56 protein-coding genes, 1 other RNA gene and 1 pseudogene (2 of these 58 only partly in view) are annotated in these 57,671 nt (G+C 35.2%); 25 read left to right on the forward strand and 33 right to left on the reverse strand.

Translation table 11 applies throughout. The features are described 5' to 3' along the window. Positions 1–916, forward strand: the 3' portion of a protein-coding gene (locus ABXT44_RS05230; RefSeq protein WP_416686206.1) for a beta-ketoacyl-ACP synthase III. 29 nt of this gene lie to the left of the window's left edge; 916 of the gene's 945 nt are visible here — the last part of the coding sequence; its start codon lies off the left edge, out of view; the stop codon is at positions 914–916. Here ABXT44_RS05230 and ABXT44_RS05235 read toward each other — a convergent pair. From ABXT44_RS05235 to gltX, 10 genes are all read right to left on the reverse strand, one after another. Continuing rightward, complete coding sequence (locus ABXT44_RS05235; RefSeq protein ID WP_416686207.1) at positions 913–1,791, reverse strand: polyprenyl synthetase family protein; 879 nt, start codon at positions 1,789–1,791, stop codon at positions 913–915. The two genes, ABXT44_RS05230 and ABXT44_RS05235, sit on opposite strands and share 4 nt — an antisense overlap. Next, positions 1,778–2,002, reverse strand: coding sequence for an exodeoxyribonuclease VII small subunit (locus ABXT44_RS05240; protein WP_416686208.1), 225 nt, complete (start codon positions 2,000–2,002; stop codon positions 1,778–1,780). Before ABXT44_RS05240 ends, ABXT44_RS05235 begins: the two co-directional genes overlap by 14 nt. A 16-nt stretch (positions 2,003–2,018) precedes the next feature. Beyond that, complete coding sequence (locus tag ABXT44_RS05245) at positions 2,019–2,852, reverse strand: SDR family NAD(P)-dependent oxidoreductase (protein WP_416686209.1); 834 nt, start codon at positions 2,850–2,852, stop codon at positions 2,019–2,021. Further along, positions 2,831–3,970: a polynucleotide adenylyltransferase PcnB gene (gene pcnB / locus ABXT44_RS05250; RefSeq protein ID WP_416686210.1), complete on the reverse strand. Its 1,140-nt coding sequence runs from the start codon at positions 3,968–3,970 to the stop codon at positions 2,831–2,833. The genes ABXT44_RS05245 and pcnB overlap by 22 nt, the downstream gene beginning before the upstream one ends. After that, positions 3,967–4,353, reverse strand: coding sequence for a preQ(1) synthase (gene queF / locus ABXT44_RS05255; RefSeq protein WP_416686211.1), 387 nt, complete (start codon positions 4,351–4,353; stop codon positions 3,967–3,969). Before queF ends, pcnB begins: the two co-directional genes overlap by 4 nt. Continuing rightward, a complete protein-coding gene (lptF, locus tag ABXT44_RS05260) occupies positions 4,346–5,512 on the reverse strand; it encodes an LPS export ABC transporter permease LptF (protein ID WP_416686212.1) in 1,167 nt (388 codons plus the stop codon). Before lptF ends, queF begins: the two co-directional genes overlap by 8 nt. 39 nt (positions 5,513–5,551) lie before the next feature. Further along, positions 5,552–6,814 (reverse strand): transcription termination factor Rho, encoded by a 1,263-nt coding sequence (gene rho, locus ABXT44_RS05265; protein ID WP_416686213.1) that lies wholly within the window; start codon positions 6,812–6,814, stop codon positions 5,552–5,554. A gap of 124 nt (positions 6,815–6,938) precedes the next feature. Then, a complete protein-coding gene (trxA, locus tag ABXT44_RS05270; RefSeq protein ID WP_416686214.1) occupies positions 6,939–7,265 on the reverse strand; it encodes a thioredoxin TrxA in 327 nt (108 codons plus the stop codon). A gap of 137 nt (positions 7,266–7,402) precedes the next feature. After that, positions 7,403–8,344, reverse strand: coding sequence for an AEC family transporter (locus ABXT44_RS05275; RefSeq protein WP_416686215.1), 942 nt, complete (start codon positions 8,342–8,344; stop codon positions 7,403–7,405). A 31-nt stretch (positions 8,345–8,375) separates the two neighbouring features. Then, positions 8,376–9,764, reverse strand: coding sequence for a glutamate--tRNA ligase (gene gltX, locus ABXT44_RS05280; RefSeq protein ID WP_416686216.1), 1,389 nt, complete (start codon positions 9,762–9,764; stop codon positions 8,376–8,378). 158 nt (positions 9,765–9,922) lie between these two features. Between gltX and ABXT44_RS05285 the strand changes: the two genes are divergently transcribed. The 11 genes and pseudogenes from ABXT44_RS05285 (at position 9,923) to guaB (ending at position 21,282) form a co-directional block, all read left to right on the forward strand. Beyond that, entirely contained in the window at positions 9,923–10,285 is a 363-nt protein-coding gene (locus ABXT44_RS05285; protein WP_416686217.1) for an MTH938/NDUFAF3 family protein, read from the forward strand. Next, positions 10,282–11,418, forward strand: coding sequence for a rod shape-determining protein RodA (gene rodA, locus ABXT44_RS05290; RefSeq protein ID WP_416686218.1), 1,137 nt, complete (start codon positions 10,282–10,284; stop codon positions 11,416–11,418). The genes ABXT44_RS05285 and rodA overlap by 4 nt, the downstream gene beginning before the upstream one ends. 78 nt (positions 11,419–11,496) lie before the next feature. Continuing rightward, complete coding sequence (locus ABXT44_RS05295; RefSeq protein WP_416686219.1) at positions 11,497–12,642, forward strand: D-alanyl-D-alanine carboxypeptidase family protein; 1,146 nt, start codon at positions 11,497–11,499, stop codon at positions 12,640–12,642. A gap of 59 nt (positions 12,643–12,701) precedes the next feature. After that, positions 12,702–13,484, forward strand: coding sequence for an aminotransferase class IV (locus ABXT44_RS05300; RefSeq protein ID WP_416688444.1), 783 nt, complete (start codon positions 12,702–12,704; stop codon positions 13,482–13,484). A 102-nt stretch (positions 13,485–13,586) separates the two neighbouring features. Then, positions 13,587–13,682: signal recognition particle sRNA small type (ffs, locus tag ABXT44_RS05305), an RNA gene on the forward strand. A gap of 29 nt (positions 13,683–13,711) precedes the next feature. Then, entirely contained in the window at positions 13,712–15,346 is a 1,635-nt protein-coding gene (dnaX, locus tag ABXT44_RS05310; protein WP_416686220.1) for a DNA polymerase III subunit gamma/tau, read from the forward strand. After that, positions 15,339–15,644, forward strand: a complete 306-nt coding sequence (locus tag ABXT44_RS05315; RefSeq protein ID WP_416686221.1) for a YbaB/EbfC family nucleoid-associated protein — start codon at positions 15,339–15,341, stop codon at positions 15,642–15,644. The genes dnaX and ABXT44_RS05315 overlap by 8 nt, the downstream gene beginning before the upstream one ends. A gap of 20 nt (positions 15,645–15,664) precedes the next feature. Continuing rightward, the gene (gene recR / locus ABXT44_RS05320; RefSeq protein ID WP_416686222.1) at positions 15,665–16,249 is read left to right on the forward strand and encodes a recombination mediator RecR; all 585 of its coding nucleotides are present in this window, start codon (positions 15,665–15,667) and stop codon (positions 16,247–16,249) included. A 74-nt stretch (positions 16,250–16,323) separates the two neighbouring features. Beyond that, on the forward strand, positions 16,324–19,071 hold the full coding sequence (locus tag ABXT44_RS05325) for a valine--tRNA ligase (protein WP_416686223.1): 2,748 nt from the start codon (positions 16,324–16,326) through the stop codon (positions 19,069–19,071). Between the two features lie 81 nt (positions 19,072–19,152). After that, positions 19,153–19,803, forward strand: coding sequence for a TIGR04211 family SH3 domain-containing protein (locus tag ABXT44_RS05330; RefSeq protein WP_416686224.1), 651 nt, complete (start codon positions 19,153–19,155; stop codon positions 19,801–19,803). A gap of 17 nt (positions 19,804–19,820) precedes the next feature. Beyond that, positions 19,821–21,282, forward strand: a pseudogene (gene guaB, locus ABXT44_RS05335) (IMP dehydrogenase). Between the two features lie 10 nt (positions 21,283–21,292). Here the strand turns inward: guaB and ABXT44_RS05340 are convergent. Continuing rightward, positions 21,293–21,604: a DUF6172 family protein gene (locus tag ABXT44_RS05340; RefSeq protein ID WP_416686225.1), complete on the reverse strand. Its 312-nt coding sequence runs from the start codon at positions 21,602–21,604 to the stop codon at positions 21,293–21,295. A 110-nt stretch (positions 21,605–21,714) separates the two neighbouring features. After that, the gene (locus ABXT44_RS05345; protein WP_416686226.1) at positions 21,715–22,506 is read right to left on the reverse strand and encodes a 2OG-Fe(II) oxygenase; all 792 of its coding nucleotides are present in this window, start codon (positions 22,504–22,506) and stop codon (positions 21,715–21,717) included. Between the two features lie 120 nt (positions 22,507–22,626). Here ABXT44_RS05345 and ABXT44_RS05350 point away from each other — a divergent pair, with 120 nt between their 5' ends. The 3 genes from ABXT44_RS05350 (at position 22,627) to ABXT44_RS05360 (ending at position 26,313) form a co-directional block, all read left to right on the forward strand. Next, entirely contained in the window at positions 22,627–23,733 is a 1,107-nt protein-coding gene (locus tag ABXT44_RS05350) for a cupin domain-containing protein (RefSeq protein WP_416686227.1), read from the forward strand. 228 nt (positions 23,734–23,961) lie between these two features. Then, entirely contained in the window at positions 23,962–26,055 is a 2,094-nt protein-coding gene (gene pnp / locus ABXT44_RS05355) for a polyribonucleotide nucleotidyltransferase (RefSeq protein ID WP_416686228.1), read from the forward strand. Positions 26,056–26,103: 48 nt separating this feature from the next. After that, positions 26,104–26,313 (forward strand): SlyX family protein, encoded by a 210-nt coding sequence (locus ABXT44_RS05360; protein ID WP_416686229.1) that lies wholly within the window; start codon positions 26,104–26,106, stop codon positions 26,311–26,313. A 78-nt stretch (positions 26,314–26,391) separates the two neighbouring features. Here ABXT44_RS05360 and ABXT44_RS05365 read toward each other — a convergent pair whose 3' ends face one another. From ABXT44_RS05365 to aceE, 3 genes are read right to left on the reverse strand one after another with little or no spacing between them, the layout of a single operon-like run. Continuing rightward, the gene (locus tag ABXT44_RS05365; RefSeq protein WP_416686230.1) at positions 26,392–27,552 is read right to left on the reverse strand and encodes an MFS transporter; all 1,161 of its coding nucleotides are present in this window, start codon (positions 27,550–27,552) and stop codon (positions 26,392–26,394) included. A gap of 1 nt (position 27,553) precedes the next feature. Further along, complete coding sequence (locus tag ABXT44_RS05370; protein WP_271537586.1) at positions 27,554–27,910, reverse strand: HopJ type III effector protein; 357 nt, start codon at positions 27,908–27,910, stop codon at positions 27,554–27,556. 6 nt (positions 27,911–27,916) lie between these two features. Continuing rightward, positions 27,917–30,568 carry a pyruvate dehydrogenase (acetyl-transferring), homodimeric type gene (gene aceE, locus ABXT44_RS05375; RefSeq protein WP_271537585.1) on the reverse strand — a complete coding sequence of 884 codons (2,652 nt, stop codon included), beginning with the start codon at positions 30,566–30,568 and terminating at the stop codon, positions 27,917–27,919. Positions 30,569–30,829: 261 nt separating this feature from the next. Here aceE and ABXT44_RS05380 point away from each other — a divergent pair, with 261 nt between their 5' ends. Genes ABXT44_RS05380 through ABXT44_RS05405 form a run of 6 tightly spaced genes read left to right on the forward strand, consistent with a single transcriptional unit; the run spans position 30,830 to position 35,548 of the window. Then, positions 30,830–32,203 (forward strand): phosphomannomutase/phosphoglucomutase, encoded by a 1,374-nt coding sequence (locus tag ABXT44_RS05380; protein ID WP_416686231.1) that lies wholly within the window; start codon positions 30,830–30,832, stop codon positions 32,201–32,203. A gap of 44 nt (positions 32,204–32,247) precedes the next feature. Beyond that, on the forward strand, positions 32,248–33,417 hold the full coding sequence (locus ABXT44_RS05385) for a dimethylsulfoniopropionate demethylase (protein WP_416686232.1): 1,170 nt from the start codon (positions 32,248–32,250) through the stop codon (positions 33,415–33,417). An 8-nt stretch (positions 33,418–33,425) separates the two neighbouring features. Beyond that, a complete protein-coding gene (locus ABXT44_RS05390) occupies positions 33,426–34,046 on the forward strand; it encodes a LysE family translocator (protein ID WP_416686233.1) in 621 nt (206 codons plus the stop codon). A gap of 10 nt (positions 34,047–34,056) precedes the next feature. Next, positions 34,057–34,470 (forward strand): VOC family protein, encoded by a 414-nt coding sequence (locus ABXT44_RS05395; protein WP_416686234.1) that lies wholly within the window; start codon positions 34,057–34,059, stop codon positions 34,468–34,470. A gap of 19 nt (positions 34,471–34,489) precedes the next feature. Beyond that, a complete protein-coding gene (locus ABXT44_RS05400; RefSeq protein WP_416686235.1) occupies positions 34,490–35,119 on the forward strand; it encodes a LysE family translocator in 630 nt (209 codons plus the stop codon). A 6-nt stretch (positions 35,120–35,125) separates the two neighbouring features. Beyond that, entirely contained in the window at positions 35,126–35,548 is a 423-nt protein-coding gene (locus ABXT44_RS05405) for a GNAT family N-acetyltransferase (protein ID WP_416686236.1), read from the forward strand. Positions 35,549–35,592: 44 nt separating this feature from the next. On the opposite strand, the gene ABXT44_RS05410 is transcribed toward ABXT44_RS05405, so the two are convergent. The 4 genes from ABXT44_RS05410 to hpf all read right to left on the reverse strand — a co-directional run bounded on the left by ABXT44_RS05410 (position 35,593) and on the right by hpf (position 37,833). Continuing rightward, entirely contained in the window at positions 35,593–35,772 is a 180-nt protein-coding gene (locus tag ABXT44_RS05410; RefSeq protein ID WP_416686237.1) for a hypothetical protein, read from the reverse strand. 9 nt (positions 35,773–35,781) lie between these two features. Then, entirely contained in the window at positions 35,782–36,090 is a 309-nt protein-coding gene (locus ABXT44_RS05415; protein WP_416686238.1) for a DUF2007 domain-containing protein, read from the reverse strand. Positions 36,091–36,103: 13 nt separating this feature from the next. After that, complete coding sequence (gene mgtE / locus ABXT44_RS05420) at positions 36,104–37,459, reverse strand: magnesium transporter (protein ID WP_416686239.1); 1,356 nt, start codon at positions 37,457–37,459, stop codon at positions 36,104–36,106. Between the two features lie 80 nt (positions 37,460–37,539). Beyond that, on the reverse strand, positions 37,540–37,833 hold the full coding sequence (gene hpf, locus ABXT44_RS05425; RefSeq protein ID WP_271537573.1) for a ribosome hibernation-promoting factor, HPF/YfiA family: 294 nt from the start codon (positions 37,831–37,833) through the stop codon (positions 37,540–37,542). 326 nt (positions 37,834–38,159) lie between these two features. On the opposite strand from hpf, the gene ABXT44_RS05430 reads away from it, so the two are divergent. Continuing rightward, positions 38,160–39,323, forward strand: a complete 1,164-nt coding sequence (locus ABXT44_RS05430) for an aspartate aminotransferase family protein (RefSeq protein WP_416686240.1) — start codon at positions 38,160–38,162, stop codon at positions 39,321–39,323. An 8-nt stretch (positions 39,324–39,331) separates the two neighbouring features. Then, entirely contained in the window at positions 39,332–40,234 is a 903-nt protein-coding gene (gene argF, locus ABXT44_RS05435) for an ornithine carbamoyltransferase (protein ID WP_416686241.1), read from the forward strand. Here argF and ABXT44_RS05440 read toward each other — a convergent pair. The 14 genes from ABXT44_RS05440 to ABXT44_RS05505 form a co-directional block, all read right to left on the reverse strand. Beyond that, positions 40,231–40,923, reverse strand: a complete 693-nt coding sequence (locus ABXT44_RS05440) for an epoxyqueuosine reductase QueH (RefSeq protein WP_271537570.1) — start codon at positions 40,921–40,923, stop codon at positions 40,231–40,233. The two genes, argF and ABXT44_RS05440, sit on opposite strands and share 4 nt — an antisense overlap. Then, positions 40,911–41,318 carry a hypothetical protein gene (locus ABXT44_RS05445; RefSeq protein ID WP_416686242.1) on the reverse strand — a complete coding sequence of 136 codons (408 nt, stop codon included), beginning with the start codon at positions 41,316–41,318 and terminating at the stop codon, positions 40,911–40,913. Before ABXT44_RS05445 ends, ABXT44_RS05440 begins: the two co-directional genes overlap by 13 nt. 2 nt (positions 41,319–41,320) lie before the next feature. Further along, positions 41,321–42,853: a 2-isopropylmalate synthase gene (locus ABXT44_RS05450; protein ID WP_416686243.1), complete on the reverse strand. Its 1,533-nt coding sequence runs from the start codon at positions 42,851–42,853 to the stop codon at positions 41,321–41,323. 173 nt (positions 42,854–43,026) lie between these two features. After that, complete coding sequence (gene pssA / locus ABXT44_RS05455) at positions 43,027–43,794, reverse strand: CDP-diacylglycerol--serine O-phosphatidyltransferase (protein WP_416686244.1); 768 nt, start codon at positions 43,792–43,794, stop codon at positions 43,027–43,029. Between the two features lie 37 nt (positions 43,795–43,831). After that, positions 43,832–44,836 (reverse strand): ketol-acid reductoisomerase, encoded by a 1,005-nt coding sequence (gene ilvC, locus ABXT44_RS05460; protein ID WP_416686245.1) that lies wholly within the window; start codon positions 44,834–44,836, stop codon positions 43,832–43,834. 15 nt (positions 44,837–44,851) lie between these two features. Then, positions 44,852–45,337, reverse strand: a complete 486-nt coding sequence (gene ilvN, locus ABXT44_RS05465; RefSeq protein WP_271558636.1) for an acetolactate synthase small subunit — start codon at positions 45,335–45,337, stop codon at positions 44,852–44,854. Between the two features lie 3 nt (positions 45,338–45,340). Next, entirely contained in the window at positions 45,341–47,074 is a 1,734-nt protein-coding gene (gene ilvB, locus ABXT44_RS05470; RefSeq protein ID WP_416686246.1) for a biosynthetic-type acetolactate synthase large subunit, read from the reverse strand. A 143-nt stretch (positions 47,075–47,217) separates the two neighbouring features. Beyond that, positions 47,218–48,129 carry a UDP-3-O-acyl-N-acetylglucosamine deacetylase gene (lpxC, locus tag ABXT44_RS05475; protein ID WP_340188208.1) on the reverse strand — a complete coding sequence of 304 codons (912 nt, stop codon included), beginning with the start codon at positions 48,127–48,129 and terminating at the stop codon, positions 47,218–47,220. A 3-nt stretch (positions 48,130–48,132) separates the two neighbouring features. Then, the gene (gene ftsA / locus ABXT44_RS05480) at positions 48,133–49,347 is read right to left on the reverse strand and encodes a cell division protein FtsA (RefSeq protein WP_416686247.1); all 1,215 of its coding nucleotides are present in this window, start codon (positions 49,345–49,347) and stop codon (positions 48,133–48,135) included. 46 nt (positions 49,348–49,393) lie between these two features. Next, positions 49,394–50,371 (reverse strand): tRNA dihydrouridine(20/20a) synthase DusA, encoded by a 978-nt coding sequence (dusA, locus tag ABXT44_RS05485; protein ID WP_416686248.1) that lies wholly within the window; start codon positions 50,369–50,371, stop codon positions 49,394–49,396. Then, entirely contained in the window at positions 50,368–50,841 is a 474-nt protein-coding gene (locus ABXT44_RS05490) for a CinA family protein (protein ID WP_416686249.1), read from the reverse strand. The genes dusA and ABXT44_RS05490 overlap by 4 nt, the downstream gene beginning before the upstream one ends. After that, the gene (pepN, locus tag ABXT44_RS05495; protein ID WP_416688447.1) at positions 50,841–53,366 is read right to left on the reverse strand and encodes an aminopeptidase N; all 2,526 of its coding nucleotides are present in this window, start codon (positions 53,364–53,366) and stop codon (positions 50,841–50,843) included. Before pepN ends, ABXT44_RS05490 begins: the two co-directional genes overlap by 1 nt. Then, on the reverse strand, positions 53,354–54,148 hold the full coding sequence (locus tag ABXT44_RS05500) for an undecaprenyl-diphosphate phosphatase (protein WP_416686250.1): 795 nt from the start codon (positions 54,146–54,148) through the stop codon (positions 53,354–53,356). Before ABXT44_RS05500 ends, pepN begins: the two co-directional genes overlap by 13 nt. A 9-nt stretch (positions 54,149–54,157) precedes the next feature. Next, a complete protein-coding gene (locus ABXT44_RS05505; RefSeq protein WP_416686251.1) occupies positions 54,158–55,249 on the reverse strand; it encodes a class I SAM-dependent methyltransferase in 1,092 nt (363 codons plus the stop codon). Between the two features lie 86 nt (positions 55,250–55,335). Here ABXT44_RS05505 and ABXT44_RS05510 point away from each other — a divergent pair, with 86 nt between their 5' ends. Together ABXT44_RS05510 and ABXT44_RS05515 are read left to right on the forward strand one after the other, a co-directional pair. Beyond that, entirely contained in the window at positions 55,336–56,055 is a 720-nt protein-coding gene (locus ABXT44_RS05510; protein WP_416686252.1) for a pteridine reductase, read from the forward strand. A gap of 261 nt (positions 56,056–56,316) precedes the next feature. Next, positions 56,317–57,671, forward strand: the 5' portion of a protein-coding gene (locus ABXT44_RS05515; RefSeq protein WP_416686253.1) for an Rne/Rng family ribonuclease. 928 nt of this gene lie beyond the right edge of the window; the window shows 1,355 of its 2,283 coding nt (coding positions 1–1,355); it begins with the start codon at positions 56,317–56,319; its stop codon lies off the right edge, out of view.

A 57,671-nucleotide genomic window follows, 5' to 3' on the forward strand; every position in this document is an offset into this window, starting at 1 on the left:
TGGAAGCTACTTACCAAGTAAGATTGTTACAAATCTTGATCTTGAGAAAGCTCTTGATACAACTGACGAATGGATAACCGCTCGAACTGGAATTAAAGAGAGGCGAATAGTTACAGACGAAAGTACATGTGACCTTGCTCTTGAAGCAAGTAAAAATGCTCTTGAAATGGCTGAAATCACCCCTTCAGAGATTGATCTTATTATTCTTGCTACAACTACCCCTGATAAAATTTTTCCTGCAACAGCAACAATGCTTCAAGACCGTCTTGGTGCTTCATGTCCAGCATTTGATCTTCAAGCGGTTTGTGCAGGCTTTGTCTTTGCCCTTACAACTGCTCAGCAGTATATAGAAAATGGAAGCTTTAAAAATATACTAGTCGTTGGTAGTGAAACAATGTCAAAAATTGTTGATTGGAATGATCGCTCTACTGCAATCCTTTTTGCTGATGGTGCTGGAGCAGTAGTAGTTAGCTCTGATTATGCTACTGGTATAAAGCACTCTAAGCTCTATAGTGATGGAAGCTTCTTATCCTCACTCCATGTTAACAACAATGGTATTAATGAGTTGGGTACGATTGAAATGTTGGGTAATGAAGTTTTTAAGATTGCAGTTAATAGACTTTCTGATTTGGCAGAAGAAACACTTCAAGATTGTAATATGACATCAAATGATATTACTTGGATGGTTCCACATCAAGCTAATATCCGCATTATTAAAGCAGTTGCAAAGCGAATTAATCTACCTATGAGCAAAGTGATTCAAACTCTAGATACGCATGGAAATACTTCAGCTGCCTCTATTCCTTTGGCTCTTGACATAGGAGTTCGTGATGGAAGAATCAAAAAGGGAGACATGTTACTTTTTGAAGGAATTGGCGGTGGATTCAGCTGGGGTAGTGTTCTTCTTGAATACTAAAAAGAGCGCTTCATTAACTTAACAGTTAGGTCCTTTAAGGGCTTTTCATTAACACTAAGAAGTATTATTTCATCAAGAGCCTCTTGATAAAGGCCTTCATACTTTTTAACTGACTCATCTAATCCTAAAATAGATGGATATGAAGGTTTATTTTTTTCTGAATCTGAATTTTGTCGCTTACCTAATATCTCATCTGAGGTGATTACGTCCAATACATCATCCTGAACTTGATAAGCAAGTCCTATAATGTTTGAGAAAGAATCCAATATAGATAAGTCTTTTTTACTAATATTAGGATTCAAAATAGCCCCAAACATTACAGAACAATTTAAAAGTGAACCAGTTTTCTTTTTATGCAAATTATTTAGCAGCTCGATGTCAACCTCTTTAGAGACAATAGATAAGTCAATTGACTGCCCTTCAGCCATTTTAAAAGCTGACAACGACAACAAATTTAATAATTTTACTTTTGTGACTGAATCAATTAAGTCATCACTAGAAATTACCTCAAATGCCAAAGCCTGCAGCGCATCACCTGCAAGTATTGCCTGAGCTTCACCATAAACTTTATGAGAGGATGGTTGATTATGCCTAATATCATCATCATCCATTATAGGAAGATCATCATGAATAAGAGAGTAGATATGAATTAACTCAATAGCACAAGCGCTCGAATCAACTTTTTGGATATCAATACCAAACAAATTAGCAACAGTGTAAGTAAGAATTGGTCTAAAGCGCTTTCCACCAGCCATAACGCTATACTTCATAATATTATTTAACTCACTCTGATAAGAATTATTAAGCGAAATAGAGCTCAAATAATTTTCTATATAAGAATTAACTCGCTCCCGATAAACCTCAAGAATCTCCAAAGGGCTTCTCTTCGCTATAGTTATCAGTATCGCTTAAAACACTTATTCGCTGCTCAGCATCAGTAAGCGCAGTATGGCATTGCCTATGTATTTTAACGCCTTCTTCAAAATATTTAAGTGAGTCCTCTAAGCTGAGCTCACCCGACTCCATCTTGTTAATAATTTCTTCAAGCTGCGACAAGCCTTTATTAAAATTAAATTTATCTGTCATTTTTATTACCTTAATTTCATGAATATTTTAAAATTTTATCCATCCATGAGCTAGGTAATATTCTACCTAAAAAAGCAAATAATTTTGTTGGAAAGGTGACGCAATAATGAATTTTTGGCGAGCTTGACTTTAGGGCATGAAGTGCACACTTCAATACAGCTTCTGGTGGAAGAGTAAATTGAACATTTTCATCTGATTCAAGCCTTTGAATCATTGTGTTATATTGCTCCTTATAATTGCTCTTTGAAATATCTACATTTTCCTTAAAAGCTAAATAGGCATTGGCTCTAAATTTTGACTCTATTGGTCCAGGCTGAATTAAAGAAAATTTAATGTTTGTATCACTTAGCTCCAGTCTTAAAGTATTAACAAGTCCCTCTATTGCGAACTTAGATGCAGTATAAGGACCTCTAAATGGCATAGCAACAAACCCTAAAACAGAGCTTATATAAATAACTCGCCCTATGTTTTCTTTTCTCATTTTAGGTAATACTAAATTAGTCAACTCATGCCAACCAAAAACATTAGCTTGAAATTGCTTCTCTAAAGTATCTCTGGAAATATCCTCTAGAGCACCAACTTGTCCATAAGCACCATTATTAATTAAAGCATACAATTTATCAGTCTTTTGATAAAGTTCTGAAATAGCATCATTTATTGAGTCTGAGGAAGACAAATCAAGTAACAAAGACTCAAAACCTAGAGCTTTGATTTTATCTACGTCATTATTATTTCTGGCACTCGCAAAAACACGGTAACCTTCAGAGCGAAGTCCATGAGCAAGGCAAAGACCTATTCCACTTGAGCATCCAGTAATAAGAACTGACTTTAGTTTTGAAGAGCTGTCCAATGTTCCACCTTATTTTTTAATTCTAAATCAATACTTTCTGAACGTAATAACAGAAAGTCATAGGCCATACGAAAACGTGGATTACCAATTAAGTCACTTTCTTTTTTTGGATGACAATTTTCAAGTTGATATTGCATCAACCAAATATCTTTAACTCGAGTTGACAACCATCGAGGCATCATAACTTGCTGAGTTTGATTTTTAATAACATACTCCGCAGCATTAATCATTGTCTCTACTCGAGGTTTATTTTTTTTATTAGTCACAACTACTCTTAAATTAAACGAACCCCAAAGAAAGACAGCAAAAATAAATGCGGGAGTAACAGAATCACCGCTCTTAATTCTTTTAGAAGTATTTTCTAAAGCTGCATTAATAAATAAACTTTCTTTAGTCTGGGAGAATAAATGCTTTAATAATCCAAAATTTAAAAGTTCATTAAAAACTTCAATTGAGTTTTCATTGTGGAACAGTTTAATTACTTCTTCATAGAGTCTCGCAGGCGGGATATTAGCTAGTAAATGCGCATTACTCGATATACTTTTTGAAAGCTCTGGTTCTAATTGGGCGCTTAGTTTAACTTTAAAGCGGACAGCACGAATCATTCTAACAGGGTCTTCTTCAAAACGCTCTTTTGGATTACCTATCATTTTAATTTCAACAGCTTTTAAATCATCTAGGCCTCCAACATAATCAATAACCTGAGAGTTTACAAGATCATAATAAAGACCATTAACAGTAAAATCTCTTCTGAATACATCATCTTCCAATGACCCATAAAAGTTGTCCCGAACAACCACACCACTATTAGAAGTTTTAACCTTGCCCGCGCGAAAAGTAGCTACTTCAATAAATTTTCTTGCAGAAAACATTATATGAACTAACCTAAAGCGCCTTCCAATAATTCTTGAGCGTTTAAAAGTTTTGTTAACCTGCTCTGGGGTTGCATTTGTAGCAATATCAAAATCTTTAGGCTCATAGCCTAACAATAAATCTCGTATACATCCACCAACTAAATAAGCATCATATCCAGCTTTAATTAAAGTCTGAACTACCTTTATAGCATCCTTATCAATTAGCTTTTTGTCAAATTTAACAGTCTGACGAACTGGGGTCATAAGCTCACTACTTCTCTAGGCTTCCAGCCATCTTTTCTATGCTCACATTCGATATTAGTATAAACCCCACCCCTAACATTAAAAATAGCCTTTAATCTTATAAAGCGAGGATTCATAGCCTCAACTAAATCATCAAGAATTTTATTAGTAACGGCCTCATGAAAAGCACCCTCATTCCTATAAGACCAAAAATAATTTTTTAGTGCTTTGAGTTCAACACAAAAATTATCAGCTATATATTCAATATGGATATCAGCAAAATCTGGCTGCCCAGTCAAAGGACAAAGACATGTAAATTCTGATGAATCAATACGAATTACAAAATCCCTTTCACTATTAGGATTATCAAAAACTTCTAAAATTTTACTTGGTGAGCTAGACATGACTTTTCTCTTTAATATTAAAAAAGGCTATTTTATCAACAAAGTGAGCAACTTTGCCTTGTCTAAATTGATAAAAAATTATTAAAATTAATAATAACAGCAAATGAATACCCCACATTCCAATTAGTGGGCTAAGTTGGCCGCTCTCAATTGCACTTTTCGCAGCTAACAAGGCATTGTTGTATAACATGAAAATAATTATTCCAAATATAAGATTAATTCCTTTTCCAGTTCTTGGAGATGACTTTCCTAGAAAAACACCAAATATAGAAAGGATTAAAACTGAAATAGGCTGGGAAATTCTCCATTGAATCTCTGCATTTGCATTATCACCACCTTCTCTTAATAGATCTATTGTATTTCTCTCTTCTATTTCAGAAAAACTCGCTATAGATTTTTGAATATCGCCTGAAACTATCTCTAAATCATATTTCTCAAAATTAAGGATATTAATATTTTTATCGCCAGGTAACCCCTCATAGCGAGTACCATTCCCAAGTCGAAGATATATGCTGCCATTTTTTTCATCAGTATATTTTTTTGCATCTGAGGCGAGAACAACTACTGGAATCTCATCATCCAGCGCATAAATAAAGACTTCTTCCATATTTTGTTCACCAATGATGCCACTTACTTTTGATTCAGAGGCATAAAAGACAATCTCACCATTTTTAAAGCTCTCAAACTTTCCTTCTGTAATAAACGAGAATTCTGATGCATTAACCGTTTCATCTTCAGCATAACTTTTTTGCTGTTTAGCCCATGGAACTGCAAATATAGTTAAATAAAAAATAATAATAAAAGTAAAAAAAACAATTGGTTTAATTAGATTCATAAAGTTCTTATCGCCTAATCCAATAGAATTCATTACTACCGCTTCAGAGTTTTTATAGAGCTGAGATATAGTAATAATAATCGACAGAAAAAGAGATAAAGTTAATATTATTGGGATATCTCTGAGCATATTAAAGCCAATTAGTGGCATTAGCTCTTTAATAGGGATTCCAAAGGAAACACTCTCTTGAACAGTTAGAACAAATTGATTTCCCAAGACTATAAGTCCAATTATGAAAGTTATAGCAAGAAAAAATACAATTAAATTACTCAGTAAGTACCTGGAAATTATAGTATTTTGATATTTGAAAATCTTAAGTAGCATTCTGATAATTATAAAATAATCTCAACAGCTAATTGAATATTACTTCTTTTGCTTCATAGAGTCAAAAAACTCATCATTTGTTTTAGAGAATCTTAACCTCTCAATTAAAAATTCAGCAGCTTCAACAGTATCCATAGGATGAAGAATTTTTCTCAAAATCCACATTTTCTGCAATTCTTGCTCATCTGTCATAAGCTCTTCACGACGAGTACCTGATGCATTTATATTAATGGCTGGGAATATTCGTTTTTCAGACAGTCTTCTTTCAAGATGCAGCTCCATATTACCTGTACCTTTGAATTCCTGATAGATGACTTCATCCATCTTAGAGCCAGTTTCAACTAATGCAGTAGCAATTATAGTAATGCTACCTCCATTTTCAATATTTCTTGCAGCACCAAAGAAACGCTTTGGCCTCTGTAAAGCATTTGCATCAACACCACCAGTTAGGACTTTCCCAGAGGAAGGAGCAACAGTATTATAAGCCCTTGCTAAACGAGTTATAGAGTCAAGCAAGATAATAACATCTTTGCCTTGTTCTGCTCTTCTTTTAGCTTTTTCAATAACAATTTCAGCAATTTGGACGTGTCTTTTCGCAGGCTCATCAAAAGTAGAAGAAATAACCTCACCTCTAACAGTTCGCTCCATCTCTGTGACCTCTTCTGGCCTCTCATCAATTAATAAAACAATTAATTCGCACTCAGGATGATTAACAGCAATCGATGATGCAATATTTTGCAAAATCATAGTTTTTCCAGCCTTTGGAGGAGCTACTAATAATCCTCTTTGTCCCTTTCCAATAGGAGCAACTAAATCAATTACTCTAGCAGTTATATCCTCTGTACCGCCATTACCTAATTCTAGCCCTAATCTTTCATTAGGATGCAATGGTGTTAATGAAGAAAAAGGTATGCGGTTTCTAACACTCTCTGGAGAGTCTTCATTTACCTCAGAAACTTTTACCAAAGCAAAATACTTTTCACCTTTTTTTGGAGCCCTAATTTTTCCCGTAACAACGTCACCAGTTAATAAATTAAAACGCCTAATTTGATTAGGTGAAACGTATATATCATCAGGACCTGACACATAAGAATCATTTGAAGACCTAAGAAAACCATATCCCTCTTGTAAAATGTCTAGTACACCATCTCCTAGAACCTCTTCATCGTTATCTGCTTTATGTTTTAGAATTGCAAAAATTAAAGTTTGTTTTTTTGCTCTTGAAATATTCTCAATACCAAGGGATTGAGCAAGCTCTAAAAGCTCGGCAGGAGTCTTAATTTTAAGTTCTGATAGTTTCATATAGATTTTTAAAGTAATTAGAGGGGATTGGCATATTGCCGATGGGTAAGTAAGTTAGTATTAGTTTGAATTTATAGAGGGAGATTGATTTAGTAAATTTTTTATATATAGTTAAATGATGATATTAAATATTAGAATCCAAAAATGCATTTAAGTTTGCCTTAGAAAGAGCACCAACCTTTGTTGCGTGTACTGCACCATCTTTAAATAGAAGCATTGTTGGAATACCTCTTATACCATACTTAGGTGGTAGTTGAGTATTTTCGTCAACGTTGACTTTTGCTATTGTAATTCGTCCTTCATATTCATCAGCAATTTCATCAAGAATAGGGGCTAAAGCCTTACATGGTCCACACCATTCGGCCCAAAAATCTACTAAAACAGGTTGAGAGGAGCTAACTACATCAGCCTCAAACGAAGCATCACTGACTACTTTAATTTTGTCGTTCATGTATTGAAAAATTGGAAAGTAAAAAAATTGAATCGAGCTAATTTGCAGTTATTATAACACTTCCTGACATAAAAACTATTTTTTTAAAAAAGATTATCACCTAGGAAAAATAGTAAATATTCAGTGGTTTGTTATAGTTAAGTTATAACTGCAAGTATTACTGGTATTGTAATGAATGATAAAGCAACTTGAGTAGTAACAATACTTGTCATCAACTGCTCATCTCCGCCAAATTGTTTCGCTAATGCATGGGATGATGCGGCAGTTGGGACAGATGCAAAGATAACCGCAACAACAACCTCTAACTGGCTAAGCCCCATTGATGATGCAACAATATATGCGATTACAGGAAATGCTATCAATTTGAGAGAATTAGAAATAATAATTGGGGTCATTTTTAATGCAAGATCTCTTACTTTAATCTTTGCGCCAATAGTTAGAAGCATTATTGGTAATGCTGCAGAGCCAAGAAGACCAGAAGTTTCATGAACAATAATTAGTTTGTCTGACTCAATTAATGATACAAATAAACCAGCAATCATTGCAAGTATGAATGGGTTTTTTATTAATTCTATAAATATATTGGCTATTCCTTTTGTAGTATCAGCTTGTCCAGGCTGAGTTAAGTTAGAGACCATGATAGAGATTACAACAATATTGATACTAGGAACGTATAAAAGCATAAACACAGCTCCAATTGCTAAACCCTCATCCCCAAAAAGGCTACCGGCTATTGCTAGTGCAATAAATGCATTATGCCTTGCAGCGCCCTGCAAAATTGATGACCAAGACTCAGGAGAATACCCTAGCAGCTTACCCATCAGAACTGACACAATTGTTACAATAAATAACCCAGAAAGTATAACTACCCCATAACTATAAATCATTGATGAAGATAAGTGAATTTGAGATATGTGGTGAAATAAAAGAGATGGAATTAGAACCCAATAGACAAGCTTATCATTAACGTCCCAAAAAGATACATCAGGAACCCCAAGTCTTCTTAGTACATTACCTAGAATTATCAGAATAAATACTGGTGAAATAAGTAAAAATATTTGAAAGAAATTTGAAAGCATTTATACTTTTTTTATATGCCTAAGAGCAAGATTAAGAATTAATATTATCAATATAATCTAAAGCCATTTGTATTCGAAACAAGGTTCTGGTTTTGCCAACAAGTTGCGCGCTTATGTCAACACTCCCCGCCTTACCATCACCACTAATAGCAAGTCTAAATGGGTGGCCTACCTTACCAAAACCAACATCCCTAGCCTCACAAATACCTTTAATAGTAGAATGAATATTCTCAGCCGTCCAAGAGCTTATATCGTTTAAGTTAGTAAATAAATCAAATAATATTAATTTTGATTCTTGAGTAAAAACCTTATTTGCTTGAACTTCATCAAACTCTTTAAAATCATTATAAAACATGGCGCAGCTTTGCGCCATATCGACTAGGGACTTAGAGCGATCTCGAAGAGCATCAATAACTTCATTAAGAACAGGTCCATCACCTACTTCAATGTTTAATTGATCAAGGTGCCATTTAAGATTAGAGGCAAGTTCATTGACCTCAGTTGTTTTTATATGAGAGTGATTAATCCACTCAAGCTTTTCTTGATTAAAGCTAGCTGGTGAATTATTAATACTTCTCAGATCGAAAAGATTAATCATTTCATCAACAGAAAAGATTTCTTGATCTCCATGAGACCAGCCTAACCTTACAATATAATTAAGAAGAGCGAAAGGCAGCAAGCCTTCATCCCTGTATGATAATAAATTAAGGGCTCCATGCCTTTTTGATAAGCGTGATCCATCTGAGCCCAAGATCATTGGTACATGAGCAAATTTAGGGGAAGGCCAATCCATAGCCTCATAAAGGTTAATTTGCTTAGGAGTATTATTAATGTGGTCATCACCCCTGATAACGCACTCTATTGCCATATCATGGTCGTCGACTACAACCGTCAAATTATAGGTTGGAGATCCATCTGACCTTGAGATAATTAAGTCATCTAATTCAGAATTAGAAATGCTTATATCACCTTTAACATAATCACTAAAGCTTACATTGCCGTCAACAGGGTTAAGAAATCTAATAACGCCATTTTTTAACCCCTTATCTCGACAGCATCGATCATACTTAGGCTTTTCTTTTTTTGCAATTTGCTCTTCTCTCATTAACTCTAATCGCTCGATAGAGCAATCACAATAATACGCTTTGCCTTTTATAAGTAATTCAGAGATAACTTCATTATAGCGAACAGTTCTATCACTCTGATAAATTGGGCCTTCATCATAGTCCAAAGCAAGCCAGTCCATTCCCTCCAAAATTGCATCAACAGAGGCCTGGGTTGAACGCTCCTTATCAGTATCTTCAATTCTAAGAACAAACTTACTATTATTTTTTTTTGCCCATAGCCATGCAAAAAGAGCTGTTCTAGCACCACCAATATGCAAATAACCAGTTGGGGAAGGAGCAAATCTTGATTTCATTTATTATTTAAGAATTATAGATTTAAATTTTAAGTTACTTAATAGCTCATTTATTAAAAGATTAATTAACGCTATTAAACTGCCGAATCAAAACAAATGATAAGCTAATTTTACACTGTTATAATATTATCCCATCATCCAAATAGCGAAGTATATTAATGGAATTCACTCAGCAAAATGCTAATCAAAATACCGTTATTTCATTTGATGATTTAACAATTACGCTCTCCCACTCAAAGTTAAAATTACCCTGCTTTATTTCTTCTAATGAGTCAAAGGAGTTATCGGCTATAGAATTAACTGAAGTTGATAAAGAATTTCTATTTCCACTTTTATCAAAAGAGTCAATTGATCTTCTAATAATTGGAACTGGTAGTAGCCCAGTTTTTCTATCTCCAAAGCAACAAATGTCATTATCAGAAATTAATTTAGGGGTCGAATGCATGAATAACACTTCTGCATGTTCCAGTTTTAATTTACTTCTTGGAGACTTAAGGAAAGTTGGTTTATTAATTTTATGATTTCTTATTTATACAAAACAATAATCAAGTTTTATAAGTTTTTTAAAATTGATACACCTCTATTAATATTAATAATCTTGCTATCGTCTCTTGGACTACTTATTCTTTACAGTAGCTCTGGTGGCTCTTTAAACCTAGTTTATCGTCAATTAGTTCATCTTGGATTAGCAACATCAGTAATGCTAGTAATCGCTCAAATTCCCCCGATTATTATGCTTCGATCAGCCCCCATACTAATGATTCTAGGTATTTTTCTACTGATATTAGTTCTTTTTTTTGGTAGTTCTGGAGGGGGCGCTCAGAGATGGCTAGACCTTGGATTAGTTAGATTTCAACCTTCAGAATTAATGAAGATTATTGTGCCAATGACAATTGCTGCAATCTTAAGTGAAAAAACTTTACCTCCCCGTCCTCTTCCAGTCTTAATATCAATGCTGGCTATTGGACTAGTTGTTCTTCTCATTGCTAGGCAGCCAGACCTGGGAACCTCTTTATTAATAGGCGCATCTGGGGTTTATGTTTTATTTTTTTCTGGCGTAACAGTGATGCTATTAAAAAGCAAATGGTTAAACCTTTTGCTTCTTTCAAGCTTGTTGGGTGGCTCCTTATTTTTAGCATGGAATTATTTTTTGATAGCCTATCAAAAAAGAAGAATTTTAACTCTATTCAATCCAGAATCTGATCCATTAGGGTCTGGCTATCACATTATTCAGTCAAAAATTGCAATTGGTTCGGGAGGCTTGACTGGTAAAGGTATTGCAAAGGGCTCTCAATCACAGCTTGACTTTGTTCCAGAGCAATCTACTGATTTTATTTTTTCAGTTTTAGCAGAAGAACTTGGGTTTCTTGGCGTTTTATTATTAATAATAATCTACTCACTCATAATTTATCGCTGCCTTATCTTATCTCTAAGATGTGAGGACAACTTTTCAAGATTATTGGGTGCTAGCCTAACGTTTGTATTTTTTACATATATTTTTGTTAATATTGGTATGGTTTCGGGCCTCCTTCCTGTGGTTGGAGTCCCCCTCCCTCTAATAAGTTATGGAGGCTCATCACTTATAACTCTTATGGCAAGTTTTGGCATTATTATGTCAATTCATAAACATAAAGGCCCAAGGTATTTACAGTAACTAGTTATAATTAAATACATAACTTAAACAATAATTTTTCCAATTTAAATTTTAAATAATTAATTAAAAAATAACCTTATGAAAATCAATTCTTTTACTCTGCTCCTTAAATCAGCCTTTTTAATACTATTTTTAACAAACGTAAATGCTGAGGAGCCTCGTTTTTATATTCCTGATGCCCCTGCAATTGCTGCAGAAGCATTCGTCGTAATGGATCACAATTCTGGCAAAATTCTTGCGTCACATAATGAAAACGAAATGAGGCCTCCTGCAAGTCTTACAAAGCTGATGACTTCATATGTCATCTTTAAAAGACTTAAAGAGGGATTTATTACTCTCGATGAAGAAGTAAAAATAAGTGAAAAAGCATGGAGAACTGGTGGATCAAGAAGTTTTATTGAAGTTGGAAAAATGATCAAACTTGAAGACTTGCTTAAAGGAATGATAATTCAATCTGGAAATGATGCCTCTGTTGCTTTAGCTGAGCATGTAGCTGGTTCAGAAGGAACGTTTGTTCTCTTTATGAATGACTATGCAGAGCAAATTGGAATGAAAAATTCTAACTTTGAGAATTCCTCGGGACTACCACATGATAATCAATATTCGACTGCAAAAGATATGGCTATTCTTTCAAGTGCAATGATTAGAGACTTTCCAGATTATTACAAATGGTATAGCGAGAAAGAATTTACCTACAATAACATCACTCAGCCCAATAGAAATAAACTTTTATCAAGGGATAGCACTGTCGATGGATTAAAAACTGGCTGGACTAAAAAAGCGGGATATTGTCTAGTAACAAGTGCGAATAGAGTTGGTATGAGGCTTATCTCGGTTGTGCTCGGTTCAGAAAGCCCTGATATTCGCACCACTGAAACAGAAAAACTTTTAGACTATGGTTTTCGTTTTTTTGAAACGCAGTCAGTTAATGATATTTCTCATCAAGTACCTGTGTATAAATCAAAACAGGCAAATATTAAGGTAGGAGTTTCCGATACAAGCTTTTTAACATTACCGCGAAACCAATTTAAATATACCACCCAAACTATTAATCTTTCTAGTGATTTAATTGCACCAATTCATAAAGGAGATCAAGTAGGAACACTCGTAATAAGCTTCAGTAATGAAGATATTGCAACCCTCCCACTTATAGCCCTTGAAGATGCAATTGAAGGTGGTATCTTTACTAAAATGATTGACACGATTAAGCTTATGTTTATATAACATAAATGGTATATCTAAACGGTAATTTTATTCCAAAAGAAAAGGCATATATTTCAGTAATGGACAGAGGCTTTCTCTTTGGAGATGGAGTTTATGAGGTATTTCCAGTCTATAACAAAAAAATCATTGGTTTTGAAGCACATCTTTCGAGACTTCAAGACGGACTTGATGCCATAAACATTAAAAACCCCCATAGCAACGATGACTGGAAAAGCCTAATAAAAAAAATAATATCCTTTAATATAAAAAATACTAATCAAGCAATTTATTTACAAATATCAAGGGGCTGTGATCAGAACAGAAAACATACCTATGATGAATTAAATCCAACCACATACATTCAATCAAGTTTGATTGGACCTAGAGAGAAAAATTCTCTTTTTAAAGGCAAATCAGCTATCACAAGAGAAGACATAAGGTGGCTAAAAAGTAATACTAAGGCAACATCACTTTTGGCAAACACCCTTTATGCTCAAGAGGCTAAAGAAAACAATGCAGAAGAGGCAATTCTCCTGCGAAATGGTGTTGTTACAGAGGCCTCTAGCTCTAATGTCTTTATTGTAAAAGATAACTGCATTTATACGCACCCAAAAGGACGAAATATTCTTCCAGGTATTACTCGAGATATTACTATTTCGCTTGCTAAAAAACTTAATATTAAAGTAAGCGAAACTACATTTAGTAAAGAGCAATTAATGGAAGCTGATGAGGTCTGGGTTACTAGCTCAACAAGAGAAATTCTCCCCATCACCTCAATTGATAATAACATTATTAATTCTGGTCTTTCTGGACCAATATGGTCATCAATTTATGACCAATATCAGTTCTTAAAAACAGCCTAAATATAAGATAATCATAAATCTCTCAAAAATCAACTAAATTATTCTAAAGATCGAATATTAAATAATTAGAATAACCAATTCAAGTAAAATCGAAAATGGTGTCGAGGGTATGCCGACAATAAATAGTTATGAACCCCGCCAGGCCTGGAAGGGAGCAACGGTAATAATTCTTTTATGTGTTGGACTCTATTCTCGGCGCCACTTTAAATATAATAAAATAAAAAGTAATGAGCGAGCACTACGAAGTTTTAGCAAGAAAATACAGACCTCATAACTTTAAAGAGCTTGTCGGTCAAATCCATACTGTAAGAACTCTAGTAAACGCCCTTGACAACAATAATCTTCACCATGGATTTTTGTTTACCGGTACTCGTGGGGTTGGTAAAACGACTATTGCAAGAATTTTTGCGAAATCAGTCAACTGTGAAAATGGTGTAAGCTCTAAACCATGTGGGAAATGTGAAACTTGTATAGAAATTGATAAGGGACAATCTGTAGACCTCATTGAACTTGACGCTGCATCTCATACTGGCGTTGACAATATGAGAGAAATTCTTGAAAACGCTCAATACACCCCTACTAAAAACCTATATAAAATTTACCTCATTGATGAGGTTCACATGCTTTCTAAAAGTAGCTTTAATGCGCTTTTAAAAACCTTAGAGGAGCCGCCAAAACATATTAAATTCTTATTGGCAACCACTGATCCAAAAAAATTACCAATTACTATTCTATCGCGCTGCCTTCAATTTAACTTAAATAAGCTTTCTCATGATGAAATTTTTAATCATCTTAAGTTTATTATGGATGCAGAAAATCTTAAATTTGAAGACGAAGCACTATCTAAGATTGCTGATTTTGGAAATGGGTCAATGCGAGATGCTCTTAGCCTTTTAGATCAATCAATATCCTATGGAAATGGGGCTGTTAAAGAGGATGATCTCAAAGCAATGCTTGGACTCGTTAGTCACAATGAAATTGTTCAGCTTGCCACATTGGTTATCAATAGAAATGCTCAAGAGGTTTTATTGTTTATAAAAGAGCTTGCATATAAAGGAGAAAATCTAACTAATACTCTTAATGATTTGATCTCGCTGTTTCATAAAATTGCAACAACTCAAATGATTGATGATGTTGAGCAAGTATCTCCAGAAATAAATGAACTTGCAAAGATTATTTCAGCACAAGATTTGCAGCTTTACTATCAGATTGCAATTAATGGCCAAAAAGATATGCGTCACTCTCCAAGTGAGCAAATTGGACTTGAGATGACTCTATTAAGAATGATTGCATTTCATCCTGATAGTCAGGCTGAAAAAAAAACTCTGAAATCATCTCAAAGTAGCAATACCACTAATAAAGAGCCTCCTAAAGAAAAAACTCAAGGTAACTCACTGACTAAAGACAAGTTACCAATCAAAGTGGGGGAAGAAAGCATTCAAGCAATAGAAAACCAACTCAACGTAAAATCTCAAAATGACTGGGAAAAAATTATTACTGAGTTAGGCTTTGCTGGTGCTGCAAAAATGCTTGTTAAAAATACAGTATTTGACTCTCTTAAAGACCAAATTCTTTCACTTACATTAAGCGATGACTTTATTAATTTACTTACACAGAATACACAAAGCTCAATTGAAAAAACACTAAATGAAGACTATCCTGGAATAACACTGGTTATTAATCCAGGCTCAACTAATGGAAGCTCCTTATCTCAAAAAGAATCTGTAAAAAGTGAAGAAAAACGCAAACAAACAGAAAATCAATTTTTAAATGATGATGGACTTAAAGAACTTCAAGAGGTATTTAATTCTCAAGTAGACGTTAAGTCTATTAAATCCATAAAGGAGTCTGATAATGTTTAAGGGTGGAATGGCGGGAATGATGCAAAAAGCAAAGCAAATGCAAGAAGACATGGAGGCTGCACAAGAAGAAATTAAATTAATCACTTGTGAGGGTATTTCAGGATCTGGCTCCATTAAAATTATATTAAATGGAGAATATAAAACTACTAGCATTAACATAGATAATTCGCTATTAACAGATAAAGAAATGCTTGAAGATTTAATTATGATCGCCTTTAATGATGCATCTTCAAAAGTCAATAGCGCATCTAAAGATAAAATGAAAAATGTGACTGGTGGTTTAAATCTTCCCTTCTAGCTATCTACTAAATAATAACTATGATTGAAAAACTTAACAAAGCCTTCAGTAAATTACCAGGTGTTGGATCAAAGACTGCTCAAAGATTTATATATCATCTTTTAGAAAGAGATAGGCCAGGAGGTTTAGAAATAGCCAAAGCCCTAACAGACGCAATGGAAAATGTTAAAAACTGTGAAAAATGCCGAACTTTGACTGAAAAAAATATTTGTGAAATCTGCTCTAATATATCACGAGATAATTCTCAGCTATGTGTTGTTGAAACCCCATCAGATATTCATGTTATTGAGCAGAGTGGTGTCTATACTGGGAAGTATTTTGTGCTTAGTGGCTATCTTTCTCCAATCGATGGCATTGGTGCAGCTGAACTAGGTTTAAATGAATTAGAGGAACTTCTTAGTAACAGTGATGTTAGTGAAGTAATTTTAGCAACTAATGCAACAATTGAAGGTGAAGTAACTGCTCATTATATTCATAATTTAGCTAAAAAATATCAAGTAAAGACAACTAGAATTGCTCACGGAATACCACTTGGAGGTGAGCTTGAATACACAGATATTAATACAATTGCACATGCCCTTTCAGGCCGTAAAGATTATGATTAAGTAGCCCTTAAAGCCTTATCTTGACTCGATTAACTATTGTATAATATGTCAGTTATATCTGACACCTCGCCTTCATGGAAAAAACATACAACCCAGAGCTAATCGAACAAAAATATCGCGATTTATGGGAACAAGGCGACCTCTTCTCTTCAAAAGCAAATTCAGCTAGTAAAGCTTCATACAGCATCGTCCTCCCCCCTCCAAATGTAACTGGTAGCCTTCATATGGGCCATGCTTTTCAGCACACAATCATGGATGTATACACTCGATATAATCGAAGCAAAGGCAAACAAACCCTGTGGCAGCCTGGTACAGATCATGCGGGCATTGCAACTCAAATGGTAGTCGAAAGACAGCTTGGACTTGAGAATATTTCCAGGCACGACTTAGGTCGTGAGAAATTTACAGAAAAAATCTGGGACTGGAAGTCTAAATCTGGCGGTACTATAACTTCCCAAATGAGGCGTTTAGGTGCTTCAGTTGACTGGGAGCGGGAACGTTTTACAATGGACGAACCTCTATCTAAGGCAGTTCAGAAAGTATTTATCGATCTTTATAATGAAGGCCTAATCTATAGAGGGAAAAGACTAGTTAACTGGGATCCTGTTCTTTTAACTGCAGTATCTGACTTAGAAGTCATCAGTACTGAGGAGCAAGGTTTTTTATGGCATATCAGATATCAAGTTGCAGAATCTGATGAAGTATTGGTTGTTGCTACAACAAGACCAGAGACCATGTTTGGAGACACAGCCGTTGCAATTCATCCCGAAGATACTCGCTACCAACACCTTATTGGTAAGTTTATAGACCTTCCTCTTTCCAACAAAAAAATCCCAATTATTGCTGACGACTATGTGGATATGGAATTTGGAACAGGGTGCGTAAAAATTACTCCTGCTCATGATTTTAATGATTATGAAATTGGACAAAGACATAGCCTTGAAATTATCAATATATTAACTGATGATGCCAGCATAAACATTAACGCTCCTGATAAATATCAAGGGCTTGACCGTTTTGATGCTCGCAAAGAGGTTGTTAAAGATCTTGAAAGTCAAAATTTAATTGAAAAGATTGATCCGCACACTCTTATGGTGCCAAGGGGTGACAGAACTAATAGCATTATTGAGCCCTACATGACAGACCAATGGTTTGTCAAAGTTAAGCCTTTAGCAGGTCCTGCTATAGATGCTGTAAAAAATGGTGACATCCGATTTGTTCCTGAAAACTGGAGTAAGACTTATTTCAATTGGATGGACAATATCGAAGATTGGTGTATTTCCCGTCAAATTTGGTGGGGACACCGGATACCTGCTTGGTATGACAAAGAAGGTAAATTCTATGTAGCAAATAACCTTGAAGAAGCTCAAGCTCAGGCTGGAGTTGGAGTTGATTTAGAGCAAGATGAAGATGTTTTAGATACTTGGTTCTCTTCTGCATTATGGCCTTTTTCTACTTTAGGGTGGCCAGAAAAAACCCCTGAATTATCTCGCTTCTATCCAACTAGCGTTCTTGTTACTGGCTTTGATATCATATTTTTCTGGGTAGCTCGTATGATTATGTTTGGGCTAAAATTTGCTAAAGATGTACCCTTTAAAGATATTTATATTACCGGTCTTATTAAGGACGGCAATGGCCAAAAAATGAGTAAATCTAAGGGCAATGTATTAGATCCTATTGACTTGATTGATGGCATTTCGCTTAATGATCTTCTTGAGAAAAGAACTCAAGGAATGATGCAACCAAAATTAGCTGAAAAAATTCAAAAACAAACTAAAAAAGAGTTTCCTGATGGGATTCCTGCCTTTGGAACTGATGCAATACGTTTTACCTTTGCTGCTCTAGCATCATTTGGTCGAGATATTAAATTTGATCTAAAAAGGGTTGAAGGCTATCGAAATTTTTGTAATAAACTTTGGAATGCTTCACGCTTTGTCCTGATAAATCTTGAATCTAAATCAATTAATGTTAATGCTGTGTTGTCTAATCAAGATAAATGGATACTGTCCAGGCTTCAACACACAAAAATTGAAGTTGAAAAACATTTGGCTGATTATCGATTAGATTTGATGAGTCAAACTCTATATGAATTTGTTTGGCATGATTATTGTGACTGGTACTTAGAGCTCTCAAAACCACTGCTAGAAAATAATAAGACAAAACAAGGCTGTGAAGCGACTCTTTTAAAAGTTTTGTCAGAAACTTTAGTCCTACTGCACCCAATCATTCCTTTTATCACAGAAGAAATTTTTGAACAATCTCAAAAGCTTCATAGTGGCTCTGATGAAAAGCTTATTTCGCAGGCCTTTCCTGAGCCTGAGGAGGCTCTTTTTAATAATGAGGCAGAATCTGAGGTCGAATGGCTGAAAGAATTTATTTTAGGTATTAGAAAAATCAGAGGTGAAATGAATATTTCTCCTGGAAAGCCTTTGCAATGCTTTATCAAGAGCTTTAATTCCAAAGACAAAGATTACATTGAAAATAATAAATCAATCATCTTTACCCTTGCTAAATTAGACAGTATTGAACTCATAGAGGCGAATAAAGAAGAGCCTGAGTCAGCAATTGCACTAGTTGGAGAAATGAAAATTTTAATCCCTTTAGCAGGTCTTATCGATAAAGATGCTGAAATAGATAGGCTTAACAAAGAAATTGATAAATTAATAAAACTTAAAGCTCAATTCTCAGGAAAACTAAACAACAAGAAATTTACAAGCGGCGCCCCTGAAGCTGTAGTTAAAAAAGAACAAGATAAACTTGCTACTGTTGAAAAAGCATTACAAGACATGGAGTCGCAACTTGAAAAAATTTCTTTACTATGAAATACAGTGTAATTCATTGAAAAATCATGGAAAAAACATTTTTAAGAATCTAAGCAAGATAGAATACTGATAAAATCTAATATGAACAAATATATATCAACATTATTGATCCTCATTCTTCTAACTTTTAAAGTTAGTGCAGAGTCTTTGGTCTATATTACTGACCAACTAGATATTCCAATAAGAGCGGATCAAAACTTTGGTGAAAATATAATTCGTCTTCTTCCATCTGGGACCGAACTTTCTTTATTGCAAAGCACTGAAGATGGATGGGCTCAAGTTCAGTTTGATGACACTATTGGATGGATTAAATCTTTTTATATATCAAATGAGCCTCCCGCGCGTAAAGAGCTTAAAAAACTCACAAGAAGTTATAACGCTAACAAACTATTATTATCCAAACTTACTAGTGAAAAGGAAGTCTTAGAAACCGAACTTTTAACTTTAAAACAAGAAAATACAGATTTAGTCATTCAGAGCTCAAAGTCAAAGGCTGAAAAGGAGCATATTGAACAAATTTATCAAGATGCCTTAAAACTAGAACATGAAAATGAAAAACATATTCAAGAAAAACTTCAACTGAAAACAGAGCTTCAATTGGCAGAAAATAATACTCAAATTCAAAAAGACACCAGCTCTAGAAATTGGTTCATAGTTGGTGCAATAGTACTTTTCTTTGGAATGATAATTGGTTTTATCATCCCTGGTCTTCTTAATAGAAGACGGTACTAAAAAATTAGGAGAACTAAATGAAAGAATTAAAAAAAGCGCTTACCTTTGATGACATATTACTAGTCCCTGCTCACTCTGAAGTGCTCCCAAAAGAAGTTGACTTAACATCAAAACTTACCAATCTAATCACGTTAAATACACCTATCATCTCTGCTGCAATGGATACAGTTACTGAAGGTAAGCTTGCTATTGCAATCGCTCAAGAAGGCGGCATGGGAGTAATTCATAAAAATATGTCTATTGAGGCGCAAGCTAGAGAAGTAAGAAAAGTAAAACGTTTCGAGTCTGGAATCATCAGGGATCCTATTAGTATTGATCCATCTGCAAGCATTAAAGACGTATTTGCTCTTCAAGCTCAACATGGTATTTCAGCATTACCAGTTGTCTTAAATAACATCTTAGTTGGCCTCATTACCAGTCGTGATGTTTTATTTGAAACTCGCCTTGATGAGATTGTTGAAAATGTAATGACTCCTCAGAAATCACTTATTACTGTTGAAGAGGGCACATCTATGGAAACCGTCCGTAAGCTTCTTCAAAAACATCGCATTGAGAGAGTTTTAGTTACAGATAAAAAATTTAAATTAGGTGGAATGATTACCGTTAGTGATATTAAGAAAACCAGTGACTTTCCAAAAGCTGCAAAGGATGATTTAGAGAGACTAATTGTTGCAGCTGCGGTTGGTGTTGGAAAAGGAACAGGAGATCGTATTAGTGCACTTGTAAAGGCTGGCGTCGATCTAATAGTTATTGACACTGCACATGGTCATTCACAAGGCGTAATCGATCGCGTCATCAAAACAAAAAAAGACTTTCCTAATTTAGAAATTATTGCTGGAAACATTGCAACCGCAGAAGCTGCTCTAGATCTTGTTAAAGCCGGGGCTGATAGTGTAAAAGTTGGAATTGGGCCAGGAAGTATATGCACAACTAGAATTGTTGCAGGCGTTGGGGTACCTCAAATTAGCGCAATTTCTGATATTGCTGATGCCCTTAAAGGAACCAATGTGACAGTAATTGCTGATGGAGGTGTTCGTTTCTCTGGTGATGCAGCTAAAGCCTTTGCAGCTGGAGCACACTGCGTTATGCTTGGCTCTATGCTTGCAGGAACCGAAGAGTCACCTGGAGAGGTTGAACTATTTCAAGGAAGGTCTTATAAGGCATATAGGGGCATGGGCTCAATTGGTGCAATGGGTCAAGCTCATGGCTCTTCAGATCGATACTTTCAAGCCGAACTTGCAGCTGAAAAACTAGTTCCCGAAGGTATAGAAGGAAGAGTCCCTTTCAAAGGATACTATACGGCCTATTATTCATCAGATGGTCGGAGGCATAAGATCATCTATGGGTTATACTGGCTGTAAAAACCTTGAAGCCATGAGAACAAAGGTTCAATTCGTTCAAGTTACTGCAGCTGGCATGACAGAATCTCATGTTCATGATGTTTCAATTACTAAGGAAGCACCAAACTACCATCAATAAAGTAAAGTTTTTATTCTTCGTCTAAAGCCTTAAGCTTAGCAAAACTTTTCTTGTAGCCTGGTTTAGCAAGAATCTCTAAGTAAAATGATTTCAAGCTCTCTGCTTCTGCCTCACTGATGCACTTACTTATTTCAGAAGATAAAATAACCTCGGCCTTTTCTTCTGAAGGGCCAAACTTGCAATCAAAATTCCAACAATCAAAATCATCAGGAAGTAATTTTCTATTCTCTCTCTTTAAATATTTTTTAACGTCACGCCTAGCTGCCTCGATAAGTCTAGCTGGTTTAATTTTAGGATGAATCAATTCAAATGTCTTTTTCATTATTGAATTACTAGAAATGTTTAAAAAGAGTGTATTTTAATTAAATAAGCGCATAGTAGTTAAGTTACTTTAACAACACAGTAAACCTTTTTGATTATTAATCATAATGCTTAATATAATTTTCCAAAAAAAGTCATTCTTGCTGACTCTGAAAGCTTTACATCAGGCTCAGAATTGTAAGCTAAAACCGACAACACTCTTGTCAAATCTCCTTCTGTCGGTGTTACTCGGTGTATAGCGTTTTTACCTCGAAATAAAACAAGTGAACCATTTTCCATTTTTAATTTGTTAGGTGAGCATCTGTTATCTAATAAAAGCGAAACTTGATCATAATTATTTTCATTATTAAAAGAGTTTCTAAAATCACGAATGTACTCAAATCTCCCTCCAGATATGGGCTTTTGTATTAACAATGTAATCGCAAAAGAAGAGTTATCAAAGTGCCAACCTAGCTCCTGCCCTTCTTTAGCATAATGAATATTTATTGAAGATAATTCGTCATCATATTTATATAATGCTTCTTCGCTTAAAACCTCGCAAAGAAACTCTTTAAACCTTTTCGAATTATAAAGAAACCTTAAATAAGAGTCACTTGGAACTTGATTATCAGTGATACATCCTTTTGAAGATATCACGGTTTTGTTTCTTGGATGACTATCTTGAAAACTAGGATCTGAAGGCTCTAAATAAACATTATGTTTATTTACACAGTAATAAGCTAAATCCTCCTGTTTATTAGACTCTTTAAGAATTTTATTGATTGTATCCTTTAAAAGAAAATCTGTAAGAACAAGTACCCCTTCATTATCTAATTTTCTTTTACACTCAGTCCTATAAATAGAGCTATTAATTGGATGCTTATCCATATCAATAATAGCTGATAATTTATTTTTATTTATCATCACAAACTAAGTATTTAATTTTCATTATAAAAATAATTATATATACAACCAATATGGATAATTTGTTGTATTCAAGCTTTATGTTAATAGATAATTAAACAACAATTTAAAAGGAACATAATGATTCATTTTGGCCAAATTTCTAAAAAACAGTTTCTAGAAGAGTATTGGCAAAAAAAACCACTTCTAATTAAAAACGCCCTTCCAAAATTTATTAGTCCTCTGTCTCCAGATGAAATTGCAGGGCTTTCTTGTGAAGAAGAATTTGAATCTAGAATTGTGACTGGATCAATTTCAATGAATAAATGGGACGTAGAAGAAGGTCCCTTTGATGAAAAAATCTTTGCCCAGCTTCCAAACAATAAGTGGACTCTTTTAGTTCAAGGAATCGACAGATACATAAGTGAAGTTCATCAGATTATTAGTGAGTTTGATTTTATTCCAAGGTGGCGCTTTGATGACGTAATGATATCTTTTGCAGCATTAGGCGGAAGCGTTGGACCTCATTATGATCATTATGATGTGTTTTTACTTCAAGGGCTTGGAAGGCGACAATGGACAACAAGTGTAATTGATTGCAATCCTGAAAATTACTTAAAAGATACTCCACTTCGAATAATGAAAAATTTTATTAAAGAAACAACTTGGGTGGCTGAGCCTGGAGATATCGTCTATATACCTCCAAAAGTCGCTCATCATGGTGTAAGTCTTGATGATGAATGTATAACGCTCTCGATTGGCTACAGATCCTACTTAAATAATGAAATGCTGAGTTCACTTGAATTGCCTAATAATAAGAATGATGCCTATCTTAAAGACCCAGAATGGGAAGTGAACATTAATCCAGCTGAAATTACTCAATCAGTAATTGAGCAAACGAGAAGATTTTTAAAAATTAATACGCTTCCTAAAGACTACTTTGGGTGCTTTGTAACCAAACTTGATCCTGAGGATGAAAAAAAATTTAATGAAATCAGAGCTTACCAGACTCAAGAAGAAATAGAAGAGCTAGGTTTTTATCAACTTCATCCAATATGCAGAATAGCTTACCAATTTATCAATCAAGAGTTGAGAGTATTTATTAATGGTGAAGTCTTTAGTTGTAGCGGTATAGATGAAGACTTAGTTGTTAGTTTTTCCAATACCAGAAAACTTCAATTAAGCAATAAAAATAGAACTCTAGCAGAGCGATTAGTGTCATTATCACTCATCGAAAAATCTACATAAAACTAATCAATATTTTTAAATTAAGTTTTAATTATTTAAAACTTATAAAGCATTAATACTCAATGAGAACAGGCAAATTTAGTACATTCGAGAAAAAAAATTAGGGGATAATTCAACTGTTTTATGGATTTTGGTAAGTTTTATCTCAAGCGTACCTATTGGGTATGTTTTAAATAAAGCTTATTACGTTAAACCATAAAACATTTTTTATTTTATTGGAGTAACGCAATGGACATGAATATAGTTCAAAAAAGTTTTACGTTTGGCAATAGTCAGATCACATTTGAAACAGGAAGAATCGCACGACAATCTCATGGAGCTGTTTTAGCTAGCATGGATGATACACAAGTACTAGTTAGCGTTGTGGGAGCAAAAGAAGCCAAACCAGGTCAATCTTTTTTTCCATTATCCGTAGATTATATTGAAAAGACTTATGCAGCAGGAAAAATCCCTGGTGGCTTTCTTAAAAGAGAAGGGCGTCCAAGTGAAAAAGAGACATTAACTTCTCGCCTAATCGACCGCCCTATTCGTCCATTATTTCCAAATGGCTACATGAATGAAGTTCAAGTTATGATTCAGGTTATTTCTGCAAATAAAAATGTAGATCCTGATATTTTAGCAATGCTTGGAACTTCTGCAGCATTGGCAATTGCTGGGGTTCCTTTTAAAGGGCCTATTGGTGCTGCACGCGTTGGTTACAAAGATGGAAGCTACATTATTAACCCAACATATACTGATCTTAAGACTTCAGAACTTGATATGGTTGTTGCTGGAACCAAAGATGCTGTATTAATGGTTGAATCTGAAGCAAGTGAACTTTCAGAGGACGTAATGCTTGCAGCTGTTATGTTTGCACATGAGCAATTTCAAGTAGTAATTGATAGTGTTGCTGAATTTGCAAAAGAGGTAGGAGTTTCTCCTCGCGAATGGGAAGCACCAGCTGAGGATGAATCTCTAATGTCTTCTATTAAATCTAAATTTGAAAGTAAAATTTCTGAAGCTTATCAGACTGTTGACAAGATGGAGCGTTATGAAAAAATGGGTGAAGTTAAAGTCGCTGCCCTTGAAGAATTTATAACTGATGCTGATGATTCACCTAGCTCTGATGACGTTAAAAACTATATTAAAAAAATTGAAAAATCAACTGTTAGAGAGCGTATCTTAAAAGGTGAGCCAAGAATCGATGGAAGAGATAGCTCGACTGTTCGTGAACTTGCAATCGAAACAGGCGTATTAGAAAATACGCATGGTTCCGCACTTTTTACGCGTGGTGAAACTCAAGCCCTTGTTGTTACAACTCTTGGCTCTAAAAGAGATGGACAGCTTATTGAAAAACTTGAATCAAATGATCGTATAGAAGATCACTTCATGCTTCATTACAACTTCCCTCCATACTGTGTAGGTGAAACAGGTCGAGTAATGGGCGTTAAACGTCGTGAAATCGGTCATGGTCGATTGGCTCGAAGAGGAATTGCAGCTTGCCTTCCAAGTATTGAAGAGTTTCCATATACTATCCGTATCGTTTCAGAAATAACTGAGTCTAACGGCTCTAGTTCAATGGCAAGTGTCTGTGGCTCTTCTCTGTCACTTATGGACGCAGGTGTTCCAATTAAAGCGCCAGTTGCAGGTATTGCGATGGGTCTTGTTAAAGATGAAGATCGCTTTACAGTATTAACTGATATTCTTGGTGATGAAGATCACCTTGGTGATATGGACTTTAAAGTTGCTGGAACAGCAAAAGGAATAAATGCACTTCAAATGGATATTAAGATTGATGGTATCACTGAAGACATTATGTCAATTGCACTTAAGCAAGCCAAAGAAGCAAGACTTAATATTCTTGGTCAAATGAACCAAGTTATTTCTGAGCCTAATGCTGCATCAAAAAATGCTCCTAAGACTAAAGTTATTAAAATCCCTACTGACAAGATTCGTGATGTAATTGGTAAGGGTGGCGAGACTATCAGGGGTATCGTAGCTCAATCAGGTGCTAGCGTAGATGTTGATGACGAAGGAAATGTTAATGTTTTTGCAAATGATACTGAAAGCTTTGAAAAAGCAGTTCAGATGGTTAAAGATGTCACTGCAGTTCCTGAATTAAACAAAGTGTATATGGGCAAGGTAGCAAAAATAGTCGAATTTGGCGCTTTTGTTACAATCATGCCTAATCAGGATGGACTTCTTCATGTATCTGAAATTGCACATGAAAGAGTTGAAAAAGTTGAAGATCACCTTAAGGAAGGTCAAGAAATTGAAGTTAAAGTTCTTGGGATAGACCGAGGAAGAATTAAACTTTCTCGAAAGGCTTTAATTGATAAGTAATTAAATAAAGCCACCGAAAGGTGGCTTTTTTATTGAATATAATAAATTATGTCAGATAATAAACTCGTAGAACTAGAAGAAAAAATATCATATCTTCAAAATATGCTCGATGAACTTAATATGGTTATTTTCCGTCAAGGTGAAAAAATTGAAAAACTCACTAATCAAATTAAAGAAACTAATGAAAAGATAATTAATCACTCTGAATCGCAACCTGAACAATCTGAAGTGACTGATGATAAGCCACCACATTATTAACTTGGATTAGATTGCCTTAAAAGAGAGAATTTTAGAGCTTATTAAGGGAGAATATGAAAGCAATGAGTTTTCTAGCTACTAAACAATAGCCTGATTTCGCCTCATCATGATTATAAGGGCTAAACCATTAAGTCCCCATACCAAGCTTAAGAGATACATATTAAAGGTTAATCCAATATATTCAGCTAAATAACCAACCAATGCTGGTCCAAAAATAAAGCCAGCAAATCCCATAGTTATAAGATTAGCAACAGTTAAAGATATAGGCTCATCTGTCAGCCTTATAGCTTGCCTAAGAATAATTGCTATAAAGTTGGCTGTTCCAAAACCGAATAGTATCATTCCAAAAATAATGACATAAAAATTTGACGTCAATATTGATAGGAAAAGTATTATGCCTGCAATAATACTTAAATAACCACCAACTAATTTTTCGCTATATTTATTAATCATTTTTGAGGCGATTAGTCTAGCAGAAATCTCACCAACATTAAAGGCCACTATAACGGCTCCTCCTAAGAAAAGAGGTACTAATAAATCTTTTGTTAACCATAAAGCAGACCAATCAAGAATTATGCCCATAGTTGCATAATTCATCATCATTAAAAAGCCAAAAATTAGTACTGATTTTTTTGGAAATTTAAATCTTGGTGTTTTCTTTAAATCTTCAAATGTTTTTGAGAGTCCAAACTTAAATACTATTAGTGCTCCTAAAACAAGCATTGATCCAGATATAGAAAAAATTAAACTTACACTTTCAATGTACTTAATTGTAAAGAATGCAGTAATAGCTCCGACTAATGAGCCAAAGCTAAATGCTGCGTGGTATAAAGGCGTAATGACCCTAGAAGTCTTTTCTTCAATCATTGATATTTGTGACTGCGCAGAAGGACTAAAAAAACCTACAAAAAAACCAAATGGTACAAAAGCCAATAAAAACCAGAAGTAATTTGGTGATAGTATTAATAGTAATGGAAGGTACGAAATACCAAGTAAACCAATCGTAATGGCATTTTTAGTGCCAATTTTTGGAACAATTAATCTCCCTGATGTTTGGTTACCTATTAAATTTGCAATACCGAAAACCAGAAGGCCAATACCAATTTCCGCCTCAGTTATTTGAAGCCTTTCAGCGTTCCAAGGAATATAAACAAAATATAATCCAATCTGAAAGAGTACTAAGAAGGCGCTAAGAAAGACAGTATAAATACCATTATTATATTTAGCACTCTCAGTCATATCAATGCTCAAATTCCTTCTTGGGCTTAAGTGTACTTTGATTGATTAAAATTCCCTTCCAGCCATTACTAACGAATCTGCGAATGTTTAAATGGGAATTATGATTTTCTGGCTCATCAATAACAGATTGATAATGTTCACCAAAACATCTTAACGTTTCTGACTCAGAAAGAGAATGCATCAAGGCAAAACAGAAAACCTTTGCAGAGCCTTGATTTTCTTCTTTCGAGTTAACAAGATCACTATTTGTAAAAGCGACATTTAAAAACTCATATTCTTGATCAATGAGATTAGTAAAATCAGAAAAATTCATCTTAACTCCTGACCTAAGTTGCTCGAGATACTCTTTGGTATTCATCGTTTTTTATGTATACATTGGGTTTGACTTATTAACATCAATATTAAGTTTTTTAATGGCACTTTTAATTATTTTTGAATCCAGCAAGCCATCATCAACAAGCGCCTTTAATGTTACAAAAACAATATAATTTGCATTCACCTCAAAAAAATATCTAAGCTCTTTACGAGAATCTGACCTACCAAATCCATCTGTACCTAATACCTCATAATGAAGAGGTATATGCTTACGAACCTGCTCTGCATAATTTCTCATATAGTCTGTAGCAGCAATTACTGGGCCAGAAGATTTGCTTAAGCACTGAGTTATGTATGGAACCTTCTTATTTTTACTTGTACTAAATAAATTTTCACGATCAATTTTTTGAGCCTCTCTTGTAATCTCATTAAAACTAGTAACACTCCAAACATGCGACATAACACCCCAGTCTTTTGAGAGCATATCAGCTGCTTTTTCAACTTCTCTAAGAATAGCGCCACTTCCTAATAATTGAACTTCAATTTTGGATTTTCCTACTACTTTTAATGGATACATTCCCTTAATAATTCCTTCTTCAGCGCCTTTAGGAATAGCAGGATGAATATAGTTCTCATTCATAAGTGTTATATAATAAAAAACACTTTCCATATTCTCATACATACGGCGCATGCCTTCACGCAGAATAACTGCTAATTCATACGCATAAGTTGGATCGTAGGAAACACAATTTGGAATAGTATTAGCAACAATCAATGAATCCCCATCTTGATGCTGAAGACCTTCACCAGCAAGCGTAGTTCTTCCAGCAGTACCACCCATCAAAAAACCCTTGGCTTGCATATCTCCAGCAGCCCAAGCAAGATCACCAACCCTTTGAAAACCAAACTTTGAATAATAAATATAAAAAGGAATCATTGTGACATTATGAGAAGCATAAGATGTTGCAGCAGCAATCCAGTCAGAAATTGCTCCAGCTTCATTGATGCCTTCTTGAAGCACCTGGCCTTTAATATCTTCTTTATACCACATAACTTTATCAGAGTCTTCTGGCTCATAGAGCTGACCAGAGGAAGAATAAATGCCCATTTGCCTAAAAAGACCCTCCATTCCAAAAGTTCTCGCCTCATCAGGAACAATGGGAACAACTCTTGGACCAATCTCTTTATCTCGTATTAATAGTGATAGGAAGCGCACAAATGCCATTGTGCTTGATATTTCCTTTTCATCAGTAGATTTTAGTAGAGGATCAAAAACGTTTAATTCTGGTATTTTAAAGGTCTCCAGCTCAAAACTTCTAACAGGTAGATATCCGCCCAAAGCTTCTCGCCTCTCTCTAAGATATTTTAGTTCCTCACTATCTTCAGCAGGCTTATAAAAATTGAGCTCTTCTGCATCTTTTTTAGTAACAGGGATATCAAATCTCTGAGCAACACGAACTAGTGCATCAACACCTAATTTCTTCTGGCTGTGGGTAGTGTTTTGTCCTTCACCAGCCTCTCCCATTCCGTATCCTTTGACTGTTTTTGCCAAAATAACTGTAGGCTGTCCCTTATGCTCTTTAGCTGATTTGTAAGCTTGAAAAACCTTATTTGGATCGTGGCCACCTCGAGTAAGCCCAAAAATTTCATCATCAGACATATGCTCAACAAGTTTAAGAGTTTCAGGATACTTTCCAAAAAAATGCTTACGAACATAAGCACCATCTTTTGCTTTATAGGCCTGATATTCCCCATCTACAACTTCTTCCATTCTTTGCCTCAAAAGGCCCGAAGTATCATTGGCGATTAATTTATCCCAACCCCTACCCCAAATAACTTTAATTACATTCCAGCCAGCGCCTCGAAACATTCCTTCAAGCTCTTGAATGATCTTACCATTGCCTCGAACAGGCCCATCTAAACGCTGAAGATTACAATTAATAACAAAAATAAGATTATCCAGCTTTTCTCTACCTGCTAAAGATATGGCACCAAGAGACTCAGGCTCATCTGTTTCACCATCTCCTATGTAGGCCCAAACGGTTCTTTTATCCGTTTTAATAATTTCTCGATGCTGAAGATATTTCATAAAACGCGCTTGAAATATCGCCATTATTGGCCCTAGTCCCATAGATACTGTTGGAAACTGCCAAAAATTTGGCATTAACCATGGGTGGGGATACGATGATAATCCTTCTTGATTAGCCTCCTGCCTAAAGTTAAGCATTTGCTTTTCAGTAATTCTACCTTCTAGAAAGGCTCTTGAATATATACCAGGTGCAATATGGCCTTGGAAAAATATTAGGTCTGCTCCCTGGTCTAAATTCCCACCTCTATAGAAATGATTGAAACCAACTTCATACAGTGTGGCGCTAGATGCAAATGATGCAATATGGCCACCAAGCTCAGAAGAGACTTGATTTGCTTTAACGACCATGATCATTGCATTCCATCGTATGATCGATTTAATTCGATGCTCAATATCATGCTTAACAACAAGTTCAGTTTCTTTTTCTACTGGAATTGAATTTAAATAAGCTGTATTAACGCCTTGCGGTAAATTCATCCCATCTTCATGAGCCATATCCATTAATTTTTGCAGGATATACTTAGCTCTATCTTGCCCTTCAACCCTGGCAACAGATCTAAAAGCTTCTAGCCATTCAATAGTTTCTTGCGGATCAATATCTTTTTGAGACATAAAATTTGATTTAATTTAATTCAACAGAAAAGGTTTGAAATTCAACTTTTGTGGATATTATCCCTAAAAAGTTAACTCAAAATCACCTTAATAAAGTGCAGTTTAAGCTTAAAGAAAAGTCTTTATAGATATTGAGAAAAAAAGCGATTAGCTAGCATTATCAATAAATCTTTTTATTTTGTTCCTTTAGAAGTCTTCTATCGATTTCTAAAATAAAAATTTGTTAAAATGACTTCAACTTTAATCTTTACAAATATTTTAATGAATATTTCAACTTCAATCTTCAAAGCCTACGATATAAGAGGTATTGTTGAAACTGAACTAACACCAGAAATTGTCAAATTGATAGGCAAGGCTGTTGGTAGCGAATCTATTGAAAAAGGTGAAAGAGGTGTTGTTGTAGGAAGAGATGGACGCTTAACGGGACCAGAATTATCAGATGCATTGATTTCAGGCCTTCTTGAGAGTGGCTGTCACGTGGTGAATATAGGTATGGTCCCATCTCCAGTTGTGTATTTTGCAACTTACACCAAAGGAGCAACATCAGGCGTTATGATTACTGGGTCACACAACCCTGCAGAATATAATGGATTAAAAATTATGGTCGCAGGCGAAACTCTTTCAGCTGAAAGAATTCAAGACCTACTTAAAAGAATTAATGAGAACAATTTTTCTTCTGGTTCTGGAACTTCAACTTCTATAAATATCGATCAAAACTATATAGACACGATTAAGTCAGATATCAAAATTGAGAAAGATCTCAAAATTGTAATTGATTGTGGCAATGGCGTAGCAGGTAACATTGCTCCTCAATTGTTTGAAGCATTAGGCGTTAAAGTTACCAAACTCTTTTGTTTAGTTGATGGCAGGTTTCCAAACCACCACCCAGATCCATCTAAACCCGAAAATTTACAAGATTTAATCCAAGAAGTTAAAGATACTAACTCTGACTTAGGCCTTGCTTTTGATGGAGATGGAGATAGGTTAGGATTGGTTGACAACAAAGGTCAAATCATTTGGGCTGATCAGCAAATGATGCTTTACTCTAAGGATGTATTAAGTAGAAATAAAGGTGCAAAAATTATTTTTGATGTGAAGTGCTCTTCACTTCTGCCTAAATTTATTTCTGAAAATGGAGGTGAACCAATTATGTCCAGAACCGGGCACAGTTTTATTAAACAAAAACTTACAGAAACTAAAGCAGAGCTAGCTGGAGAAATGTCAGGACATATATTCTTTAAGGAGCGCTGGTATGGATTTGATGATGCTCTTTATACTGGTGCAAGGTTATTAGAAATTATCTCTAAGAGCAATAAGTCATGTTTTGAAATTTTTGATGAAATGCCAGTAAACCTAAGTACCCCTGAAATTAATATTAACTTTGAGAAGCATGGTCAGCAATTTGAAGCAATGAATAAATTATCAGCGGACATTAATTTTCCCAATGCCACTATTATTACTATTGATGGCGTTAGAGTCGACTACGAAAATTGTTGGGGGCTAGTCAGGGCTTCCAATACAACCCCTTGCTTAGTTTTACGTTTTGAAGCTAATGACAATAAATCGCTAAATGAAATAAAGACAAAGTTTGCTGAATGGCTTAAATCGAATGGTATTTCTACAGATTCTTTATAGTTGAAAAATTTAAAAAATAAGGTATAAAATACACTTTTTTATCTTTGCAAGACAACATTCTTTTAAAAAGTAATAATACTAAACTTGGAGCAACCCCAATGGATGGACATGTCAACTTTACCCTTTCAGATCGCTTAAGAAAATCCCCATATTACGAGGCTACTCTTAAAGCAGGAGCTAAAACTTTCACGTTATACAATCATATGATTATGCCCACTTCTTATGAAGGTGCAGAGGCTGACTACTGGAATTTAATTAATAACGTCACGATGTGGGATGTTGCTGCTGAGAGGCAAGTTGAAATAATTGGTGGTGATGCGTATAAATTTGTTGAATATATTACTTCTAGAGATCTCTCAAAACTCCAAATTGGTCAAGGAAAATATGCCCTTATTACTGATGAAAATGGTGGAATTATAAATGATCCAATAATATTAAAATTGGCTGAAAATCATTTTTGGCTTTCGATTGCTGATAGTGATGTTTTACTATGGACTCGTGGACTTGTCTGTGGACTTGGCTGGGATGTTCAGATTAGTGAGCCAGATGTATCTCCCCTCGCTATCCAAGGACCTAACCACTTGCCATTAATGATTGATTTGTTTGGTGACTGGGTTAAAGATATCAAGTATTTCTTTTTTAAAGAAGTTGAGTTAGAAGGCATTCCTCTCATTGTCCAAAAATCAGGGTGGAGTAAGCAAGGTGGTTTTGAGCTCTATCTTCGTGATGGCTCTAAAGGCCAAAAGCTCTGGGATATTGTTGCTACTGCCGGTAAAAAATATGACATTAAGCCTGGAACTCCAAACAATATTGAAAGAGTTGAGTCGGGTCTTTTTTCATGGGGTAATGACATGGATATAAATAGCAACCCCCTAGAGCTTCCTTTAGCTAATTTTTGTCAGCTCGATAAAGAAGCTGATTACTTAAGTAGAAATGCACTCCATAGAATACGCTCTGAAGGTATCACTAAAAAACTAGTTGGCCTTGTTGTTGAGGGTGATGCATTTATTGGTGGCTGTGCTAGCCCATGGCAAGTTAAAAGTGGCAACAAAATATGTGGAAAGGTTACTAGCGCTGCATATTCACCAAGACTAAAAATTAATATGGCTATGGCCACTCTTGACAAAGGCTTCAATGATATAGACTCAGAAGTAGAAGTAGAAACGCCTTGGGGCAAAAGACTAGGGAAAGTTTCACCAATTCCCTTTAACTAAATGAACTTATGGAATTAACTGTCTGGCTTGGGCTATTAGCATCTGCACTTTTTATTAGTATATCCCCTGGCCCTGGAGCAATTTTTTCAATAAGTCAGGGCACTCAATATGGCTTGAAGAGATCTATAATTTCAGTAATTGGCCTGCAACTTGGATTAATGAGTCAAATTATATTTCTGCTGCTAGGACTAGGAGTATTAATTGATCAGTTTCCAAGTATTTTTTCAATAATTAAAATGCTGGGAATGCTTTACTTAATTGCGCTAGGAATTATGCAATGGCTTAAAAAAATTGAACAGATATCTACTTCTAAAGCCTACCTAGATAAAGCTTTTAACCCTTTGAGTTCCCTTCTAAAGGGTTTTTTTGTGAACATAACAAACATCAAAGGCACCGTTTTTTTTCTTGCATTAATACCACTTTTTGTCGATTTAACTGCCCTTAAAATTTCTACTTGTTTAATTTTAACTGCAACATTAATTAGTGTTGATTTAATTGTAATGATTGGCTACGTCATGCTTGCTGAAATATCAAAATCATTTCTGTCGGACCCAAAAAAAATATTATGGCAAAATAGAGTTACTGGTTCCACATTAATTCTTATTGGTTTAATAATGGGTACGTCTTAACTAGATTTTTATGAGTGTCTTTCATTTAGCATATACAGTGACTGATCTAGAGTCTACAAGAAGATTCTATGGGAGTCTTTTAGGGTGTCCTGAGGGAAGAAGCTCAGAAACCTGGGTAGATTTCAATTTTTTTGGAAACCAACTCTCGCTTCATGTTGGTGAGGTAATAAAAAGCAGCAAAACTAGCTCAAGTGTTGAAGGTGTTTCAGTTCCTATACCTCACTTTGGCTGCGTGCTAGATTGGAATACATTTAATGATTTAGCCCATAAACTGCAATCAAAATCTGTTAAATTCATTATTACTCCTAATGTTAGGTTTTTAGGCCAACCTGGTGAGCAGGCAACAATGTTTTTTGAGGACTATTCAGGTAACTCTATCGAACTCAAAGCCTACAAAAATGTAACAGAAGTGTTTAGCAAATAACTACGCCAAAGGTTTATAAATGTTAGAAGTATTGAGTATTGAAACAATAATAACTTTTATTACTGCATCTGTAGTTCTGAGCCTAGTTCCTGGGCCTGACAATCTATTTGTTATGAGTAATTCAGCTTTAAGGGGATGGAAAATTGGACTCTATACTACACTTGGTCTTTGCACAGGGCTCATAGGACACACAATCTTAGTTGCGATTGGTGTAAGTGTTATTTTTCAAACAAGTGTAATTGCCTTCAATGGACTGAAAATTATTGGCGCTTTTTACCTTGTGTATCTTGCATGGCTATCGATTCAAAATAAAGAGTTAAACTTAGGGAAAGCCTCCCAAGACAGTTCAAATAAATCATACTATTTAACGGGTGTTGTTATGAACCTAACCAACCCAAAAGTAGCAATCTTTTTTTTGGTCTTTTTGCCTCAGTTTGTAAATTCCAATAATAATATCTCATCTCAGGTATTTCTTCTTGGATTACTATTCATTTTTAGTGCATTTTTTGTTTTCACATTAATTGCCTATTTATCTAGCTTTCTTGAAGGAACTTTAAAAAAATCAAAAACTATAAATAAAAATCTTAACCTTATTGCAGCTTTAATATATGTTGCTCTAGCGGTTAATCTTTTTTTTGTTCACTTATAGGTCATTATGAAAAATATTTCTGCAATTACAACTAGCTATAAATCTAATCATAAAGAAATATGTGAAGTCAGATTTAAAGTTTTCGTTGATGAGCAAAACGTCCCTGAAGAGCTTGAAATAGATGGGCTAGATGATGACGCTAATCATATACTCATATTATTAGATGACAAAGCAATAGGAACAGGAAGAATTTTGTCTGATGGGCATATAGGAAGGGTAGCTGTTTTAAAACAATTTCGAGGCAAGGGTGTTGGTAAATTAATTATGAAAATGCTCATTGAGTGGGCTCAAGAAAATCAATTAAAAAGCTTATGGCTTTCGTCTCAGTGGCATGCTCGTGGATTTTATATTGATCTTAAATTTACTTGTACTGGTGAAAAGTATGAAGAGGCTGGCATTGATCATATAAAAATGACAAGAAAGCTTTAGTTGTAGGGGTTTTCATGTTTCAGTTTTCACCAAATACTGCGTTATTACTCACCAAAATAATCGTTGTCTCTGACATCATTGAAGTCTCTAGATAGAAACTTTCCAAGCCTAATAATAGACCAGAAAAAAGCAAAGTACATAATTAGTTTTATAACTAAATAGATATCCTTAGAATAAAAACCAACAATTATTACAATTAATGAAAGTAAGATAAGTTTTTTCATAAGAACAGTTTATTGAAAGTTGTCTCTGCCACACTTCCAGCAAAAATCAAAAGTTTGATCATTGATCTCATTACAACCCCCACACTTCCAAGTAATTAAGCTTATTTCAGTGTCAATTGACTCAATAACTTTTTTAGCCTCTTCTAGCTCACTATCTTTTAAAAGCCAGACCTCCGGCCAAGTATCGAAGGGGGCTAAACCACCAGATGCACTCGATGCAAACTCGTTATTAAGAACGACCTCATAACCGTTATTAATTAAAACGTTTTTAACATTCATCACCATTATTCGATTTTCATTCGTATACAAGAGTTTCATTTGAGTGCAAAAATCAGATAAATAAAGCTGCTAACCCAAGGAAGGCTACAAATCCAATGACATCAGTAATAGTTGTGAGAATAACTCCTCCAGCCAAAGCAGGATCTATCTTTAACTTAGTAAGTGCCAAAGGTAAAAATGCACCAGAAAAAGCAGCAACAAGTAAATTGGTAATTATTGCAAGCGCTATGACTAAGCTCAGCAGTAAGTCAGAAAACCAGTAGTAAGTAATTAGGCCAATAACGATAGACCAAATTATGCCATTGAGGCCACTTACTGCAACTTCTTTGTTTATTAAAGTTTTGATGTTAGCTGAGGTTACCCTTCCCGTTGCAATTCCTCGAGTAACTATTATCAGCGTTTGAGTACCTGCAATACCGCCCATACTAGCAACTACTGGCATTAATATTGCTAAAGCAATTTTTTGCTGCAAGGTGGCTTCAAAAAGACCGATAAAGTAGACCGCAATAAATGCCGTTATTAAATTAACTCCTAGCCAGACACTTCGGCGCTTTGAGCTTTGGAAAATAGGGGCAAAGACATCCTCATCCTCGTCCAAACCAACCATGGACATCACAGAATGTTCAGCCTGATCACGAATTACATCAACCACATCATCAATTGTAATTCGCCCAACTAACTGATTATTCTCATCAATCACGGGAGCTGAAATTAAATTTCTTTGTTCAAATAGTATAGCTACTTCAGATTCATCAGTATCAGCATTAATTGGTTTTGAAGCTTCATTGTTAGTCAATGAATCGACCATTTGCTCTGGCCCTTCAGTTAACAAGGTAGTAATAAGTAAGGAGCCTAAATAATTAAAGTCTCTATCAACAACAAAAATTTGGTCAGTGTCTACTGGCATCTCTTTCAATAGCCTTAAATATCTTATTACAGCTCTTATTGTGACATCAGGTCTGACAGTTATAAAGTCAGTATTCATTAATCCACCAGCAGAGTCTTCAGGGTAGCTCAGAATTTTGTTAAGGCGCTCTCGATGTTTAAAATCGAGTGTCAATAAAAGGCTATGAACAGCTGACTCAGGTAGGTTTGGAACAATATCTGCTAAGTCATCTGTATCTAATTTTTCAGTAGCCTTAACAAGATCATCTACCAACATTTCGCCAATTAACTGGGACTGGACATCTTCATTAACCTCTTTTAAAACTTCACCCTGGATTGAAATTTCAATCCCAGGCCAAATAACTGCTCTATCTTTTGGTTGAATGGCCTCTAAAAGTCTTGCTATTTCTCCAGGATGAAGTTCTTTGATTTGATATTTTGCCTCATCATGATTTGATGCTTCTAATGAAATCATTAAATTTTGAAGGCTTACTTCGAAATTAGTAAGTTCAACTTCAGCCATATTTATAATCCAATGGTTTAGACTGCATAACAAGCTTAACTTGTTATGCAGTTATTACATCGTATTATAATTTATATAAGCTAAGCTCTGTGGTTATGTAGTTTTTCTTTATGCTTGATTATTTGAGAATCAAGCTTATTAATTAGTTGATCAATAGAAACATACATATCGCTACTTTGGGCTTTTGCAAATAAATCAGCCCCACTAACATGAATAGTTGCTTCGGCTTTTTGAAGATCTTTTTGCACTTCTAAAATCATGTTAACATTCATAACATTATCAAAGTGATGCTTTATTTTTGTGAGTTTATCACTCGTATGCTGCCTGATAGAAGATGTAATATCAAGATGATGACCAGAAAGGTTAAGTTGCATTTTTACTCCTTAGATTAATGAAATAAAATTGTGTTTCTTGCAGCCATATTGTGTCATAAATTGATCATACTATTGGACTTTTTTATCTTTTTTATTAAGCAAATTACAGAAAGTATGAGTAAAGAAATTAGGATATAATTAATCTTTTGAGTTTTACTGAATATTGAAATGTTATCTGAATCACGCCGAATAAAACCTTATATTTCTCGAAGATCTTGTCTTCAAGTTTATTTATTAATGGTGGCTAATTTGCCTTAATCTGGCAAATAACTTAGATTCAAAAGCCCCATTATGGGGCTTTTTTATTTATTAACTGGAATTTTTTTATGTCAAACTTAATGTCTAACTATTACCCACTCGAGGTTACCTTTGTAAAAGGGAGTGGCTGTTGGTTAACTGATACATCTGGATATGAATACCTTGATGCACTTTCAGGCATTGGCGTAGTGAACCTTGGCCACTCTCATCCAGCAATTACAAAGAGTATAGTCAATCAGTCAAAAAAACTACTTCACACCTCAAATGTTTACCGCATTGCAAACCAAGAAAAACTGGCAACACGCCTATGTCAACTTGCTAATATGGACAAAGCCTTCTTTTCAAACTCTGGAGCTGAAGCGAATGAAGCTGCCATTAAAATTGCTAGGCTGTATGCACGCTCTAAAAATATTCATAATCCAATTGTTTTAACTGCAAATAAAGGTTTTCATGGAAGAACAATGGCAACTCTTTCTGCAACAGGTCAAAGCAAAGTTCAAGAGGGTTTTGCTCCACTAATGAGTGAGTTTGTTCATGTTGACTTTGATGACATTGATGCTATTAATAAATACAGTAAAAATAAAGATGTAGTTGCTGTCATGCTTGAACCTGTGCAAGGAGAGGCTGGAGTTATAATTCCTCAATCAGATTACTTAAATAAAGTCCAAATACTTTGTGAACAAAATGAATGGCTCTATATTCTTGATGAAGTTCAGGCAGGAATGGGAAGAACAGGAAGGCTTTTTGCTCACCAACACAACAAAATTACTCCTGATATTCTCTGCCTTGCAAAAGGCTTAGGTAACGGCGTTCCAATTGGAGCTTGCCTAGCCAAAGGTAAAGCTGCTGAGATGCTAACTCCAGGAACTCATGGCTCAACCTTTGGAGGTAACCCACTAGTAACGGGCGTAGCTTCAAGTGTTCTTGACGTCTTTGAGAATGACTTAATTCTTGATAACGTAATGAAAATGAGTCAATATTTTGAGTCAGAATTTAAGTCCAAAATAATGAGTTATAGTGTGGTAAGGGAGCTAAGGATCAAAGGCCTGATGATTGGTATTGGACTTGATGAAAATATTATTGATTGCAGCAAACTTACTCAAAAGGCTTTAGAAGACAAGCTATTAATAAACATCACTGGTAATTCTATTAGAATGCTGCCGCCACTAATAATATCTAAAAAAGAAATTGATATCTTGATCAATAAGATTATAAAACTAATTACTATTTAGGAATAACTATGCCCAATCATTTCATCGATTTTGACCAATTCTCTCAAAATGATTTACAAGGAATTATAGATCGAGCTATCTTGCTTAAAAAAGAGCATAAATCTGGACTTATAAATGAAACCCTTAAAAACAAAACTTTAGCAATGATTTTTGATAAATCCTCTACCCGAACTAGAGTTTCATTTGAAGCAGGAATGACGCAGCTTGGTGGACAGTCACTTTTTCTCTCTGAAAAAGATATACAACTAGGAAGAGGTGAGCCAATTACTGATAGCGCTATAGTTATTAGCTCTATGGTTGATGCAATAATGCTAAGAATGTCCTCACATGAAGATATAGTTGAGTTTTCAAAGCATTCAAGTAAGCCAGTTATTAACGCTCTTTCAGACGAATCTCATCCTTGCCAAATACTTGCCGACTTAATGACTTATCAAGAACATAAAGGCTCAATCAAAGGTAAAAAAATAGCATGGATTGGTGACGGCTGCAATGTTTGTCAGACATATATGCAAGCTGCAGCAATATTTGACTTTGACCTTTCGATTGCAACTCCAGTTGGTTATGGACCATCTGATGATTTTATTGAAAAATATAAAAAAAATATCAGTTATTTTACAAATCCTAATGATGCTTGCAGAGGCGTCGACATTATTGTTACTGATGTTTGGACTAGTATGGGACAAGAATTAGAAATAAAACAGAGAGAAGCAGCGTTTAAGGGCTTTCAAGTTGATCAAAAATTGATGAATCAGGCTAAAGATGATGCAATATTTATGCACTGCCTTCCAGCCTATAGAGGCAAAGAGGTAAGTGCAGAGGTGATTGATGGAGAACAGAGTGTTGTATGGAGTGAAGCTGAAAATCGACTACATGTTCAGAAATCACTATTACTGTATCTGATTAAAGACTAATCTAGTTGAGATAGTTTTAACTTAGCTTCCTGATAGAACTTAACACCTCTTTCAATCTTTTCTCTACCCTTTGAGATTCTCCAATTATTAGTATCTCTAAGTGAATAGACGCATCCACAATACTCCTGCTGATAGAAGTTTTCTTTTTTGGATACCTCAAGCATCCTAGAAGATCCTCCTTGTTTGCGCCAATTAAAATCCCAATAGGGAACATTGTGTGGCTCAGAAGATCTGGCACCTGAGTCATTAATTTGCTTCATGTCTTTCCAGCGAGAAATTCCAAGTGTTGAAGAAATAATATCAAAATTATTTTCAGAGGCATATTTAGCTGTTTTTTGAAACCTCATATCAAAACAAGTAGAACATCTCTCTCCTCTTTCTGGCTCATTCTCTTGGCCTTTTGTTCTCGAAAACCACTCATCACGATCATAATCTGCATCAATAATTGGCATCCCAAGTTTTTTTGCAAAGCGAATATTTTCTTCTTTTCTAAGCTCATACTCCTCAAAAGGATGAATATTTGGATTATAGAAAAAAATTGTTGTCTCAATTTCTGATGCGGCCAAAGCCTCCATAATTTCTCCAGCACAAGGGGCACAGCATGAGTGCATTAATAGTCTTTTTTCACCATTAGGAGTCTCTAGCTTCGGTCTCTTATATGAGTTAAGCGAATAGTCTATTTGAGACATTGTTTAACCTTTTTTAAAATCTCCCAAGATTCACGCTTAAGAGTTGGATTCTTTAAAATATCTCTTGGGTGATGCATTAAAAAAAGAGCTGATTTATTTGACTCATAAGAAGAGCCCATTACCATTACAACCTCTGATGGATTATTTTTTATATACTCATCAATAAGGTTTTTTTTAAGTGAAACAAGCTGAGCATTCTTAATACTGAAACTGATAGATTCAAGCATTTTCATTAACAGGTTTTGACTGTCGCCTTTTGAGCAAAATGAGTCTTGAGCCCCTACTTCTACAATTAAAAGCTTTATAGGCTGCTCAGGAGATTTGTTTAACTCAATTTTTGAATAGAGAAAATCTGGAATTCCTAAAGCTTCAAGATATTTATTTCTTAACTGCATACTCAAATCTGCGGATGAGCTCTCTCAACATTTGTCATTACTTTGTTAAGAGCATTGACATATGCTTTAGCGGATGAAGTAATAATATCTGTATCAACCCCCTGTCCATTTACAATTTTCCCTTCATGCTCCAAACGAACATTGACTTCTCCAAGAGAGTCGGTTCCTTGAGTTACATTTGTTACAGAATACAATTGAAGCTTTGGATCAATATCAACTAATGAAAGTATTGCGTTAAACGTGGCATCAACTGCACCAGATGTTTTAGCTGAAGCACTTTGCTCAACACCATTTATCAACAGTGTTACATCTGCAGTATTCTCTTTCCCAGATTCAGCAGATACTTTGAGTGAAATCAAGTGAATTGTTTCAGATGACTCAGTTTGGGCATCTGAAACCAAAGCCTGAAGATCTTCATCAAAAATATCATGCTTTTTATCAGCTAAGGTTTTAAATCTAGAAAAAGCATCATTTAGCGCTTCATCGGAATCAAAATCAATACCTAATTCTGTAAGTCTAGCTTTAAAAGCATTCCGGCCAGAATGTTTCCCAAGTACTAATGAATTCTGATTCCATCCAACATCCTCTGCCCTCATGATTTCATAGGTCTCTCTATGCTTAAGGACTCCATCTTGATGAATTCCAGCTTCATGCGCAAAAGCATTAGCTCCAACAATAGCTTTGTTTGGTTGAACAACAAACCCAGTAATGGAAGATACTAATCTAGAGGCAGCAAGAATACCTGTAGCATCAATATTTGTATCTAGCCTAAATACATCCTGCCGAGTTCGAACAGCCATTACAACCTCTTCAAGAGAGGTATTCCCAGCTCTTTCTCCAAGCCCATTAATAGTGCATTCAATTTGTCTTGCGCCATTTAAAACTGCAGAAAGTGAGTTAGAAACTGCAAGACCTAAATCATTATGACAGTGTGCAGAGAAAATTGCCTTATCAGAATTTGGAATTCTCTCAATTAATTCTCTCATTGTTTCACCAAATTGATGAGGTATATTGTAACCAACTGTATCTGGAATATTAATTGTTGTTGCTCCAGCATTAATAGCTGACTCAATTATTCGGCAGAGAAAATCAATATCTGAACGACCAGCATCTTCTGGACTAAACTCAATATTATCAGTAAACTTTGTTGCTCTTTTAACAGAGCGAATTGCTTGAGTGACAACTTCATCAGGTGTCATTCTTAGCTTCATCTTCATATGAATATCAGAGGTTGCTATAAAAGTATGAATTCGAGCAGAATTTGCACCTTTAATAGATTCTCCTGCGCGATCAATATCTTTATCAAGAGCCCTTGCTAATGAACACACTGTTGAATCTTTCACGGCTTTAGCAACTGCTTGAACAGCTTCAAAGTCACCTTGAGATGCAATTGCAAAACCAGCTTCAATAACATCAACTCTCATTTTTTCTAAACTTTTAGCGATACGAACTTTTTCATCCTTGGTCATAGATGCACCAGGTGATTGTTCTCCATCTCTAAGTGTTGTATCAAAAATTATTAGTTTTTCGGACATTAATTGCTCCTTTTTATTTTACGAATTTTATCTTAAATTTTAGTGATAGACTTTCGTCTATTATGATTATTATTGCCTTACGGCAATAATCGCAACAAAGCAAAGAGCTTGCTTAGTGAAAGTAATGTGATTGAATTAAGGTTCTTAATCATAAGTGAAGATTATAAAGCAACTTAAGTTGTCTTAATCTTTTTTTTCTCAATGCGCATTTTATTAATGCCAATAATAGTAATAAATGGACCTGAGAGCAAGTATAGAAAAAATCCAGTAAATAAAACAATATTAGGCTTATAAAGAAGCACAATTAAACTAAGAACAATAGCTAAAAGAAAACGAAATGAAGCTTTCTTTGAATCCAATTCTTTAAAACTGTAATACCGAACATTACTAACCATAAGAAGTCCGCAAATAATTGTTATTACAGCGCCAAGATAGTAGCCTATATAACCTATTGAAATGACGTCCGAATCAAAGAAGGCAAATGCCCAAATTTTAAGCCATATCATTGTAGCTATTACGCCCGCAGCAGCTGGTGAAGGCAGCCCTTGAAAATAGCGCTTATCGGCAGAGCCTACTTGCGTATTAAACCTAGCAAGACGTAAAGCAGCGCAAGCTAAATAAACAAAGGCTGCAAGCCAGCCAAATCTTCCTAATCCAGAAAAACCCCATAAATAAACCAGAAGAGCTGGAGCCAAGCCAAAAGAAACAAGGTCAGCTAAAGAATCATACTCCGCGCCAAAAGCACTTTGAGTATTTGTTAACCGAGCTACTCGCCCATCTAACGTGTCCCATAACATGGCAACCATTATTGAAATTGCTGCGATTGTAAAGTCACCATTAATAGATGCAATGATAGAATAAAACCCAGCAAACAAGCCAAACGTTGTTAATACGCTTGGCAATATGTAGATTCCTCTATTTCTTGGTTTTTGTTCTGTCATTGCTAATTAAAATAAAGCTGACAATATCAAAAATTAATTAGTTTTTAGTCTGATCTACTAATTTATTTTTTGCAATCCACGGCATCATTGAGCGCAAGCTCTCACCAACAGTTTCAATTTGGTGTTTGCGCTGAACATCACGACGACCAGGCAAATCACTAACATTTTTAATAAACTCCTTAGCAAAATCACCACTTTGTATTTCACTTAAAATTTTCTTCATTTCAGCTTTTGTTTCATCAGTTACTATTCTTGGTCCTCGAGTAACATCACCATATTCAGCGGTATTTGAAATTGAGTAACGCATATTTGCAATACCACCCTCATACAATAAATCAACAATAAGCTTTAATTCATGAAGGCACTCAAAATATGCCATTTCTGGCTCATATCCAGCTTCTACAAGTGTTTCAAATCCAGCTTGGACAAGAGCAGTAGTTCCTCCACATAAAACCACTTGCTCACCAAATAAATCTGTTTCAGTTTCTTCTCTAAAACTCGTTTCGAGTATTCCAGTTCTTCCTCCACCAATTGCTGAAGCATATGAAAGAGCAATTTCTTTAGCATTACCTGTTGCATCCTGCTCAATTGCTATTAGATCTGGTATACCTCCACCTTTGACAAACTCAGAGCGAACAGTATGTCCAGGTGCTTTTGGAGCAATCATAATTACATCTAAGTCTTGTCTTGGAACAATCATATCAAAATGAATATTAAGGCCGTGTGAAAAAGCTAAAGCAACCCCCTGTCTCAAGTTAGGCTCAATATTTTTTGAATAAATACTAGCTTGAAACTCATCCGGAGCCAATAACATAATAACATCTGCCCAAGCACTCGCCTCTTCAACAGACATAACGCCTAATCCTGCCTCTTTAGCTTTAGTAGCCGAAGATGAGCCTTCTCTAAGGCCAACAACAACTTCTACACCAGAATCCTTTAGATTATTTGCTTGAGCATGGCCTTGAGAGCCATAGCCAATAACTGCAACTTTTTTACTTTGAATGATTGAAAGGTCCGCGTCTTTATCGTAATATCTATTCATTTTTTGTCCTTAAATTTAAATTAATTTTTTTCCTCTGGAAATCCCGGTGACCCCAGTCCTTGAAATTTCAATAATGCTTGAAGGATCAAAAGCATCCAAAAATGCATTAATTTTCTTTGTCTTTCCAGAAACCTCTATGGTGTAGACTTTATCTGTAACATCAACAACCTTACAGCCAAAAATTTCTACCAATTCTTTTATATTAGCGCCCTCTTTTGAGCTTGAAGAAATCTTGGCCAATAATAATTCTCGCTCCACATGATCCTGACTAGTTAAATCGCTAACCTTAACTACTTCGATTAATTTATTAAGTTGTTTAACAATTTGCTCTAAAACTCTATCGCTTCCTGAAGAAACAATGGTCATTCTAGATAAACTTGGGTCATTTGTTATTGCCACAGTAAGAGACTCAATATTAAAGCCTCGCTGAGTAAAAAGACCAGCAACTCTTGAAAGCGCTCCAGCCTCATTTTCTAGTATCACTGAAATAATATGTCTCATAAACTATACCGCGTTAAAGTCAGTTTCATCTTTTGAAACCATTTCATCTCTTCCTGCAAGCAACATATCACTATGTCCACCACCAGCAGGAATCATTGGGAATACATTCTCAGATGGATCCGTCACAATATCAAGAAAAACTGTTCGTTCTTTTTGATTAAATGCCTCAATAAGCGCAGGTTTCAAATCTTCTTCTTTTTCAACCCTTATTCCCATATGACCATAACTTTCTGCAAGCTTTACAAAGTCAGGTAAAGCATCCATATAAGACATTGCGTAACGCTTTTCATAAAAAAACTCTTGCCACTGCCTCACCATTCCGAGATAGCCATTATTAAGATTAATTATTTTTACTGGCGTCGAATATTGAAGCATTGTTGAAAGCTCTTGAAGCATCATCTGAATACTACCATCACCCGTAACGCATGCTACATCTTTATCAGGCATTGCAAGTTTAGCCCCCATAGCTGCTGGAAGCCCAAACCCCATTGTTCCTAGACCACCCGAGTTAATCCATTGCCTAGGCTCATCGAATAAATAATACTGTGCAGCCCACATCTGATGTTGTCCAACATCTGAAGTAACGATTGCTTTTCCTTTGGTAACCTCATAGAGCATTTCAATTACTGTCTGAGGTTTAATAACTCCAGGAGATTTTTTATAAGCTAAGGAGTCAACCTTTCTCCATTCTTCAATTTGAGCCCACCAACTAGAAATATCCTCAAGTTTTTTATCTTTCATCTGATCAATTAGAGCCTGAAGAACTTGCTTCGTTTGTCCCACAATTGGGATATCAGCTACAACATTCTTTGAAATTTGTGATGGATCAATATCAATATGAATAAATTTTGCAGTAGGACAAAATTTTTCTAAATTTCCTGTAATTCTATCATCGAATCGAGAACCAATAGCAACAACGCAGTCAGAGCCATGCATTGCCATATTAGCCTCATAAGTGCCATGCATCCCGAGCATTCCAAGGGACTGCTTATCAGTCATTGGATAAGTACCTAAGCCCATAAGAGTTTGAGTAATTGGGAATCCAACCATACGCGTAAATTCACGAAGTTCTTTAGAAGCATTTCCAATAATGCACCCACCACCAGCGTAAAGAATAGGCTTTTTCGAGTTAGCTAGCATTTCTGCGGCTTTTTTGATTTGGCGATCACTAGCTTTAACAGTTGGCTTATATGAACGCATCTCAATAGTTGCAGGATATTCTTCAACTTCCATCTTAGCAATGGTTATGTCTTTAGGAATATCAATTACAACAGGGCCAGGTCTTCCTGTAGTGGCAATATGAAAAGCTTTCTTAACAGTAGAAGCAATTTCACTAATGTCTCTAATAAGAAAATTGTGTTTAACACATGAGCGTGTAATTCCAGTTGCGTCAACTTCTTGGAAAGCATCCATTCCAATTAATGGTGAAGGGACTTGACCAGAAATAACAACCATCGGTATAGAGTCCATATGAGCAGTAGCAATACCTGTGACAGCATTAGTAATTCCAGGGCCTGAGGTTACCAGAACAACACCAGGCTTACCATTAGATCTTGCATAGCCATCAGCACCATGAGCAGCGCCTTGCTCATGCCTCACTAATATATGGCTAATCTTATTTTGCGCCTCTAAGGCATCATATATATGAAGTACAGCTCCGCCGGGGTAGCCAAAAACATACTCCACCTCTTCTTTCTGCAAACAATCTATAAGAATTTCAGCACCATTCAATTTCATTACTAATAACTGTAATTTAAAAGTTTTTGATTATACCCAAAGAATCAAAAGTAAAAAGACTTCGTTTTTAGCAGTTTTTGCTTTTAAGGCGCTGAAAAATGGGATTTATTATTCTAAAAAATATTAGCAATACTAGTTACAATCTATAGATCGTTTTGCCAATCTTCTGAGTAGTAATGTATTGGAGATTTGCCCTCTTCAAAAGTTTCAATTTTAAATGCATTAGGTTGAGATAATATTGCAGACAGCAACTGATCATTAAGCATATGACCAGTCTTATAACCCTCATAGTGCCCAATAACATTTCCACCAAGTAAAAAAAGATCTCCAACTATATCCAAAATTTTGTGTTTAACGAACTCATTGTGGTACCTCATACCATCTTCATTTAGAATATCATTATCTGAGAGCGCTATTGCATTATCAATGCTAGCTCCTAGTGCAAGATTTTGCTTTTGAAGCATTTCAACATCTCTTTCATAGCCAAATGTTCTTGCACGTGATATCTCTTTAAGATAAGATTGTTCGGCAAAATCTATTGTTAATTTTTGCCCACTTTCTTTTATTTTTTTATGTTCAAAATCAATCTCTAGCGATACTTTAAAGCCATGATGAGGTGAAACCTGAGCCCATGATTGTCCATTCTCTACTCTGATAGTATCTTTAATGACAATAAACCTTTTGTATGCTTCCTGCTCTTCTATACCAGCTGACTGAACTAAAAAAACAAATGGTGCTGATGACCCATCCATAATTGGTACCTCAAAAGAATCTAACTCAACTAATAGATTATCGACACCCAGGGCAGAAAGTGCTGACATTAAATGTTCAATAGTTGAAACTTTAACGCCCTGGCTTTCAAGTCCAGTAGATAAAACAACTTCATTAACAAAAGCGCTATGCGCATGAACTTGCCTCCCTCCAGCATCTAATCTTTTGAAAACTACTCCATGATCAGCCTCAGCTGGAATTAATGTTAAGTTAACAAGCTTGCCACTATGAATACCAACACCACGAGCTTTCACTATTTTTTTAATTGTTCTTTGCTTAACCATAAATCAAAATTTTCCTACAAAAACTTTTGTTAGTTTATCAATAACACTTTGGTCGGTTTTAGACGAGGCAAGCTTATTATTACTCAAATCTTCCTCGTGCAATAAGAGACCTATTGCGCCTGTATATTTATAGTCCGTGAGAATTGTTTCTAAGCCAGAAACTTTTGAGCGCTGGATTTGACCTATCTTAACTCTTTTAGAAAAAAAATCACGTACAAGTTCCAAAATAGAATTAATTTGCGCCCCGCCACCACATAAAACAAAACCAGACTTGATAATGCCATTTAAGTTATGGTGCTTTAATTCATTATTTAATAATGTAAAAATTGCTCTATATGCCTCTTCAATAACTTCTGAAAGCTCTAGACTAGAGAGATGGTGCTCTTCTTTATTTTGGGTGAAACGAATCAATTTATCTTCTTTTAGAGTTGATGATTTTGCAGACCCGTAATTCTCTTTAAGTCTTTTTGCCTCTTCAAATGAAGTGTCAAATGCGTAAGCAATTTCATGGGTAATCTCGTCCCCTCCTGAGGCTACTACTCCACTTCGAATTATTCCCTCATCCCCAAAAACCGAATAACTTGTAACTCCAGCACCAATATCAACAAGACAAACACCACTATCTTTATCCTCTTGTGAGAGAACTGCATGAGACTTAGCAATAGAATTAAGGACAATTTTTTCAGCCGCAAGGTCACTCTGCTCTAAGCAGCGCTCAATACCTCTAATACTAGAACTAGAAACAGTCACAATGTGAACTGTAGACTCCAGCACATCTGCTTCCATCTCAATAGGATTATCAACCACCAAATTTTCATTAATTGTAAATTTCTTTTTTATAATATGTAATTTTTCTTTATTGGTTGGGGTTGACTTTGCCATTGCAGACTCAAGAACAGAATCTAAATCTTTTAACGTAACAGATTCATTTATTGAAACCTTCCCCTTCCCATCAGAACATGTTAAATGAGTATCTGAAATATTAATGCGAGCCAATTCAACTTTGTAACCAAAATCTTTTTTAGTTTGCTCAATTAAATTTGTAAGTACTCTTGCAAGAGAGTCAATAGAAAATAATGAGCCTTTTTTAACTCCATCAGAGGAGCAAAAATTATGTGCAACAATTCTTAGATGGCCTGCATCTTCTATATCAGCAGCAAGAAGAGCAATCTTCTCAGTACCAATATCTATGCTTGCTACGAAATTATTTCCTGCCATATAAAATTATATAAAGAATTTTTATTAAAAAAATTTTACCAAACTATCAAACACTTTTAACCTCAGTTGAACTATTTTTTTTAAAAGCCAACCAATCATTTAAATGCTCTAGCTCTACAGTCTTACCACTTAACAATCTTCTAAACAGCTTGGCATTACTTTCGCCATGATAAAGGCCCAATATGTGACGAGTCATTGATCTTATTGGGACTCCAATTTTAATTTGCTGCTTTATGTAATTCATGTATTTTTTTAAAATTTGCTCACGGCTAAAAGAGTTTTTATTGTTGCCAAAAATCGATACATCTATTTCTCTTAATAAAAATGGATTATGGTAGACAGACCTACCAAGCATTACTCCATCTACATAATCAAGATGATTTTTAACTTCATTACAATTTTCAATGCCACCATTTATAGTTATTTTTAGTTGCGGGAAATCTTTCTTTAACTGGTAGACCCAAGGATAATTTAAAGGCGGTATAGTTCGGTTTTCTTTTGGACTTAAGCCTTGAAGCCATGCCTTACGGGCATGAATTATAAAGTGCTGACAGCCCTTGTTATGAATGCGCATTATAAAATTTGAAAGCTGCTCATAACTCTCCATATCATCAATTCCAATTCGGCTTTTAACTGTCACAGGAATATCACAATTGTCAATCATACTTTCAACGCATGAGGCAACCAAATCTGGCTCTTTCATTAAGCAAGCACCAAAACTTCCTGAAAGGACCCTATCTGATGGGCATCCAACATTTATATTAACTTCATCATAACCCCACTCTTGAGCTATGAGAGCACACTTCGCCATTTCTAAAGGGTCACTTCCTCCAAGCTGAAGTGTCAGGGGATTTTCTTCTGCATTAAAGTCAAGCAAACGGTTTTTATCGCCATTCAAAATTGCTTTTGCAGTTATCATTTCTGTGTAGAGCTGAGTGTTTTTACTGAGCAATCGATAAAAATATCTGCAATGTCTATCAGTCCAGTCCATCATTGGTGCTATAGAAACTAAAGAAGAGTTCATGAGATTATTAAAGACAGTTCAACCAAAGCAAAAGTAACACTCTGTGAAACAATATCTGATCGAGAGCCTGAAAAAAATTGAGTAGTTGTTGTTACGCTTCCATCAAAGAAAAAACCAAGACAAACCATACCAACTGGTTTTGATGCAGAGCCCCCTGAAGGACCAGCAATACCAGTTATTGAGACAGCTAAATTACTATGTGATCTTTGACCAGCCCCTTTAACCATTTCATGAGCAACTTTTTCACTTACAGCGCCATACATCTCAATAGATTCAGGACTAACTCCAAGCATATCAATTTTTGATTGATTGCTATAAGTAATAAAGCCACAATTAAAATATGAGGATGCTCCTGAAATTGAAGTCAAAGAGCTTGATAATGAGCCTCCAGTACAAGACTCAGCAACCGAAATGGTCAATCCTTTTGAAACAAGAAGATCAGATAAGTGTTTAGCCTTTAAGTAAGACATTAGTTACCCTCTTTTAAGGAAGTATGAACAATTTCATAGACATCGTCTGACAACTTTTTTTGACTTATAATTGAGTTAAGCTCATTCTTTTGAAGTGCAGAATACTTATTTGTAAATCGCCTCCAGTGATTAAAAATACCCACAAACCTTGCTGCAATTTGAGGGTTCATACCATCCAACTTAATAATTATTTCAGTTAAAAGCTGGTAGCCATCTTTACAATGAAACTGAATACTATTTCGGCTAAAAGATCCAATTACGGATCGCACTCTATTTGGATTAGTCATTGAAAATAATTCATGCTTCATAAGTTTTCTAATATCTGCAACAGAAATAATAGATGAGGCACATTGAGCGCTAAACCACTTATCCATTACCTGTACATCCGACTTATGCTGCTTATAAAATCTAGAAATAACCTCATCACGATAAGGGTTTGAGGAGTCTAATAAACACTGAAAAGCGCTAAATTGATCTGTCATACAATCTGCATTATTATATTGTGCATATGCTAAATCATACTCACCTAGCTGAGACAAATAACTTAAACATTTGTTTTTTAAAGCCCTCTCACCAACTGACTTAGAAGATAAATCAAAGACTTTTATATAGTTTAATTTTTTATATGTTTCTAGAAAAAGTGATTTAAAGTTATTTGCAATAGAGAGGCTAGATTTTTTACGTTTATGACTTACTTCTTGTACGTCAATTTGACCAACATGTTGATGAATGATTTGCTCTGCAGGTAAACTTATCATTTCAGAAAGGAGTGCAAAATCAGAATCTTTATCAAAAAGATTTTTAATCATACTAAACAATTCTTTTTCTTCAACATGCTCTGGGTTGAGGATATATTCCAGCCATAAGCTTTGAGCGTTATCCCAGCGATTAAATGGATCGCTATCATTTGATGAAAGAAAAATTTTCTCACTGAGTGAAAGATTTGAGTCAAACTTAATGGGCGCTGAAAAACCTCTAAACCAAGAAGGTGTTGGCTTACTCTTAATATTTTCAAATGAAATAGTTTTTACAAGTTCATCAATCAAGATCATTCCTGTCTCGATCTCTTTACCATCATCTGCTAATAATCCAAATTTATTTGGAATTAGAAAAGGTGTTGTTTGATTTTTTTGAGTAAAAGTAGCACTATAAATATTTAGCTCAGAGTTATACTCATCATCGACACTTACTTCAGGTGTTCCTGACTGACTGTACCAAGACATAAAATTATCAAAATTAAAATGATTAGCATCAGCCATACTTGCAACAAAATCATCTATCGTAACTGCCGTGCCATCATGACGATCAAAATAGAGAGTCATCCCTTTTTGAAAGCCCTCTTCTCCCAAAATTGTATGAATCATTCGAATGACTTCTGCACCTTTCTCATAAACCGTTGCAGTATAAAAATTATCCATTGCAATATACGACTCTGGCCTTACTGGATGAGCCATTGGTCCAGAGTCTTCAGCAAATTGCCTTGTTTTAAGCTCATTAACGTCAGTAATTCTTTGAATTGCTCTAGAACGAAGATCAGAAGAAAACTCTTGATCTCTAAAAACAGTTAGTCCTTCTTTTAGACTTAGCTGAAACCAGTCCCTACAAGTTACTCTATTTCCAGTCCAGTTATGAAAATACTCGTGGCCAATAATAGACTCAATTCTTATAAAACTAGCATCTGTTGAGGTTTCTTGATTGGCAAGAACACAGTCTGAATTAAAAATATTAAGGCCCTTATTCTCCATAGCGCCCATATTAAAATCATCAACTGCGACAATCATGTAGATATCCAGGTCATAAGAAAGGTTAAACCTCTCCTCTTCCCATTTAAATGATTTTTTAAGGGACTCCATTGCAAAAGAAGTTTTATGCATATTATGAGGCTCAACATATAGCCTTAAGTCAACCATCCTTCCCGCTGAAGTTACAAAGCTATCTTGAAGGAAATCTAATTTTCCTGCAACTAAAGCAAACAGATAACAAGGTTTTGGCGTTGGATCATGCCAAATAACCTGAGAAGTACTCTCATTGACCAAGTTTCCATTACTAAGAAGTACTGGATAATGGTCTCTGTTAGCTGTTATCTTAGTAGTAAATACGCTCAATACATCTGGCCTATCAAGATAGTATGTTATCTGCCTAAAGCCCATTGCCTCACATTGTGTGCAGAAATTTCCACTGGATTGGTACAAGCCATTCAGATCGGTTTTGCTTTCAGGATGAATTCGAACCTTCACCTCTAAAATAAAGTTATCAGGCGGATTTATTAGAAATAAGCCATCATCTTTTTGCTCATAGTTAAGACTTAAGCCTTCAATTTTTATTGATATTAACTCGAGAGACTCACCATTTAAAAAAAGTTTATCAATTTTTTTATTGCTATCCGGATTTTTATAAAAAGAAATTCGCGATGAAACAATTGTTTCATTATCGCCAAGGTCAAAATCAAGCTCTGTTGTTCTTATGAGATGAGAGCTTGGTTCATAATCTTTGCGGTAAATAGGCTGTGGCGTTAAAGTAGAAATAATAATGCTCCTAAAAGAATTCTATAAATGACGAATGGTAAAAACCCAATTCTTTCAACCAGTCGAATAAAAAAGACAATTGTGAAATATGAAGTAATTAAAGTAACTACAAATCCAATAAAAAGAAGGCTCCAATCGACTTGACTTGTGTCTTTTACCAAGTCAAAAGTTTTTAATAAAGTTGCAAGCGCAATAACAGGAATAGATAAAAGAAATGCATACTTTATTGATAGAGTTCTTGAAAGGCCAATTAGCAAAGCCGCAGAAATAGTTATGCCTGAGCGAGACGTTCCAGGAATTAACGCTAGGGCTTGAAAGCAGCCCACAATTAGGATATCAGAGCCACGAATATACTCTCTACTTTTTTGAAATTTTCGATGTAGCCAGTCTGAGAAACCTAACAGAAGTCCAAAGAACATAGTTGCAAAGGCTACTACTTGGTAACTTCTTAAATTTAACTCGATCGACTCTCTAAATAATAAACCCACAATGCCAACTGGTATTGTTCCTAAAATAATACCCCAGGCAAGCATTGACTCTCCTTGCGTTTTTCTGGTTGCAATTGAGTCATAAAAGTCCTTTGTCAAAGACACCAATGAAGAACGATAGTAAAAAATAATTGCACATAAAGTAGCAAAATGAAGAACAACATCAAAAGCTAGTCCTTGATCTGGCCAATCTAAGAATTTTGGAAGTATTACTAGATGCGCCGATGAAGATACGGGCAGAAATTCAGTAAACCCTTGTATTAAAGCTAGAGTAATTGTTTGAGTAATATCCATCTCTTGATTTTAAAGCTTATTGGTAAGATCTTGCTCTTTGAAACCATCTAATTTTACTGATTGTTTTTTAGATAAAGCCATCACTTTAAAAACCTCACCCATTGCCCCTGGTAAAACTAGTTGCTTAACCTCTTGAGCTAGTTTGACTCTAATTTCATTATCCTTTTCATCCAGTAGATACTTTTCAATACCTAAAGAAATTAAAAACATCGCTTGTGTGCAATATCCAGAAATTTCAAAACCAGCATCAACTGCACTTTCAGCAATATCTGAAAAATTAACCGATGTTGTTATATCTTGATAACCAATATTACAAAAAGGATCGTCACTTGACTCATGATTAAAAAAACACTTAAGAGTTCCGTCATTTCGCTGAGAGTGAAAATATTCAGATTTATCCATACCATAATCAATTAATAGAACTGTTCCCTCAGAAATAAAGTCATAAAGCGACTTAATCCAAGCGATAGACTGAACATTTATTTCAGTAGTGTATCCCTCTTCTATATGATCAGGAAGAGATGTTCCAGTGCTCACATAAGGCTGCGTAAATTTCTTCCATTGAAAATTCTCATTTTGAAAATCAACTCCTAATTCTACAAAACAGCCTTCAGAGAAAGTTATTCTTTTTGCAGGAATAGCATCAAGGACTTCATTAGCAATAACAACACCTTTAAAATCCTTTGGCAGCTCAGTTAGCCACTCAACCCGATTAAAGATTTCAGGCAAAACTTTTTTAATATTCTGCATCTGTTTGTTTTTAAGCTGAGCACTTAATTCAATAATATAATATTTACCAGGAAGTGAGCTTAGCCTGCCTAATTCAAAAAGAATTTGAGCGGCAAGCACTCCACTTCCAGCTCCAAACTCTAGAATGTCACCACTATCAAGAACCTGATTGCACTGCCTTGCAATCGTATAACCAAATAAGTCAGAAGTTTCGGGAGCTGTTATAAAGTCACCATAACGACCAAATAGTGTTTTATTTGATCGATAATAGCCAAACTCAGAATGGTATAGGGCAAGATTCATAAACACATCAAAACCAATGGGTTTGTTATTATCTTTAATGGTTTTAGATATAATATCTTGAAGGTTCATATTAGAAATTATTTTATACTGTGAATCAACCTTATTCCCTCAAAAACAAATTTTACTTAATCAATTTAATTAACTAATAAAAACCTATGAAAACAGCCTTAATTACTGGTGGAGCGGCTCGAATTGGAGCTCAAATAGCAAAAACACTTCACAACAATGACTTTAATATAATTATTCATTGCAATCAATCAAAAGACAAAGCTCAATTACTTTGTGATGAGCTTAACCTTTTAAAAGAAAAATCAGCCAAGGTAGTAGTTGGCAATCTTAATAATATTGACTCTATAAACACAATTATTGAATCGATAGAATCGATAGACTTATTAGTTAACAATGCATCTGTCTTTTATCCTTTATCAGTAGACGAGAGCGACTCTGAGAATTGGGATAATATATTAGATGTTAATCTTAAAGCGCCCTTCTTTCTATCAAAGGGACTAAGTCAAAAGCTCAACTCTAGCGAGGGGTCAATAATAAATATCATTGACATTCATGCAGACCGACCACTCAAAAAACATTCGGTCTACAATATTTCAAAAGCAGGCCTAAAAATGCTTACCCTAACCCTTGCTAAAGAACTTGCTCCCTCTATCAGGGTAAATGGAGTGTCACCTGGCTCGATCTTATGGCCACAAGAAGGAGCAGAAATTTCTGAGTTAGACAAAAGTATTATGCTTGAAAGAATAGCTCTTAAAAGACAAGGATCACCTCAAGATATTGCAGATACAGTGCTTTTTTTAGCAAACTCTAATTACCTAACGGGCCAAATAATTAATGTCGATGGTGGTCGTACACTCAATCAGTAAACAAATCCCCTTAGTCTTAATGTGGTATAATTTGTTTGTCGATCATTTTTTTTCGACTAACAAGAATTTTTTTACAATTATTTCAAACTAAAAAATAGAACTATTGTAACGAACTAATTTTTTTATGGGCTTATTGAAGTCACATACAAAACCTTATTTAGTAATTGATGAATTTTATTAATCAAACCTTTATTCCCATTCAATACGTAAGTATTGATGCTTTGTACGTGCTCAATAGTCCAGATATTATAGGACTTCATAATGAATCACATTTTAATCAACGCAACCCACAAAGAAGAAATTCGAGTTGCAATCGTCAAGGACCAAAAGCTTACTGGCCTTGATATCGAGACAAGCCTCAATAGAAAGACTAAGGGCAACATATACAAAGCAAAGATTTCTCGAGTAGAGCAATCTTTAGAAGCTGCTTTCGTTAACTATGGCAAAGATAAGCATGGTTTTTTACCCTTTAAGGAGATTTCTCCTTTCTTTTCTGATGGTATTAAGCCTAAAGGCGACAAATTAACTATCAGTGATGTCCTTAAAGAAGGGCAAGATATTATCATACAAGTTGAAAAAGAGGAGCGTGGCAACAAAGGCGCTGCCCTTAGTACCTTCATTAATTTAGCTGGTGCTTACATGATACTAACCCCAAACAATCCTAAAAGCTCAGGCATCTCAAGACAAATTGGCGCCTCAGATCGTCAAGATTTAAAAAACTTATTGCCGAGCCTTAATGTTCCTAAGCATTCTGGACTTATAATTCGTACTGAGGGTGCTGGAAGAGGTGTTAGTGAACTTCAATGGGAAATAGACCACCTAACTCAACTCTGGAAATCTATTAAAACTGCAACTAAAAAGCAAGAGGATCCTTTTTTAATCTATCAAGAAAGTGATATAACTGTTAGAGCTTTGCGTGACTTTTTAAGAGAAGATACTGATAGTGTCATAATTGATGACTTGGAGACCTATCAAAAAGCAAGAGACTTTATTAGCTTTGTAATGCCGCATTACTTAGACAAGATTAAATTCTTTGATGTTACAGAGCACTCTCTTTTTGCTCACATGAGTATAGAGTCTCAAGTTAAGAGCGTCTTTAATAGAGAGGTCGCCTTGAGATCTGGGGCAACTATTGTTTTTGACCCTACAGAAGCATTAACTGCAATAGACATCAACTCTGCCAGAGCAACAAAGGGGACAAGTATTGAGGATACTGCCTATAAGGCAAACTTAGACGCTGCATCAGAAATTGCGTTGCAACTTCAATTAAGAGATATTGGTGGACTAGTGGTAATTGACTTTATTGATATGGCCTCAGAATCCAATAGAACAGCTATTGAGAAGTTAATGGAAAAAGCTACGGCAAATGATAGGGCTCGCGTTCAAATAGGCTCAATATCAAGATTTGGCCTTTTAGAGCTATCACGCCAAAGACTAATGAACTCTGTTGCAGAATCGACAGGAAAAACCTGCTCAATTTGTAATGGTAGCGGAACAAATCCAACTATTCCTTCGCTATCATTAAGAATTATTCGTCAACTAGAAGACAACTTAAATTCAAATAAAAATGGTGATGACATAACAATTCAATCCAGCGTTGAAGTGATAACTTATTT

The organism is Candidatus Pseudothioglobus sp. Uisw_041, from assembly GCF_048087625.1.
Taxonomy (GTDB): domain Bacteria; phylum Pseudomonadota; class Gammaproteobacteria; order PS1; family Pseudothioglobaceae; genus Pseudothioglobus.

Coding starts and splice junctions, on each gene's coding strand:
- ABXT44_RS05400 (WP_416686235.1), top strand. CDS start 34,490: ATGTTAGAAGTATTGAGTATTGAAACAATAATAACTTTTATTACTGCA.
- ABXT44_RS05380 (WP_416686231.1), top strand. CDS start 30,830: ATGAATATTTCAACTTCAATCTTCAAAGCCTACGATATAAGAGGTATT.
- ABXT44_RS05390 (WP_416686233.1), top strand. CDS start 33,426: ATGGAATTAACTGTCTGGCTTGGGCTATTAGCATCTGCACTTTTTATT.
- dnaX (WP_416686220.1), top strand. CDS start 13,712: ATGAGCGAGCACTACGAAGTTTTAGCAAGAAAATACAGACCTCATAAC.
- ABXT44_RS05330 (WP_416686224.1), top strand. CDS start 19,153: ATGAACAAATATATATCAACATTATTGATCCTCATTCTTCTAACTTTT.
- ABXT44_RS05405 (WP_416686236.1), top strand. CDS start 35,126: ATGAAAAATATTTCTGCAATTACAACTAGCTATAAATCTAATCATAAA.
- gltX (WP_416686216.1), bottom strand. CDS start 9,764: ATGAAATCAAGATTTGCTCCTTCCCCAACTGGTTATTTGCATATTGGT.
- trxA (WP_416686214.1), bottom strand. CDS start 7,265: ATGAACGACAAAATTAAAGTAGTCAGTGATGCTTCGTTTGAGGCTGAT.
- ABXT44_RS05370 (WP_271537586.1), bottom strand. CDS start 27,910: ATGAATACCAAAGAGTATCTCGAGCAACTTAGGTCAGGAGTTAAGATG.
- ilvC (WP_416686245.1), bottom strand. CDS start 44,836: ATGAATAGATATTACGATAAAGACGCGGACCTTTCAATCATTCAAAGT.
- mgtE (WP_416686239.1), bottom strand. CDS start 37,459: ATGGCTGAAGTTGAACTTACTAATTTCGAAGTAAGCCTTCAAAATTTA.
- aceE (WP_271537585.1), bottom strand. CDS start 30,568: ATGTCTCAAAAAGATATTGATCCGCAAGAAACTATTGAATGGCTAGAA.
- dusA (WP_416686248.1), bottom strand. CDS start 50,371: ATGAACTCTTCTTTAGTTTCTATAGCACCAATGATGGACTGGACTGAT.
- rodA (WP_416686218.1), top strand. CDS start 10,282: ATGATTTCTTATTTATACAAAACAATAATCAAGTTTTATAAGTTTTTT.
- lpxC (WP_340188208.1), bottom strand. CDS start 48,129: ATGGTTAAGCAAAGAACAATTAAAAAAATAGTGAAAGCTCGTGGTGTT.
- ABXT44_RS05285 (WP_416686217.1), top strand. CDS start 9,923: ATGGAATTCACTCAGCAAAATGCTAATCAAAATACCGTTATTTCATTT.
- recR (WP_416686222.1), top strand. CDS start 15,665: ATGATTGAAAAACTTAACAAAGCCTTCAGTAAATTACCAGGTGTTGGA.
- ABXT44_RS05275 (WP_416686215.1), bottom strand. CDS start 8,344: ATGCTTTCAAATTTCTTTCAAATATTTTTACTTATTTCACCAGTATTT.
- ABXT44_RS05500 (WP_416686250.1), bottom strand. CDS start 54,148: ATGGATATTACTCAAACAATTACTCTAGCTTTAATACAAGGGTTTACT.
- ABXT44_RS05340 (WP_416686225.1), bottom strand. CDS start 21,604: ATGAAAAAGACATTTGAATTGATTCATCCTAAAATTAAACCAGCTAGA.
- ABXT44_RS05490 (WP_416686249.1), bottom strand. CDS start 50,841: ATGTCTTACTTAAAGGCTAAACACTTATCTGATCTTCTTGTTTCAAAA.
- ABXT44_RS05450 (WP_416686243.1), bottom strand. CDS start 42,853: ATGTCCGAAAAACTAATAATTTTTGATACAACACTTAGAGATGGAGAA.
- ABXT44_RS05510 (WP_416686252.1), top strand. CDS start 55,336: ATGAAAACAGCCTTAATTACTGGTGGAGCGGCTCGAATTGGAGCTCAA.
- pnp (WP_416686228.1), top strand. CDS start 23,962: ATGGACATGAATATAGTTCAAAAAAGTTTTACGTTTGGCAATAGTCAG.
- ABXT44_RS05360 (WP_416686229.1), top strand. CDS start 26,104: ATGTCAGATAATAAACTCGTAGAACTAGAAGAAAAAATATCATATCTT.
- ABXT44_RS05505 (WP_416686251.1), bottom strand. CDS start 55,249: ATGAACCTTCAAGATATTATATCTAAAACCATTAAAGATAATAACAAA.
- ABXT44_RS05315 (WP_416686221.1), top strand. CDS start 15,339: ATGTTTAAGGGTGGAATGGCGGGAATGATGCAAAAAGCAAAGCAAATG.
- rho (WP_416686213.1), bottom strand. CDS start 6,814: ATGAAACTATCAGAACTTAAAATTAAGACTCCTGCCGAGCTTTTAGAG.
- ilvB (WP_416686246.1), bottom strand. CDS start 47,074: ATGAAATTGAATGGTGCTGAAATTCTTATAGATTGTTTGCAGAAAGAA.
- ABXT44_RS05415 (WP_416686238.1), bottom strand. CDS start 36,090: ATGAAACTCTTGTATACGAATGAAAATCGAATAATGGTGATGAATGTT.
- queF (WP_416686211.1), bottom strand. CDS start 4,353: ATGTCTAGCTCACCAAGTAAAATTTTAGAAGTTTTTGATAATCCTAAT.
- ilvN (WP_271558636.1), bottom strand. CDS start 45,337: ATGAGACATATTATTTCAGTGATACTAGAAAATGAGGCTGGAGCGCTT.
- argF (WP_416686241.1), top strand. CDS start 39,332: ATGCCCAATCATTTCATCGATTTTGACCAATTCTCTCAAAATGATTTA.
- ABXT44_RS05295 (WP_416686219.1), top strand. CDS start 11,497: ATGAAAATCAATTCTTTTACTCTGCTCCTTAAATCAGCCTTTTTAATA.
- ABXT44_RS05445 (WP_416686242.1), bottom strand. CDS start 41,318: ATGCAGTTAAGAAATAAATATCTTGAAGCTTTAGGAATTCCAGATTTT.
- ABXT44_RS05345 (WP_416686226.1), bottom strand. CDS start 22,506: ATGATAAATAAAAATAAATTATCAGCTATTATTGATATGGATAAGCAT.
- ABXT44_RS05300 (WP_416688444.1), top strand. CDS start 12,702: ATGGACAGAGGCTTTCTCTTTGGAGATGGAGTTTATGAGGTATTTCCA.
- ABXT44_RS05410 (WP_416686237.1), bottom strand. CDS start 35,772: ATGAAAAAACTTATCTTACTTTCATTAATTGTAATAATTGTTGGTTTT.
- pcnB (WP_416686210.1), bottom strand. CDS start 3,970: ATGACCCCAGTTCGTCAGACTGTTAAATTTGACAAAAAGCTAATTGAT.
- pssA (WP_416686244.1), bottom strand. CDS start 43,794: ATGACAGAACAAAAACCAAGAAATAGAGGAATCTACATATTGCCAAGC.
- ABXT44_RS05350 (WP_416686227.1), top strand. CDS start 22,627: ATGATTCATTTTGGCCAAATTTCTAAAAAACAGTTTCTAGAAGAGTAT.
- ABXT44_RS05240 (WP_416686208.1), bottom strand. CDS start 2,002: ATGACAGATAAATTTAATTTTAATAAAGGCTTGTCGCAGCTTGAAGAA.
- ABXT44_RS05430 (WP_416686240.1), top strand. CDS start 38,160: ATGTCAAACTTAATGTCTAACTATTACCCACTCGAGGTTACCTTTGTA.
- ABXT44_RS05325 (WP_416686223.1), top strand. CDS start 16,324: ATGGAAAAAACATACAACCCAGAGCTAATCGAACAAAAATATCGCGAT.
- hpf (WP_271537573.1), bottom strand. CDS start 37,833: ATGCAACTTAACCTTTCTGGTCATCATCTTGATATTACATCTTCTATC.
- ABXT44_RS05395 (WP_416686234.1), top strand. CDS start 34,057: ATGAGTGTCTTTCATTTAGCATATACAGTGACTGATCTAGAGTCTACA.
- lptF (WP_416686212.1), bottom strand. CDS start 5,512: ATGCTACTTAAGATTTTCAAATATCAAAATACTATAATTTCCAGGTAC.
- ftsA (WP_416686247.1), bottom strand. CDS start 49,347: ATGGCAGGAAATAATTTCGTAGCAAGCATAGATATTGGTACTGAGAAG.
- ABXT44_RS05440 (WP_271537570.1), bottom strand. CDS start 40,923: ATGTCTCAAATAGACTATTCGCTTAACTCATATAAGAGACCGAAGCTA.
- ABXT44_RS05365 (WP_416686230.1), bottom strand. CDS start 27,552: ATGACTGAGAGTGCTAAATATAATAATGGTATTTATACTGTCTTTCTT.